Here is a 57,671-nt window from a genome sequence, read left to right as displayed (position 1 = left end):
AAAAACCACAAGATAACCATAACAAGTGGTATTGAGCGCATGGCAGTTATATAAATTACGGCAAGCGAGGAAAAAAGTTTAATAGAAGAAAGCCGCATCATTGCTAACAATATGCCGAAGATAAGCCCAAATATCGTTGCAAAAAGTGTTAGAAAAACACTAAAAAGCATACCTGGCAGAATATAAGAAAGGAATATATCAAAAGTAAAAAATGAAAAATCAAAGTCTGAAAAATTGAAAGAAAGATAAGGCCAAAAATAAGAATTCATAAAATCTTTCATATTCAACGCCCCCCCGTTTGAAGATTAGGAATTTTAAGCATTTTCTCAATGATTGTCATCATAATAAAAATGAATAAAGCTATAACAATATAAAGAATAGTAACAATCAAATAGTTTTCATAGACATGACTTACTTCTTCAATTGTTTGATATTGAAATTGCATTAGTTCATTAATAGAAACGGCAAATGCTATAGATGAATTTTTTACAATCCCCATTGCCTCTGAAGTTAATGGTGGCAAGATTGTACGAATAGCACGTGGCAATATGATATAGCGATAACTTTGACCAGTAGTAAATCCCATTGCCATGGCTGCATAACGCTGGCCAGAAGAAATAGATTCAATACCTGAACGAACTTGCTCTGCGACACGTGCAGATGTGAAGAACCCCAAAGCACAGGTTATTAATACAATAGGTGAAAAATTTATTGCTGGTGGATAAATTTTAGGGACAACGAAATACCATAAAAACACTTGTACAAGCAGAGGGATATTGCGCATAATTTCTACCCAAACACGACCAATAGCACGAAGTACGCGGTTGATGATGGAAGTGTGGGGTAGAGTGCGTATCGTCCCTATAATGACACCGACAAATACAGCTAATATTAATGAAGAGACAGATAATATAGCGGTATTTTTAAAGCCATCGAGCAGTGTGTCCAAGTAGGTATGACTTATACCAGGAGTTCCAAGACACCCAATCACTGGTGTTTGATTAAGATCATCTATACAAAGGAAAGAAAAGTCCATTAGTCAACATTTCCTAAAGTTGTCCATCCCTAGTAGGGTGGATAAATCAGCTGCATTACACATGCTAAATTTATTAAAAAGTTAAAAAAGTAAAACCACACTCGATTTTTGGAGAGTGTGGTTGCTCTTTATTCAAATACTACAAGTTGTTTTCTATATAATGTTCCCGAGGTTTATTGTTGGGATTTTCCCAAGCAGATTTTGTTGATTGGGATAAGGGAAGATTGACAACAGTATTTGTAGGAGGAATTGGTTCCATAAACCATTTATTGTAAAGTTTTTCAAGTGAACCATCTTTAATTTGCCGCATAATACTATTATTGATTTCTTGCTCGAGGTTTTTGTCATTTAATCGAAGCATGCAGGCAATAGGTTCAATTGAAAGCACGGTATCAAGAATTATATAATCGGATGGTTTTTTTGATTTAGAAATATGCCCAGAGAGAATTGAAGCATCCATCACAAATGCGTCAGCACGACCAGATTCTAACAACAAAAAGCTATCTCCGTGATCTTTACCTGTTACAACTTTAAAGTTAATGTTTTTTGCGCGTTTATTTTTACGGATAAGCTGAACAGATGTTGTACCGGTGGTGGTTGCAACTGTTTTACCACTTAAATCTTCAATAGATTTAATACCAGAACTTTTCTTCACAGCAATTCGAACTTCTTCAACATAAGTGGTATAAGCAAACGCTGCCTCTTTACTGCGGGAAGAATCATTTGTTGTAGAACCACATTCGAAATCATAGGTTCCGTTTTGTAACAGAGGAATTCGATTTTGTGATGTGATAGGAAGGTAATGGATTTTAATTGATTGCCCAATTTTTTTTGAAATATCATCAATGATATATTCCGCCATTTCTGTATGAAAACCTGTATATTTACCATTACCAATAGCGTAGGCTAAACCTATAGATGATTCGCGAACACCTAAAGTAATTTCTCCTGTTGTTTTAATTTTCTCCAGCGTGTCATTTTGAGCTTGCACCATACTTGTTAACCCAATAACAATCGCTGCACTAAATACCAACAGTGATTTTTTCATTATTTCCTCCATTTATTTTATAATTTTTTGTTCTTAATTATTATATTTAAAAATCTTTTGCACGCAATGTAACATGTTTATTATTCAAAGTGGGTATTTTTTTAAATTATCCTCATAACAAGGTTAAATTTTTAAATTAGAATTGAGCTCAATCCAAACAGGAACATGGTCTGACGGCTTTTCATATCCTCTTACTTCTGTTTGACTGTAAGCACAAACAAGTTGATCTGCAGCTTCTGGGGATAATAATAAGTGATCAATACGAATACCATTGTTTTTTCGCCATGCGCCAGCTTGAAAATCCCAAAAACTAAAAGAAGAATCATCTGTAACGTTACGAATAGAGTCATAAAAACCTAAATAAATAATGCGCTGGAACGCTTGTCGTGTTTGTGGAAGAAATAAAGCGTCATTTTTCCACTCTTCAGGTTTTTTTGCATCTAATGGGGTTGGGATGACATTATAATCACCAGCTAGAATAAGGGGATCTTCATATGCAAGTAATGATTTTGCATGTGTATATAATCTCTCCATCCATCTCATTTTATAAAGATGTTTCTCACTATTGACGGGGTTACCATTCGGAAGATAAAGGGAAGCAACACGGATAATCCCTTTATTTGTTGAATAAACGGCTTCAATATAACGTGCTTGTTCGTCATTGTCATCACCTGACAATCGACGGATGAGCTCATCAGGTCTTTTTTTAGAAAGAAGTGCAACGCCATTGAAACTTTTTTGTCCATGTGTCTCTATATGATATCCTAAAGTTTCAATTTCATCACGTGGAAAATTTGCATCAATACATTTAATTTCTTGTAAACAAACTATATCAGGCTGATTTTTCTGTAGCCATTTACATAGTGTGTCATGCCGTGCTTTTATTCCAGCAATGTTCCATGTTGCAATTTTCATAACATTAACTTTTAAGCATTATATATACAATTAGCAAGTGATTACAAAATAGTATGTTGAAAACTCTCTAATATATTTATATTGCAGTTATTTTTGTTGGATGGAATTATTACAGTAGCAACTTTCTTTACAATAGTTTCTTTAGTTTCTTTAAAAACCAAATTTGTAAAAGTGCCGTAATGTTACTTTATTTTTATTTTTACAAACTTTCTGCTGTTTAATACTTGACGAATGTATATGTTCTCGTTATTAAAAATCATCATGACCGATGTGAGAGTGATTAATATCTTAGGGTTTCACCCTGAGATTTATCTCAAACAGAGTTTGTTTTAAAAAATTTAAAAACCAATACTAGTGCAAGAGGCTAATGCCTCCTCTGCTTTTAGTCGGGTAAGCTATCTGTGTAAGCATGCCCGGCTTTGTGTGTAAGCTTAAGTCTTTATTCCAATTGTATCGGGATAGGCATTAGAGTAAAGAAGCCCGAGTGGGCGAGATGAACGTAGATTGAAAGAGGAAGGTTGTATGCCTACCGTAAACCAGTTGATTCGCAAACCACGTGTAGCGCCGGTTAAGCGTAATAAGGTTCCTGCCCTTCAGGCGAACCCGCAAAAACGTGGCGTTTGTACTCGTGTTTATACAACAACACCGAAGAAGCCTAATTCTGCTCTTCGTAAAGTTGCTAAGGTTCGTTTAACAAATGGATTTGAGGTTATCGGTTATATTCCTGGTGAGGGACATAATCTTCAAGAACACTCTGTTGTGATGATTCGTGGTGGTCGTGTAAAGGATTTACCTGGAGTTCGTTATCACATTATTCGTGGTTTGCTTGATACGCAGGGTGTTAAAAATCGTAAACAGCGCCGTTCAAAATATGGCGCAAAACGTCCGAAATAAATACTGAGAGACAAAGCCAATGTCCCGTCGCCATAGAGCAGAAAAACGTGAAATTAATCCAGATCCTAAATTTGGTGATTTGGTCATTACAAAGTTTATGAATGCCATTATGTTTGATGGTAAAAAATCTGTTGCTGAGCGCATTGTTTATGGTGCGCTTGATGCGGTTGAGAGTAAAGTAAAAACAGATCCTGTGGCTTTGTTTCATCAGGCATTGGAAAATGTTGCTCCACATATTGAAGTTCGTTCGCGCCGTGTTGGTGGTGCTACTTATCAAGTTCCGATAGATGTTCGTCCTGATCGTCGTCAGGCTCTTGCTATTCGTTGGTTAATTGTGGCGGCGCGTGGACGTAATGAGACGACAATGATTGATCGTCTTTCTGGAGAGTTGGTGGATGCGGCTAATAATCGTGGTTCTGCAGTGAAAAAGCGTGAGGATGTGCACCGTATGGCTGAGGCTAACCGTGCATTTTCTCATTATCGCTGGTAGGTATATTGTAAATCTAAGGCAAATAGAATGGCTCGCGAATATAAAATCGAAGACTATCGTAATTTTGGTATTATGGCGCATATTGATGCAGGTAAAACCACGATGACTGAGCGTATTTTGTTCTATACTGGTAAAAACCATAAAATTGGTGAAACTCATGATGGCGCTTCTACAATGGATTGGATGGAGCAAGAGCAAGAGCGTGGTATTACAATTACATCTGCTGCGACGACAACTTTTTGGAAAGGGCGTGATGGCCGGAGTAGACGTTTTAATATTATTGATACGCCAGGGCACGTTGATTTTACAATTGAGGTTGAGCGTTCTTTACGTGTTCTTGATGGTGCGATAGCTTTATTAGATGCTAATGCTGGTGTAGAGCCTCAGACAGAAACAGTTTGGCGACAGGCTGAGAAATATCATGTGCCACGCATGGTTTTTGTTAATAAAATGGATAAAATTGGGGCTGACTTCTATCGTAGTGTAGAAATGGTTGGTTCGCGATTGGGTGCTAAGGCGCTTGTTATTCAGTTACCAATTGGTTCTGAGAATGATTTTGAAGGCGTTGTTGATCTTATTGAGATGAAGGCGTTGAAGTGGGATGGTTCTATTGGTGCTTCGGCTACAGTAGGTGAAATTCCAGTCGAATTAAAAGAAAAAGCAGAGGAATATCGTGAGAAATTAGTTGAAATGGCAGTTGAAGTTGATGAAGCTGCTATGGAGGCTTATTTGGATGGTGTCATGCCAACTGATGAACAGCTTATGGCTCTTATTCGTAAGGGAACAATAGAAGTTCAGTTTCATCCAGTTCTTTGTGGTACTGCCTTTAAAAATAAAGGGATTCAGCCACTATTAGATGCTATTGTTTCTTATCTTCCTTCTCCAATTGATGTTCCGGCTATTAATGGTATTGATGTTAAAACTGAGGCTGAAACAACACGTGAATCTTCAGATGACGCTCCGCTTTCTATGCTTGCTTTTAAGATTATGAATGATCCATTTGTTGGGTCATTAACTTTTTGTCGTATTTATTCTGGTAAGGTTCAGAGAGGTATTTCTCTTGAAAATACAGTGAAAGGAAAAAAAGAACGTTTAGGGCGTATGCTTCAGATGCACTCAAATTCTCGTGAAGATATTGAGGAGGCATTTGCGGGTGATATTGTTGCTCTTGCGGGTCTTAAGGAAACAACGACAGGTGACACTCTTTGTGATCCTTTGAAGCCTGTTATTTTGGAAAGAATGGAGTTTCCTGAGCCTGTTATTGAGATTGCGATTGAACCAAAAACAAAAGCAGATCAAGAAAAAATGGGTATTGCGCTTAATCGTTTGGCTGCGGAAGATCCTTCATTTCGTGTTAAATCAGATGAAGAATCTGGTCAAACAATTATAGCTGGAATGGGAGAGTTGCATCTTGATATTATTGTTGATCGTATGCGGCGTGAATTTAAGGTTGAGGCTAATGTAGGTCAACCACAGGTTGCTTATCGTGAAACAATTACGAAAGTTGCAGAAATTGACTATACTCACAAAAAGCAGTCTGGTGGTGCTGGGCAGTTTGCTCGTGTGAAGATTATTTTTGAGCCTCATGACGGTGATGATTTTGTATTTGAATCAAAAATTGTTGGTGGTGCTGTTCCTAAAGAATATATTCCAGGTGTTCAGAAGGGTATTGAAAGCGTTATGGGATCAGGGCCTCTTGCAGGTTTTCCCATGCTTGGTGTGAAGGCTACTTTAATTGATGGTGGTTATCATGATGTTGATTCTTCTGTTTTAGCTTTTGAAATTGCTGCGCGCGCAGCTTTTCGAGAGGGGGCGCAAAAAGCAGGTGCACAGCTTCTTGAACCAATCATGAAGGTGGAGGTTGTGACTCCAGAGGATTATATGGGAGATGTAATTGGTGATTTAAATTCTCGTCGAGGTCAAATTTCAGGTACTGAGGTGCGCGGTATTGCGACAGTAGTAAATGCAATGGTTCCTTTGGCGAATATGTTTGGTTATGTAAACACGCTTCGTTCAATGAGTCAGGGGCGTGCTCAATATACAATGCAATTTAATCATTATGAGCCTGTTCCTTTAGCTGTGGCGCAGGAAATTCAGAAAAAATACGCGTGATCTTTTGATTACGTATTAACTTTAAACTTAGTCCTTGATTTGGACAGAAAATGGAGAGCTCAAATGGCAAAGAGCAAATTTGAACGTACGAAGCCGCATGTTAATATAGGAACGATAGGTCACGTTGACCATGGTAAGACGTCATTAACAGCTGCGATTACGAAATATTTTGGTGAATTTAAAGCGTATGACCAAATTGATGCGGCGCCTGAGGAGCGTGCTCGTGGAATTACCATTTCAACAGCGCATGTTGAATATGAGACAGAGCAACGTCACTATGCACATGTTGATTGTCCAGGCCATGCGGATTATGTGAAGAACATGATCACAGGTGCAGCACAAATGGACGGGGCGATTTTGGTTGTTTCAGCAGCTGATGGTCCGATGCCTCAGACGCGTGAGCATATTTTGCTAGCACGTCAGGTTGGTGTTCCTGCGATTGTAGTTTTTTTGAATAAGGTTGATCAGGTTGATGATGCTGAGCTTTTAGAACTTGTTGAGCTTGAAGTTCGGGAGCTTCTTTCGAAATATGATTTCCCTGGTGATGATATACCGATAATTAAAGGTTCTGCGTTGGCAGCTCTTGAGGATTCAGATAAAACTATAGGTGAAGATGCAGTTCGTCGTTTGATGAATGAGGTTGATAATTATATCCCAACGCCTGAGCGTCCGGTTGATCAACCGTTTTTGATGCCTATAGAAGATGTTTTTTCGATTTCTGGGCGTGGAACGGTTGTAACGGGTCGTGTTGAGCGTGGAATTATTAAAGTTGGTGAAGAAATCGAGATTATAGGTATTCGTCCGACTTCTAAGACGACGGTTACGGGTGTTGAAATGTTCCGTAAGCTTTTAGATCAAGGTCAGGCAGGTGATAATATCGGTGCATTGCTTCGTGGTATTGATCGTGAAGGTATTGAGCGTGGACAAGTTTTGGCGAAGCCTGGTTCTGTTACGCCGCATACCAAGTTTAAAGCTGAGGCTTATATTTTGACGAAAGATGAGGGGGGTCGTCATACACCGTTTTTCACGAATTATCGTCCACAGTTTTATTTCCGCACCACGGATGTGACAGGAATTGTTACGCTTCCAGAAGGTACGGAAATGGTTATGCCGGGTGATAATGTTGCAATGGATGTTTCTTTGATTGTTCCGATTGCAATGGAAGAGAAGCTTCGTTTCGCTATCCGTGAAGGGGGGCGTACTGTCGGAGCTGGTATCGTTTCTAAGATTATTGAATAATATCAATAAATTATCTGAAGTGGCTTTAGTGTTAGAATTGCTCCGTATGACAGGGAAATAAGAATATGAATGGTCAGAATATCCGCATTCGCTTAAAAGCGTTTGATCACCGGATTCTTGATGCGTCGACGCGTGAAATTGTGTCGACCGCCAAGCGTACTGGCGCCAATGTCCGTGGTCCCATTCCGCTTCCGACGCGGATTGAGAAGTTTACGGTCAATCGTGGGCCGCACATTGATAAGAAAAGTCGTGAGCAATTTGAGATGCGCACACATAAGCGTCTTCTTGATATTGTTGATCCCACACCGCAAACGGTGGATGCTCTTATGAAGCTCGACCTTTCTGCTGGTGTGGATGTAGAAATTAAGCTCTGAGGTTTGAAGACAAGAAGGAACAAACCCGATGCGTTCAGGTGTAATAGCACAAAAACTGGGTATGACCCGTATATATAATGAGGCTGGTGAGCATGTACCAGTGACAGTACTTCGTTTGGAGAATTGTCAGGTTATTGCTCAGCGTACAGTTGAGAAGAACGGTTATACTGCTGTTCAATTAGGTGTGGGGTTTGCGAAAGTTAAAAATGTTTCGCGAGCTCTCCGTGGGCATTTTGCTAAGGCTGTAGTTGAGCCAAAAGCTAAGGTGGCGGAATTTCGTGTTAGTCCCGATAATTTACTTGATGTAGGTACTGAGATTACAGTGGAACATTTTATTCCAGGGCAAAGAGTTGATGTAACGGGTACAAGTATCGGTAAAGGTTTTGCTGGCGTTATGAAGCGGCATAATTTTGGTGGGCATCGTGCTTCGCATGGTAATTCGATTACACATCGTGCTCATGGTTCAACGGGGCAATGTCAAGACCCGGGTAAAGTATTTAAAGGCAAAAAAATGGCTGGTCATATGGGGCAAGTACGTGTGACAACGCAAAATATCGAAGTTGTTTCTACTGATATTGATCGTGGCTTAATTTTGGTGCGTGGTGCTGTCTCTGGTTCTAAAGGGGCTTGGATTTTAGTGCGTGATGCTGTAAAGAAGCGTCTTCCTGATAATGCGCCAAAGCCTGCTGGGATTCGTCGCTCTGTGGAGAAAAAGACTGAATCATCTACTCCGGTGGTAGAGGCCTCTAAAGTTGAGGAGGCTGAATAATGGATCTTGTAATTAAAACTCTTGACGGTAACGAAGCTGGTAAGTTAAAAGTTTCTGAACATATTTTTGGTCTCGCTCCGCGTGAAGATATTCTCCAGCGTGTTGTTCGTTGGCAGCTTGCGCGTCGTCAGCAAGGGACGCATCAGTCACAGGGGCGCTCGGATGTGGCTCGGACAGGTGCAAAAATGTTTAAACAAAAAGGAACTGGGCGTGCCCGGCATTCATCTGCTCGCGCACCGCAGTTTCGAGGTGGTGGTAAAGCACATGGTCCAGTGGGTCGTAGTCACGTGCATATTCTTCCTAAAAAGAGTCGTGCGCTTGGGCTATGTCTTGCTTTGTCAGTAAAACTAAAGACAAATGATTTGATTGTAGTTGATGAACTTAATGTTCAGGATGCTAAAACTAAGGTACTTGCTAAGAGTTTTTCTAAGCTTGGTTTTAACAATGCCCTATTAATTGGTGGAAAAGAAATAAATATGAATTTTTCTCGTGCAGCATCTAATATCCCTAATATTGATGTTTTACCGGTTCAGGGGATTAATGTTTATGATATTTTGCGTCGCAATAAACTTGTTTTATCGAAGGCAGCTGTTGAGGCTCTTGAGGAGCGTTTCAAATGACTGATCTTCGACACTATGATGTAATTATTAGTCCGGTTATTACTGAGAAATCGACTATGATTTCTGAATATAATCAAGTTGTTTTTAATGTTGCACCAAAAGCAATGAAACCTGAGATCAAAGCAGCTATTGAGGCGCTTTTTAATGTTAAGGTTAAGGCGGTTAACACAACGATTCGTAAGGGTAAAGTGAAGCGTTTCAAAGGTGTTGTTGGTCGACAGAATGATGTCAAAAAAGCGATTGTGACATTGGCTAAAGGTTACTCAATTGACCTTTCGACAGGTCTTTAGTAAGGCTCGGAGATAAGAATAATGGCACTTAAGCACTTTAATCCAACAACACCCGGGCAACGTCAGCTTGTTATTGTGGAGCGTTCTGATCTTCATAAGGGTAAATCTGTAAAGATGCTGACTGGAGGGTTGTCGTCAAAGGGTGGGCGTAATAATCATGGTAGAGTTACAGCTCGTTTTCAAGGTGGGGGGCATAAGCGTAGCTATCGGTTTGTTGATTTTAAGCGCCTTAAGCGTGATATGTCTGCAAAGGTTGAGCGTTTGGAGTACGATCCAAATCGTACTGCTTTTATCGCGTTGATTCGTTATGAAGATGGTCAATTAAGTTATATTCTTGCGCCTCAGCGTCTTGGTGTTGGTGATTTGGTTATTACTGGTTCAAATGTTGATATTAAGCCAGGTAATGCAATGCCTCTTTGTAATATGCCAGTGGGTACGATTATCCATAACGTTGAGATGAAACCGGGTAAAGGTGGTCAGATTGCGCGTTCAGCAGGGGCTTATGCACAGCTAGTTGGGCGAGATCAGGGAATGGCTATTCTTCGTCTTAATTCTGGGGAGCAGCGTTTGGTTCCTGGTGGTTGCTTTGCAACTGTTGGTGCTGTTTCAAATCCTGATCACGGAAATATTAATGATGGTAAAGCTGGTCGGTCGCGTTGGCGTGGAAAGCGTCCTCATGTTCGTGGTGTCGCTATGAATCCAGTGGATCACCCACATGGTGGTGGTGAGGGGCGTACATCGGGTGGTCGTCACCCTGTATCTCCTTGGGGTAAGCCTACGAAAGGTAAGCGTACACGCTCCAATAAAGCTACTAATAAATTTATTATGCGTTCGCGTCATCAGCGTAAGAAGTAAGAGAGGTAGTCTAAAGTGGTTCGTTCAGTTTGGAAAGGTCCGTTTGTTGACGGCTATCTTCTTGGGAAAGCAGAGAAGGTACGTGCAAGTGGGCGTAATGAAGTTATTAAAATGTGGAGTCGTCGTTCTACCATTCTGCCGCAATTTGTTGGTTTGACTTTTGGTGTTTACAACGGCAATAAACATATTCCTGTTTCTGTTTCTGAAGAAATGGTTGGGCATAAATTTGGCGAGTTCGCTCCTACTCGAACCTATTATGGTCATGGTGCGGATAAGAAAGCAAAAAGGAAGTAGTAATGGGCAAAGCTAAAGTTCCGCGCCAACTTAAGGACAATGAAGCGAAGGCTGTTGCTCGAACGATTCGTGTTAGTCCACAAAAACTTAACTTGGTTGCTGCGATGATTCGTGGTAAAAAGGTTAATACAGCGTTGGCTGATTTAACATTTTCACGTAAACGTATCGCTCAGACAGTTAGAAAAACTCTTGAGTCAGCGATTGCGAATGCGGAAAATAACCATGATCTTGATATTGATTCATTGATTGTTTCAGAAGCGCATGTTGGTAAATCTATAGTAATGAAACGTTTTCATGTTCGTGGTCGCGGGCGTTCTAGCCGAATTGAGCGTCCATTTTCGCATCTTACTATTATTGTTCGTGAAGTTACCGAAAAAGAGGAGGCTGCGTAATGGGGCAGAAGATCAATCCAATAGGGCTTCGTCTTGGAGTTAATCGGACTTGGGATTCACGTTGGTATGCTGATAGTGGTGAATATGGACGTCTCCTTCATGAAGATTTAAAAATTCGTTTATATGTGATTGAAGAACTGAAGCAAGCAGCCATTTCTAAGGTTGTTATTGAACGTCCTCATAAAAAGTGTCGTATTATAATTCACTCAGCACGCCCCGGTCTTATTATTGGTAAAAAGGGTGCTGATATTGAAAAGCTTCGTTGTAAACTTTCAGAAATGACGAATGCTGAGACTTCATTAAATATTGTTGAGATTCGTAAGCCGGAAATTGATGCAACAATCATTGCACAATCAATTGCTCAGCAGCTTGAACGTCGTGTTGCTTTTCGGCGTGCAATGAAGCGTGCTGTTCAATCTGCTATGCGTCTTGGAGCGGAAGGTATTCGTATTAATTGTTCTGGTCGTCTTGGTGGTGCTGAAATTGCTCGTATGGAATGGTATCGTGAAGGTCGTGTTCCACTTCATACTTTGCGCGCCGATGTGGATTATGGTACAGCAGAGGCTAAAACGGCGTATGGTATTTGTGGTGTTAAAGTTTGGGTTTTTAAAGGCGAGATCCTTGAACATAATCCAATGGCTTCGGAAAGTCGTGCTATGGAAAGTGATCATTCAGGAGTTTCGTCGAGTCGCCGCCGTGAAAATACTTGATTTTTATGGTTGAATTGAGATTTGGAGTAAAGAGTAATGTTGCAGCCAAAGCGCACAAAATTTCGTAAGCAATTCAAAGGCCGTATTCACGGTGTTGCGAAAGGTGGTACGGATTTGAACTTCGGTGCTTACGGTCTGAAGGCTATTGAGCCAGAGCGTATTACTGCGCGCCAAATTGAAGCGGCGCGTCGTGCTATTACACGTTACATGAAGCGTTCTGGTCGTGTATGGATTCGGATTTTTCCAGATCTTCCGGTTACATCTAAGCCTACTGAAGTTCGTATGGGTAAGGGTAAGGGGAGTGTTGATTATTGGGCAGCACGTGTTTCTCCTGGGCGCGTTATGTTTGAGCTTGACGGGATTCCTGAAGATGTAGCACGTGAAGCTCTTAGATTGGGTGCTGCAAAGTTGCCTGTTAAGACTCGTTTTGTTCAACGAATTGCTGAATAAAGAGGTTAAGCGATGAAAGCCGAAGAATTACGGGCGCAAACGCTCGACCAAATGAAAGATGAATTGGCTAAGTTAAAGAAAGAGCAGTTTAATCTGCGTTTTCAGAAAGCGACAGGTCAATTAGAAAAAACCGCACGTGTTAAGCAAGTTCGTCGTAACATTGCGCGTATTAAAACTTTTCTTCGTCAGAAGATGGATGGAAACAAGGTTTAAGGAAATAAGAGATGCCTAAACGCATTTTGCAAGGCGTTGTCGTTAGCGACAAGAATGATAAAACTGTAGTTGTCAAAGTGGAGCGTCGTTATTCTCATCCGCTTCTCCAGAAGACGGTTCGACAGTCTAAAAAATACAAGGCGCATGACGAGAACAATCAATTCAAAATCGGAGATCAGATTTCTATTCAAGAATCTAAACCGATTTCGAAAGATAAACGTTGGATTGTTGTTGTAGACAGTGTAACGTAATTAACCAGGCTAATTGTTTTTAAATTTAACATTGGTTTTTTCCATTGGGTAAATTTTGCTAACTATAGCTTCATTATTGTTTGACAGGCAAGTCCGGATGTGCCAAAGGCATCGTCGGATTTAAACATTAAGAAAAGGTGGTGGCCAGTCATGATTCAGATGCAAACAAACCTCGACGTTGCTGATAATTCTGGTGCTCGTCGTGTCATGTGCATCAAGGTGCTGGGCGGTTCAAAGCGGAAGTATGCTTCGGTCGGTGACATTGTTGTTGTTGCGGTTAAGGATGTTATTCCCCGTGGCCGTGTTAAAAAAGGTGATGTGATGAAAGCTGTGGTAGTTCGTACTGCCAAGGATATTCGTCGTGCGGATGGTAGTGTAATTCGTTTTGATAGAAATGCTGCTGTTTTGGTGGATAATAAAAAAGAGCCTATTGGTACACGTATTTTTGGGCCTGTTCCTCGCGAACTTCGTGGTAAAAACCACATGAAGATCATTTCACTCGCTCCTGAAGTGTTGTAAGGAGTAAATATCGTGCAAAAGATTCGAAAAGGTGATAAAGTTATCGTTTTATCTGGGAAAGATAAAGGTCGTAGCGGTGAAGTTATTAAGGTGAATCCCAAAAATAGCAGCGCTTTTGTTCTTGGAATTAATGTAGTTAAACGTCATCAGCGTCAAACACAAACACAAGAAGCTGGAATTGTTTCTAAGGAGGCGCCTATTCATTTGTCTAATTTGGCGGTTGTTGATCCTAAAGATGGTAAACCTACACGTATAGGTTTTCGTGTAAATGCGGATGGTAATAAAGTTCGTGTTGCCAAACGGTCGGGAGAACTGATTAATGGCTAAAGAAAAACAGAAACCACGTATGAAGACGCATTATCTTGAAGTTGTTCGTAAAATGCTTCAAGAGAAGTTTAACTATAAAAACGAAATGCAAATTCCACGCGTTGATAAAATTGTGATTAATATGGGGATTGGTGAGGCGACTGCTGATTCCAAAAAACCATCTATTGCAGCTGAAGATCTGACATTAATAACAGGTCAGAGAGCTGTAGTTACCTATGCGCGTAATTCTATTGCGAGTTTTAAGGTTCGTGAAAAAATGCCGCTTGGAGCTAAGGTTACATTACGTAAAGATCGTATGTTTGAGTTTTTGGATCGTCTTATTACGATTGCTCTTCCACGGGTTCGTGATTTTCGTGGTTTGAATCCAAAAAGCTTTGATGGTCATGGTAATTTTGCCATGGGTATTAAAGAGCACATTGTGTTTCCAGAGATTAATTATGATAAAGTTGATCAGATTTGGGGCATGGATATTATCGTTTGTACGACAGCAAAAACGGATGATGAAGCGCGTGAATTATTGCGTGCTTTTAATTTTCCATTTCGCTTGTAACGGCAGACGTAGTGAGGTGAGATTATGGCCAAAGTAAGTGCCGTTGAGAAAAATAAGCATCGTGTTGTGATGGCAAAGCGTTATGCTGCGCGTCGTGCACGTTTGAAAGCAATTGTGATGGATCAGAAGGTTTCGCTTGAAGAGCGTTTTAAAGCTTCTATTCGGTTGGCGGAACTACCGCGTAATTCTGCAAAGGTTCGTATTCGTAATCGTTGTGAAATTTCGGGGCGTCCAAGAGCTTATTATCGTAAATTAAAAATGTCGCGGATTGCGCTACGTGAACTTGGTTCTCTAGGCCATATTCCTGGTATTGTTAAGTCTAGTTGGTAAGAGGAGATAACAAGATGTCTATGTCAGATCCTCTTGGTGATATGTTAACACGTATTCGTAATGCGCTTAGTCGTAAAAAGGGTAAAGTGATTACGCCTGCTTCTAAGCTTCGTAGGCGGGTGCTTGATGTTTTACAGTCTGAAGGTTATATTCGTGGATACAATCAGGTTGATTTTGGTAAAGGGAGATCCGAAATAGAGATTGAATTGAAGTATTTTGAAGGTTCAGCTGTTATTCGTGAGATTTCACGTGTTTCAAAACCTGGTCGCCGTGTGTATGTTTCTGCTAAGTCTATTCCTCAGGTAGCAAATGGTCTTGGTATTTCAATTTTGTCGACTCCTAAAGGAGTAATGGCAGATCATGAAGCGCGTGAACAAAATGTCGGTGGAGAAATTCTCTGTCGTGTTTTCTGATTGATTGTAAGCAAACGAAAGTAAAACAGGTTAAAACAATGTCTCGTATTGGAAAAAGACCTATTCCGGTTCCTCTTGGAGTTACTGCCACTGTTGAAGGTCAGTTGATTAAGGCGAAAGGTCCAAAAGGTGAGCTGAGCTACGTCGTTAATGATGAAGTTTTGGTTAAGCTTGAGGAAAATGTTGTGTCGGTTTTACCGCGCGATCAATCAAAAGATGCACGCTCTAAATGGGGTATGTCACGTTCAATGATTGAGAATATTTTTTGCGGTGTGAAAGATGGTTTTGAGAAGAAACTTGAGATCAACGGCGTTGGTTATCGTGCTGCTTTACAGGGTAAGGATATTCAATTATCATTAGGTTTTTCCCATGATGTTATTTATAAAGTGCCGTCTGGTGTTACTGTAACAGTTCCTAAGCCGACAGAAATTGTTGTTTCTGGAATTGATAAGCAGCAAGTTGGGCAAGTTGCGGCAGAAATTCGTGAATATCGTGGGCCCGAGCCTTATAAAGGTAAAGGTATTAAATATGTAGATGAACGTATCGTTCGTAAAGAAGGTAAAAAGAAGTAAGGGTTTTGCGTTATGGTTTCATCTAAAAAGATTATTCAGCGCCGTGCACAACGTGTTCGTCGTCAAATTAGAGCTGTCGCTAATGGTCGTCCGAGACTTAGTGTTTATCGCTCAAATCAGAATATTTATGCACAAATTATTGATGATTTACGTGGGTGTACGCTTGCCTCTGCATGTACTCTTGAAGGGGAATTGAGAAAATCTTTGAAAAGCGGTTCTGATAAAGCGGCCGCTTTTGCTGTTGGTAAATTAATTGCTGAACGTGCAAAAAAGGTTGGCGTTAATGAAGTTGTTTTTGATCGTGGGGCGTATGTTTATCATGGTCGAGTGAAAGTTTTAGCTGAAGCTGCTCGTGAGGGCGGTTTGATTTTTTAAAATATCTTATTTAGAAATTCTGCTAAAAAGGTATTTTGATATTTCATATGAGTTCCTTAATTTAATGTTGAGGATTCGTTAAGGTGCTTCCGGAAAAGAAAAAGGAATGAGGAATGGCACAAAAAGAGCGTAATGATCGCGATGAGCGTCGAAATGAAAATAGTAGTGAATTTGTTGATAAACTTGTGCACATTAATCGTGTTGCTAAAGTTGTAAAGGGTGGACGACGCTTTGGGTTTGCTGCTCTTGTTGTTGTTGGAGACCAAAAAGGACGTGTTGGTTTTGGTCATGGTAAGGCACGTGAAGTGCCTGAAGCAATTCGTAAGGCTACAGAATCTGCAAGGCGTGAAATGATTTATGTTCCACTTCGATCTGGGCGCACATTGCATCATGATGTTGAAGGTTGTCATGGAGCTGGTCGTGTATTATTGCGCTCAGCTTCTGCTGGTACTGGTATTATTGCTGGTGGGCCAATGCGTGCTATTTTTGAAACTCTTGGTGTGCAAGATGTTGTTGCTAAGTCGTTGGGTTCATCAAATCCGTATAATATGGTTCGTGCAACTTTTGATGCTTTAAAGTGTCAGGTGCATCCTAAAGATATTGCGGCGCAACGTGGTATTAAGTATTCAATTTTACAGTCGCGTCGTCAGCATTTGATTGGTTCAGAGGAATAGTTTCTGAGGTTTGTCAGAAAAGGAATTAAAAATGGTTCAAAAAAAATCTCAGATTGGTAAGACTGTAACGGTAGAGCAAATTGGAAGTCCGATTCGAAAGCCGGAAGATCAGCGTGCAACGTTAAAGGGACTTGGATTAAATAAGATGCGTCGTCGTCGCACTTTAGAAGATACACTTTGTGTGCGAGGTATGATTGCTAAAGTTTCCCACCTTGTTCGGGTTGTGGATGAAGGTTAGAATAGAAGGTCGCAGGAGTATAGAATATGAAACTCAACGAACTGCGTGATCGCGAAGGCGCAACAAAGAATCGTAAGCGTATTGGACGCGGTATTGGTTCGGGTAGTGGTAAAACTGGTGGTCGCGGTGTTAAAGGGCAAAAATCACGTTCTGGTGTATCGCTTAATGGTTTTGAAGGTGGGCAGATGCCTATCTATCGTCGTTTGCCAAAGCGTGGATTTAAAAATTCCTCTGCTAAAACTTATAATGAAGTTTCATTAGGTCGAATTCAGCAAGCGATTGATGCGGGCAAGTTGAATATTGAGAAGCCGGTTGATGTATTTGTGCTAAAAGAAGCCGGTATTGTTCGTCGTGTAAAAGATGGTGTTCGTCTTCTTTCTGATGGTGAGTTAAAAGCCAAGATTGTGTTTAATGTTTCTGGTGCTTCTAAGATTGCTTGTGTAAAGATTGAAAAAATTGGTGGTCAGATTAATCTTCTTGAATCTGTCTAATAAATTCATTTTGATAAATAGTAATTGGCCTGGAAAGGAGTATCTGTAACTCATTCTAGGCCATTATTTATGGAGACCATTTAAGTTTTGCGTTTATTCTTATATAACATAGATAGAATGTTAGGGTTATTGTTGTGTAAGCAACGAGTTGGGGTATAAACTGGAGAGATTTTATGGCATCAGCTGCAGAACAACTTGCTTCCAATATAAATTTTGGTACTTTTTCACGTGCGACTGAATTAAAAAAACGTATTTGGTTTACTCTAGCTGCACTTCTTGTATATCGTTTTGGTACTTATATTTCTTTACCTGGCATTAATATTGATGCTTTACGGCAAACGTTTGAACAGCATGCGTCTGGTGTATTGGGATTGGTGAATATGTTTGCTGGAGGTGCTGTTGGGCGGATGGCGATTTTTGCACTAGGAATTATGCCTTATATATCAGCATCAATTATTGTACAGTTGCTAACTTCAATTATTCCTTCACTAGAATCTCTTAAAAAAGAGGGTGAATTAGGCCGTAAAATTATTAATCAATATACTCGTTACGTAACGGTAGTGTTAGCTATTCTGCAGGCTTTTGGTGTTGCGGTTGCGCTTGAAACTGGTATAGGAACAGGACTTCAAATTGTTTTGGAACCAGGTATAATGTTTCGCATTTCTACCGTCATTACGCTGGTTGGTGGAACGATGTTTTTAATGTGGCTTGGCGAGCAAATTACATCACGTGGTGTTGGTAATGGAGTTTCTCTTATTATTTTTACAGGTATTGTGGCTAATTTTCCTTCCACTTTTGCTCAACTTTTGACTGCACATAGTCAAGCTGATTTGTCAACTTTTTTATTAATAGGAATTGTTCTTATTATTATTTTTGTTGTTGGGTTCATTGTTTTTATAGAACGTGCTCAGCGACGGATTCTTATTCAATATCCAAAACGTCAGATTGGTAATCAGATGTTTCAGAGTGATATGTCACACCTTCCTTTAAAGTTGAATACTGCTGGAATTATTCCTCCAATTTTTGCTTCATCTTTGTTATTGTTACCTGCAACTATTAATAATTTTTCTGATAAAATGCCGCAGTGGATTCAGACTATTTCTTTTTCTCTTGGTCATGGGCAACCACTTTATATGATAATTTATGCGGCTTTGATGGCATTTTTTTGTTTTTTCTATACAGCTATTGTATTTAATCCTAGTGATACAGCAGATCAATTAAAAAAGCATTCGGGTTTTATTCCTGGAATTCGCCCTGGTGAGCGTACAGCTGAATATATTGATTATGTTTTGACGCGTATCACTGTTGTCGGTGCGGTTTATATTATTCTAGTTTGTTTGTTGCCGGAGTTTATGATATCAGCACTGCACGTTCCTTTTTATCTTGGGGGCACATCCTTGCTCATTGTTGTTACTGTTACACTTGATACAGTTGCTCAAATTCAGGGGCATCTTGTCGCGCATCAATATGAAGGGTTGATTAAAAAATCTAAACTCCGTGGAGGTAAAAGGAATCGATGAGAGTTATTTTTTTAGGACCTCCTGGGGCTGGTAAGGGCACTCAAGCTAAAATATTAGGTGAGCATTATAACATTCCTCAATTATCAACAGGTGATATGCTGCGTGAAGCTGTTATAGCAGAAAAAGAAATTGGTAAAAAAGCCAAAGCCATTATAGAAAGTGGTGCTTTGGTGTCTGATGATATTGTTAATCAAATTGTATCAGATCGTATTGATGAGAATGATTGTGTAAACGGTTTTATATTGGATGGATATCCGCGCACTGTAGGGCAAGCAGAGGCATTACAGCAAATTTTGCAATCAAAAAACGTGCAGCTTAATGCCGTTATTGAATTTATTGTTGATGAAAAGGCTTTGATTGAGCGCATGAAGAAACGTGTTGAGGAAACGATTGCTGTTGGAGGACAGGTCCGTTCAGATGATAATTCTGATTCTTTTGCAAAACGATTGGTTGAATATCGTGAAAAAACAGCTCCTTTATCAGAATTTTACTTAAAAACAGGTTTGTTAAAAAAGGTTGATGGAATGGCTGATGTTACTGATGTATCATGTGTAATTAGAGAGTTCCTTAAATAAGAAAATTTTTTAAAAATAAATGAAAAGAGTTGACTTTTATAGTAAAATCTATCAAAAGCTGCTTTATTTCAGTAAAAAATGGGATTTGGGGTATGTTGGAGCCGAGATCATTTCTTTGTTTCTGTAAAGTGCTTCAAGTATTTTATGGTTCATTGTTAACGTAATCAAGGAGAATAAGTGTGGCTCGTATTGCTGGCGTCAATATCCCAACAAATAAGCGTGTAGTTATTGCGCTTCAGTATATCCATGGGATTGGACGGAAATTTGCTCAAGAAATTGTCGAGAAAGTTGGTATTCCTTCGGAGCGTCGTGTGCATGAACTTTTAGATGCGGAAGTGTTGCAAATTCGTGAAACGATAGATCAAGGTTATCAAGTTGAGGGAGATCTTCGTCGTGAAGTTGCGATGAATGTTAAACGTTTGATGGATCTTGGTTGTTATAGGGGCTTACGTCATCGTCGTTCTCTACCCGTTCGTGGGCAGCGTACACATACTAATGCGCGTACGCGTAAAGGTCCAGCTAAAGCAATTGCTGGTAAGAAGAAATAATAGTAATCTTTATTTTTATATTCTTCTTTTTGTGGGAAGTTTTGAATAAAGGTAAATAAGGTGGAGCTGCTGGTGTTACGGCAGTGGAGAGATCATTGAAAGGAAAGTTATGGCCAAGGAAGCCACACGTGTTCGTCGTCGCGAGCGTAAAAACATTTCATCAGGTGTTGTGCATATCAATTCAACATTTAATAATACGATGATTACTATTACTGATGCTCAGGGGAATGTGATCGCATGGTCATCTGCTGGTGCTCAGGGATTTAAAGGTTCTCGTAAATCTACACCTTTTGCTGCGCAGGTTGCAGCGGAGGATTGTGCTAAAAAGGCGCAAGAACATGGTATGCGCTCATTGGAAGTTGAAGTTTGTGGTCCTGGGTCAGGTCGTGAATCTGCTTTGCGTGCGTTGCAATCTGTTGGTTTTGTAATTACTTCCATTCGAGATGTAACGCCAATTCCTCATAATGGATGTCGTCCCCGAAAAAGACGGCGTGTTTGATTAGGTATTGTTTTTCATAATCGGAAACTTTTTCCGATGTTCACACTGGCCGTTGCGATTGAATGGTAGCGGAACTAAAGAACAGGAATAAAAATATGATCCAGAAAAACTGGCAGGAGTTAATTAAACCCAATAAGGTTGAGTTTCATGCAGATGGTAATTCAAATGTTGTGAGTGTTGTTGCAGAACCACTTGAGCGTGGTTTTGGTTTAACGTTAGGAAACGCACTTCGTCGTGTATTATTGTCATCACTGCGTGGTGCTGCTGTTACTGCTGTGCAAATTGATGGTGTGTTGCATGAGTTCTCATCGATTCCAGGTGTTCGTGAAGATGTTACAGATATTATTTTAAATATCAAAGAAATCGCTATTCGCATGGAAGAGGAGGGTCCTAAGCACGTTATCATTTGTAAAGAAGGGCCTGGTGTTGTTAGAGCTGGAGATATACGTACTGTTGGGGATATGGAAATCCTTAATCCTGAGCATGTTATTTGTACACTAGATGAGGGTGCGGAAATCCGTATGGAATTTATTGTAAATACGGGAAAAGGTTATGTTCCATCTGATCGTAATTGTGTAGATGATGCGGTTATAGGTCTTATCCCAATCGATAGTCTTTATTCGCCAGTTCGTAAGGTGTCTTATAAAGTAGAAAATACACGCGAGGGGCAGGTCCTTGATTACGATAAGTTGACGTTAACGATTGAAACTAACGGCGCTGTTAATGGTGAAGATGCTGTCGCTTTTGCAGCACGTATTCTTCAGGATCAGCTTTCGGTATTTGTCAATTTTGAAGAGCCGCAAAAAGAACTTGTTGAAGAACCAGCTTCTGAGCTTTCCTTTAATCTTGCACTTCTTAAGAAAGTGGATGAGTTGGAGCTTTCAGTTCGTTCAGCAAATTGTCTTAAGAATGATAATATTGTTTATATTGGTGATCTTATTCAAAAAACAGAAGCTGAAATGCTTCGAACGCCAAATTTTGGACGTAAGTCATTAAACGAAATTAAAGAGGTTCTTGCGTGTATGGGGCTCCATCTTGGTATGGAGGTTCCTGCGTGGCCACCTGAAAATATTGATGATCTTGCTAAACGTTATGAAGATCAGTATTAAGAATTAAATTTAAGGAGAAAGCTCATGCGTCATGGTAAATCAGGTCGCAAGCTAAACCGGACTGCCAGTCACCGTAAAGCAATGTTTGCCAATATGGCAGCTTCGTTGATCGGGTATGAGCAGATCGTGACGACGCTTCCAAAGGCTAAAGAAATTCGCCCTATTGTTGAAAAGTTGGTTACACTTGGTAAACGGGGTGATTTGCACGCGCGCCGGCAAGCAATTTCAGCTATTCGTGACACTAAAAAGGTTGCAAAGTTATTTGATACACTTGCACCACGTTATGCATCACGTAAAGGTGGTTATTTGCGCATTATGAAAGCAGGTTTTCGTACTGGTGATAATGCACCTATGGCTGTTATAGAATTTGTTGATAGGGATATTAATGCAAAAAATTCTGTAAATCATAAACACATAGAAGGGGTTGCCAATGAGGAAAAGGCCTCGTAAGGAGCTTTTTCTTTTTTGGGGAATGAAAAACGCCTTTCTGAGGCGTTTTTTTATTCGTGCTTTAGAATAAATGTTGTTCAATATATGAGTGAAAAAAGAAGATTGTTCTCATTGTTGATTTTGCAATATTACTTGCCAAAGTAAGACATTTTTGATTTAAATATCAAATAAATGGAGATGAATAATAAAATTTCCATGTTCTACTAAATGGGGGCTGTTTTAGTTTTTGAGGGAGTGGATAATGAAGCGTTCTATTTTAATAGGGCTTTTTTTTGTGATTATGACATTAATATCGTTTCATTCCACGAATGCTCAAGTTTCACCAACACAGTCAAAAACCACTTTTTCATTTGCTCCTTTAGTTAAAAAAACTGTTCCGTCTGTTGTAAATATTTACGCTGCCCGACAAGTTAAGGTGCGTTCTCCTTTTGAAGATGATCCGTTTTTTGAACAATTTTTTGGTCGTTATCAGGATAACAGACCTTTACGCACGCAATCATCATTGGGGTCTGGGGTAATTGTTGATGCACGTGGTTTGGTTGTTACAAGTTACCACATTATTAAAGGTGCCCACGAGATTAAAGTTGCTCTTTCTGATGGGAGAGAGTTTGAAAGCACAGTTATATTAAAAGATGAAGCAACTGATATTGCGATACTTGAAATAATTAATTCAAAAGATACTCAGTTTCCTGTTCTTCCTTTAGGAAATTCTGATGCAGTTGAAGTTGGCGATCTCGTTCTTGCGATTGGTAATCCTTTTGGTGTTGGACAAACAGTTACAAGTGGCATTGTTTCAGCGCAAGCGCGTACACATGTAGGTATTTCTGAGTTTGATTTTTTTATTCAAACAGATGCTGCTATCAATCCGGGTAATTCTGGTGGGGCTCTAATTGATGTGAATGGCCGATTGATTGGGATTAATACAGCTGTTTATTCGCGTTCCGGCGGTTCTACAGGAATTGGTTTTGCTATTCCAGCTAATCTTGTTAAAGTAGTTCTTGATACAGTTAAACGTGGTGAAAAGTTTTTTGTGCCTCCTTATATTGGTGCATCCTTTCAAAGGGTTACACCTGATGTTGCAGGTGGTTTGGGTTTAGAACGTCCCTATGGAGCTCTTGTTATTGAAATTATTCAAGATAGTCCTGCTGCAAAAGCTGGTTTAAAAGTGGGCGATGTTATTTTAAGTGTGAAAGATATACAAATTGACAGCCCAGATGACCTTATATATCGTTTGATAACAACTAGTGTTGGGCAAAACCTTAATTTAGAATATTTACGCGATGGAAAAACTTTAAAAACAAAGATAACTGTTTCATCAATGTCTAATTCTGCATTTGTAAAATCTGAAAAAATTATTGATAAAAGTCCTCTTTCTGGGGCTGAAATACTAGATTTAACACCGCAAAATAGCCAACGTTTTCATCTTCCTGCGACTGTAAAGGGTGTTGTGATTGCCAATCTCGATAACATGAGTAATGCTGCAGAGATTTTCCGCTCAGGAGATATTTTGCGCGCTGTTAATGGTCATCAAATTCAAACTGTGAGCCAATTAAAAAAGATTCTTATGCAGGAACATCCGCGTATTTGGCAGCTGGAATATGAACGCAATGGTGTCTATATTCGCCAATTTATCCGCTGAGGGGCACTTTGAATAAAGATTTTTTTACTTCATCTTTTGATTCCCATTTCAGTGAAAATCGGCCACTTGCTGAAAGAATGCGTCCCCGCTCTTTGAGTGAGGTTGTTGGGCAAGATCATTTGATTGGAACGGAAGGCTTTCTTTCACGTATGATAGAAAGTGGTTCGTTTGGTTCGATGATTTTTTGGGGGCCTCCAGGAACAGGTAAAACAACAATTGCACGTTTATTGGCATTAGAGACGAATTTCGCTTTTGAGCAAGTTTCTGCTATTTGTACTGGTGTTACAGAGCTAAAGAAAATTTTTGAAGTAGCTCAAGCTCGTTTTATGTCTGGATGTCGGACACTTTTGTTTGTTGATGAAATTCATCGATTTAATCGTGCTCAGCAGGATGTTTTTCTTCCTTTTATGGAAGATGGTACGGTGGTTCTTGTAGGGGCAACAACTGAAAACCCTTCATTTGAACTTAATAACGCTCTTCTTTCACGTGCACGTGTTTTGACGTTTCGTTTACATGACAGTAAAAGTTTGAGTATGCTTTTAAAGCGCGCTGAGGAAGTGGAGGGCAAATCTTTACCTTTGGATGATCATGCTAGAGATCTCTTGATAAGAATGTCTGATGGTGATGCGCGAGCGGCACTAACACTAGCAGAGGAAATTTGGCGTGCTGCACGCCCAGAAGAAATCTTCAATGCTAAAGTTTTACAAGAAATCATTCAGCGTCGGGCTCCGATTTATGATAAAGGTCAGGATAGTCACTATAATCTTATTTCAGCATTACATAAATCAGTTCGTGGATCTGATCCTGATGCTGCTCTTTATTATCTTGCACGTATGTTTGATGCGGGTGAAGATCCTTTATATATCGGACGCAGATTGGTACGTATAGCTGTTGAAGATATTGGTTTGGCAGATCCGCAGGCTCTTGTAATCTGTAATGCAGCAAAGGATGCTTATAATTATTTAGGGTCACCTGAGGGTGAATTGGCTTTGGCACAAGCATGTCTTTATATTGCTACGGCACCCAAGTCGAATGCAGTTTATCTTGCTTATAAGGCAGCGATGCATTGTGCGCGTAAAAATGGTTCTTTACCTCCTCCTAAGCATATCCTTAATGCTCCTACAAAACTTATGAAGGAAAATGGATATGGGGAAGGCTATCGTTATGACCATTCTGAGCCAGATGCTTTTTCAGGGCAGGAGTATTTTCCTGAAAAACTTGGACGTCAAATTTATTATCAACCACAAGAGCGTGGTTTTGAGCGTGAAATTGTGAAACGTCTTGAATGGTGGAAAAAGTTACGACAAAAACGGGGCGGTCAAAAACAAGATTGCGACTAAATCATTTTCTATTTTTTCTATAATAGATTTCAATTCAACCACAACTTATTGTAGCTTTATTAACAAGCTAAATCATGTGCGAGAATTTGACATTCCTTACATATTAAAAATTTTCTCTTTTTGAGTGAGGGCAAATTCAAACCTAGATGACAACTAAGTTTTGAAATTTTTAAAGGAAACTGTAATTGGTATGGCTGTTAGTGTATTTAATGATTAGCTGATTGGTGTGCTTCAAGTTATTTCTCAAATATTATGGTGATTTTGATCAATGTTAGCTTTGGGCCATTTACGGTAAATTGGTAATTATGGGTCTGTGTGTTCAGTTTCTTCATTTATTATATTGTAAAAGTGTGTGCTCAAAACATTGTCTTGAAAATTGGGGTGTTTTCTTTATGGATGAGATAGATTAACGATATAAACTTAATACAATAAGCTGCTATTTTTCGATGCATTTTTTTTGAAATATGCTTTGTGTTAGCAAAAAAAGTATAATTTTTTACAACATTGATTAAAAATTGTGATGCAACGAAGATAGAGATGAAATAGTCTGTGAAAATCTAAACTCCAGACTTTAATTAAGTTAATAGAGCAGTATATATTGTATAAAAAATTATTCTGACTTACTAAGGATATGATTGTGGATAAAACAAAAGCTCTAGATTCTGCTCTATCACAAATCGAACGTTCTTTTGGTAAAGGCTCAATTATGCGTCTTGGGCAAAAGGAGCAGGTTGTTGAAATTGAAACAATTCCAACTGGCTCATTATCCTTAGATATTGCTTTGGGTGTAGGTGGATTACCAAAAGGGCGTATTATTGAGATTTATGGGCCAGAAAGCTCCGGGAAAACGACACTGGCTCTTCATGCTATTGCTGAAGCTCAGAAAAGTGGTGGAGTTTGTGCTTTTGTTGATGCAGAACATGCTCTTGATCCTATTTATGCACGTAAACTTGGTGTTAAATTAGAAGATCTACTCATTTCTCAACCAGATACCGGTGAACAGGCTTTAGAAATTGCAGAAACGCTTGTTCGTTCTGGTGCGATTGACGTACTTGTTGTTGATTCAGTAGCAGCTTTAACACCACGTGCGGAAATTGATGGTGAAATGAATGATTCTGTTCCTGGATTGCAAGCTCGATTGATGAGTAAAGCTTTGCGTAAATTAACGGCATCAATTTTTCGCTCTAACTGTATGGTTATTTTCATCAATCAGATTCGTATGAAAATTGGTGTAATGTTTGGTTCTCCTGAAACGACAACAGGTGGGAATGCTTTAAAGTTTTATGCTTCTGTCCGTTTAGATATTCGTCGTGTTGGTGCTATTAAAGATCGGGATATGGTAATTGGTAATCAAACGCGTGTTAAAGTGGTGAAAAATAAATTAGCCCCCCCATTTAAACAGGTGGAATTTGACATTATCTATGGTGAAGGTATTTCCAAAGTGGGGGAATTGATTGATTTGGGTGTTAAAGCTGGTATTGTAGAGAAATCTGGTTCATGGTTCTCTTATAATTCTCAACGTTTAGGGCAGGGGCGTGAGAATGCAAAGCAATTTTTACACGAGAATGCAGAAATAGCAACAGAGATTGAATCGGCTTTACGTCAAAATGCTGGTTTGCTTGCAATTGAATTGTTAGAAAATGCAGGATTAGAAAATACAGAAAGCGATGAATCAATTTGATAAATAATCATTAATTGCAATTTAGTTTTTTCTGTTTTTGTTTGTTAGATTTTTTGAGTGTAAAATCTTTTATTTTCAAATTTTTATGAAAAAATATTTCTATTTTAATTAAGTTACTCTAAAAGTGATAAAGAGAGTATTTAATTAAAATGGGTTTTATCTTTGCAGTTGTGTGCTGTATTGTGTGGGTGTAAATATGAATAGCGTTAATAAGATCCGGTCAACATTTCTGGATTATTTTCATCGTAATGGGCATAAAGTTCTTTCTTCTAGCCCACTTGTTCCACGCAATGATCCCACATTAATGTTTACAAATGCAGGAATGGTGCAGTTTAAAAATGTTTTTACTGGACTTGAGCAGCTTTCCTGTAGCCGGGCAACAACCGCACAAAAGTGTGTACGTGCGGGTGGAAAGCATAATGATCTTGATAATGTTGGTTATACTGCACGCCATCATACTTTTTTTGAAATGCTTGGTAATTTTTCTTTTAGCGATTACTTCAAAGAAGAAGCAATTTTTTTTGCATGGAACCTTCTAACAAAAGAATTTTGTCTTTCGAAAGATAAGTTGTTGGTTACAGTTTATCATAGTGATGATGTAGCTGCTCAGTTATGGCGTAAAATTTCAGGTCTTCCAGACGAAAAAATTATTCGGATTGCAACAAATGATAATTTTTGGATGATGGGGGATACAGGACCTTGTGGCCCATGTTCAGAGATTTTTTATGATCATGGTGATAAAATTTTTGGGGGACCTCCTGGAAGTGCTGATGAAGATGGTGATCGCTTTGTTGAAATTTGGAATCTAGTCTTCATGCAGTATGAGCAGGTGAGTAAAGACAAAAGAATTGAATTGCCTCATCCTTCTATTGATACGGGAATGGGATTAGAACGTATCGCTGCTGTTTTGCAAGGTGTGCACGATAATTATGATATTGATCTTTTTTCTGCATTAATTCGTGAGTCACAAAGGATAACAGGAGTTGAAGCGACTGGTGACTTTGTTGTTAGTCATCGTGTTATTGCTGATCATCTACGTTCCTCTGCATTTTTGATTGCAGATGGTGTTCTGCCTTCTAATGAAGGTCGGGGATATGTTCTACGTCGTATTATGCGTCGTGCTATGCGTTATGCTCATTTTCTTGATGCAAAAGAATTATTGATGTGGCGTCTTGTGCCTGCTTTGATACGCGAAATGGGGCAAGCCTATCCTGAATTAGTACGTGCCGAATCTTTAATTTCAGAAATTTTAAAGTTGGAAGAAACGCGTTTTAGAAAAACTCTTGAACGGGGTCTTCGTTTGTTGAATGAAGAAAGTGTTCATCTTAAAGAAGGTGATTGTTTTAATGGTGAAGTTGCTTTTAAACTTTACGATACATATGGTTTTCCACTTGATTTGACGCAAGATGCTCTTCGGCACCGTGGAATATCTGTTGATGTTAACGCTTTTAACAAAGCGATGGAACACCAAAAAGCGGAGGCTCGTGCTAATTGGTCTGGTTCTGGTGAGTCTGTAACGGAAACGGTTTGGTTTGCTGTTCGTGATCAAGTAGGCACTACAGAGTTTTTGGGTTATGAAACAGAAAAAGCAGAAGGTGTTATTACTGTCCTTATCTGTGACGGTCAGATCGTTGATCACGTTTCTTCAGGGCAAAAAGCTATGCTTGTCGTTAATCAGACACCTTTTTATGGCGAATCTGGTGGGCAAATTGGAGATAGCGGTATAATTTCTGGTGAGAATTTTGTTTTTGAAGTACATGATACCCAGAAAAAGGCTAAAGGCGTTTTTGTTCATATTGGTGAGGTTAAAAGTGGTCAAGCAAAAACACATGATTGTGTGGAATTAGCAGTTGATTGTGTTCGTCGTAGAAAAATTCGTGCAAACCATTCTGCTACCCATTTATTACATAAGGCTTTGCGTCAAACGTTGGGGGATCATGTTGTACAGAAGGGTTCTTTTGTATCACCTGACCGGTTACGTTTTGATTTTTCTCATCCACGATCAATTTCACAAGAAGAATTGAAAAAAGTAGAAGATTTAGCCAATGAAATTGTATTGCAAAATAGCAAAGTAGTAACACGTCTGATGACAGTGGATGATGCAATTTCTGAAGGGGCGATAGCATTATTTGGTGAAAAATATGGTGATGAAGTTCGTGTTGTTTCTATGGGAAAAAAGCATGAAGAAATAGGGGAAAAAGACTGTTGGTCAATTGAGCTTTGTGGGGGCACGCATGTGCACAGAACAGGTGAAATTGGTTTGATTCATATTGTTTCAGAAAGTTCTGTAGCTGCTGGAGTTCGTCGTATTGAAGCATTAACGGCCACAGCTGCACGTCTTTACCTCTGTAATCAAGATGAGCAACTTTATGAAATTGCTGCTCTTTTAAAAACTTCCCCTGTTAATGTACAAGAACGTATTCAAACTTTACTGGATGATCGTCGTAAGCTTGAAAAAGAATTAAGTGATTCACGTGGGAAAATTGCTCTTAATGGTGGAGCTACAAAGAACAATAAAGCAGATATAAAAATTATTAATGGCATTTCTTTTATGGGGCGTGTCATTCAAAATATTTCACCAAGAGATCTTAAGACATTAGTGGATTCTGGAAAAAAGCAGATTGGATCTGGTGTTGTAGCTTTCATCTGTATTTCAGAAGATGGCAAGGGAAGTATTGTTGTAGGTGTGACTGATGATTTGATTGATAGACTGAGTGCTGTTGATTTAGTACGTATTGTATCAGATACTCTTGGTGGTAAAGGTGGTGGTGGGCGTCCTGATATGGCGCAAGCCGGTGGCCCGCAAGGGGATAAAGCTTATGATGCTATTGCAGCATTAGAAGTTTTTCTTGAAAACTTGTAATTTATCTTCGTGTTACTTAAACTTAGGCCTTGTAAGAAGCTAGAAAACTGTACTTTAGATAAAGTTGGCGTTTAAAGATATAGAAAAATAACTGATTTTACGATGCAATAGATTCATGTAGGGGAATTACATTTTTACCTTCTACTTTTATCATTGGTTGATCGTTTGTTAATCCGCCGGCTTTTAATAGTTTATAGAAACGTCCACCTTTTTTAGTCAATTCTTGAAAACTACCTTTTTCAATTAAGCGACCATGATCTAGAAAAAGTATGAGATCAGCATTGCGGATTGTTGAAAGACGATGCGCTATAATAAAAGTTGTACGATTTTGGCTTACATAATCGATAGCGTCTTTAACGCGTGCTTCTGTTTCAATATCAAGAGCGCTGGTTGCTTCATCTAAAATGAGAATAGGTGCATTTTTTAAAACAGCACGTGCAATTGCTAACCGTTGCCTTTCTCCACCTGATAATTGGGAGCCCCGTTCGCCAACTAATGTATCATACTGATCGTTTTTATTCAAAATAAAGTCATGAGCAGCAGCTGTTTTTGCAGCCTTATAAAGTTCTTTATCTGTTGCAGTCGTTCTACCTATTGCAATGTTTTCACGAATGCTACGGTTGAAAAGGCCAGCATCTTGAAATACTGTTGCAAGAGCTTTGCGTAAAGATTCACGGTTAATGGAGCGTATATCTATTCCATCAATTTTGATATATCCAACTGTAGGGTCGTATACGCGTTGTAACAAATTGATTAATGTTGTTTTTCCAGCACCTGTTGGTCCTACAATGGCCACAGTTTGTCCTGTTTTGACTTCGAATGAAATGTCAAAAACACCTTGAGAAGAATTTGGAAATGCATAAGTCACGTGATGAAATTGAATCGCACCTTTAACATTTTGAAGAGAAGGAAGATTGTCGGGTTCTTTCATATTAAAAGTTGAGTCTTCCATTTCAAAGAATTCTTGTAATTTTGCCTGTGAGGATACAGCTAAATTAATAAAACCACTAATTTGTTCAAGACGACCAATCATTAATTGAGCAAATCCGACGAAAGAAACGACTTCACCTACACTTAATTGACCTTTTGTTACAAAAAAAGCACCAAGAAGAAATACACACACTATTGAAATGGTTGAAGCCATTCTATTTAAACCACTGGCAAGTGCCCACCAGTTTAGAACAGGGTTTTGTGCTTTAAGAAGATCACTGGTGTGTTGATGAAGCTCTGATGTTTCTTCTGCTATTCGGTTATAGCTTTGTACAATTGAAACGTTAGAAATTGAATCACTGATATGTTTAAAAACACTATGATGATAACGTTCTACAGCGGCTTGTCCGTCTTTTGTTTTTTGCATTACTAAGCGTGCAATTAATACATAGATAATGGCAAGAACCACTAAGACTATTGAAAGGCGCCAGTTCATATTAAAAGCTATGGGCACTAGAACAAATAATGCGACAAAAGTAGAAAGGTGTTGGCGCATAAAATCAAGCCATATAGCTGACATGGAATCTGTAGCGCGCAATAGCGTATGAAGGGCATTAGAAGTTCCACGTTGTTGATGCCAAATTAATGGCATGGTAATGATACGCTCAAAAGATTCTGTTAAAACACTTAAACGTCGTCTGTGCACTAAGCGATCTGCGCCACGAGCTACAAGGATATAAGCAATAATATTAAAAACACCAAAACACACCCAGAGTGTGAGGTTAAAAATGATACCTGATTTGTCTGCAATTGCATCAATGACATGACCAAACAAGATAGGTTCTGCTATCGTAATGATAGCTAGTATAACGTTAGCAGCACAGATTAAAAAAAATGCGCTTTTTTCTCTATCTAAATAAGAAAGAACACGCGCGTATGTTTTTAATAAAAGCACGGGATGGTTATCTCCAACAGCTATTACAGTCATAAAATTAGGATTACTAGTTCTTTATGTAGTTGTTTTCTTTGAAGTAATGAAATTTATACAGAAAGGAAATGCAATTTTGGATACTGATTGTAATGCAATGTGATAAAGTCTAATTCTAAAAGGATGTAGTTTTTGCGTTTATAAAGACAAGAAAATACAATTGGTAAACAAAGAAATTGTATAACAAGAGGGTCTGTTACAGTGGGTGTAGAAATCAAAAAGGTTGGGGAAGGTGAAAGCGGAATGCGCTTAGATCGTTGGTTTAAGGTGCATTATCCAGGGCTTGCGTTTGGGTATCTACAAAAACTGCTGCGTTCTGGTCAGATACGCGTTGATGGCAGGCGTGTTAAAACTGATATACGTCTTATTATAGGGCAGTCTATTCGTGTGCCGTTTTTATCTGTTGATAATAAGAAAAATCTTTCTGTAACGGATAAAACTATTCATGATCAAGACAAATTGGCCATTTTAGAAAAGATGCTTCTCTATAAAGATCCAAAAATCTTTGTATTAAACAAACCTGCAGGTTTGGCTGTACAAGGTGGCTCTGGTTTAACGTGCCATATTGATGGTATGCTTGAAGTATGGCGTAATAAAAAAGGGGAAAAACCACGGTTAGTTCATCGTCTTGATCGTGAGACATCAGGTGTACTTATTATTGCTCGATCAAGAGGGGCTGCACAAGCGTTGACTGCCGCTTTTCGAGCACGAGAAACGAAAAAAACTTATTGGGCGTTGGTACGGGGAGTGCCTAGAAAAAAGCAAGATAAAATTTCAACATGGATGGTAAAGGAAACGACTGCACAAGGCGATAAAATGCGTGTTTGTGAACATGGAGAGCCAGATTCTAATCACGCGGTTTCTTACTATCGTGTTTTAGATACACGGGGGCGGGCTCTGTCTTGGTTGGAAATGGAGCCTTATACTGGCAGAACACATCAACTACGTGTTCACGCAGCTTATATGGACCATCCAATTATTGGTGATTCAAAGTATTTTTTTTCTGACAATAATTGGGAATTACCTGGCGGCATTCAAAATCGTCTTCATCTTCATGCACGCCGTATTCGTATTCCTCATCCTTCAGGAGGCATATTGGATATTATAGCTCCTTTACCACCTCATATGGTACAAAGTTTTAATCTTTTGGCTTTTAATGAAAATGATGGTGATACAGAGTAATACAGAAAACTTCAGCTTAATTTTATAATTGTAGTAACAAAGTTTATTAGCAGTGTGTTTAATTACTTATTATTATGAAAAGGCATTTGAACAATTTGGTTAAAACTGCCAAATTATGAAGGATCAAAAATCACTAGAGTTTTATTTAATAAAAAACGATAGCAACTTTATGCTTTAAACTGTCAATAATGAAATGTAAGAAATAGTTTGAGTTTATAAGTGGGTATTGTTTTTAATCTGTAATAAAACAATATTTAAAGTTTACTTTATTTAAAAATGAAAGTTTAACAGCTTTAATTCATATAAGCTAGATATCCTACCTTTTCTTGGTGTGGTGGTTGGGAAATTATACTGTATTTTCAATTATGTATATCAGTTTTATTATTTAATTGTTTTATTGGTGATGCAAATGGTTAATAATTACCTTCTTAATCACCACCCTTATAATTTTGTTTGAGTCTCATGGGGAGATTGGTATGAAAGTGAAAGAATGCTACGCTAAAAATTCAATCTTGGATATCGATAGTGAAATCAGCTAACTATAAGTACAACTGGTCTTTCCTAAGCTTGTCACATGATATCTAATATACGAGAAGTGTGTGGATTCTATTCTAGAAATTCAGTGGATTAATTGAACATATTAGAAGTAGAACAATATGCGTAAAATTTTAGATGATTTTAATATGCCGTTAGACGACGATAATCCTGTTTACAAAGTACAAAAGCTTTCATGTCAGCCACTACCTAAGCGATTTTATAAGGAAGTAAGTATTGCACATGAAGAGGGAGGTTTTTCCATATTATTAGATGGAACCCCAGTAAAGACACCTGCGAGACGCTGTCTTCTCATGCCAACAGAAGCACTTGCTGCATTAGTAGCACAGGAATTTACTGTGCAGGAAGAGAGCATTGATCCCGGAAGAATGCCAATTACGCGTCTTGTTAACACTGTTGTTGATGGTATAGCCGATAATATGCAAGTTATTTTTGAAGATTTATTGCGTTTTGTTGCGTGTGATATGATTTTTTATCGTGCACAAACCCCAAAAGAACTTGTAGAACAACAATGTGAGCAATGGGATTTTTTACTTGATTGGGCAGAGGAAAAACTTGGTGCACGTTTTAATATAGCAGCAGGAGTTATGCATATTGAACAACCATGGGAAGCTATTCAAGCGGTGAGTAATTATTTACGCAAGATAGAATCCCCTTATATACTTGCTGCACTTCATGCAATGACTATTTTAACAGGCTCTGCCCTTATTGCTTTTGCTGTAGCTGAAAAGAAAATTAATTTGGATAATGCTTGGGATATTGCTCATTTAGATGAGAACTGGACGAAGAAACAATGGGGTGTTGATAAGGAAGCGATGATGCGGCGAGCTTACAAAAAGAGTGAGTTTAATGCAGCAGCTGCAATCATTACTGCCTGCGCATAAGTGGAACCTTCTTCTGCTCATACATGAACATGAAATTTCCAATTACGATATTTTTATAATTTTAGTTGAATTAATTTTTATTTTTTCAAGTCCAGGGAAAGCTTCATTGGTTATGTTTAAAGTTGTGTCGTCATTGCCACGAATAAAATACCACTGATTATTTTCAAGAAGTGCAATAATCTCACTTTTAATATAACACTTTTTTCCACTATTTATCCTAATTGCAATTTCTAAAGGCATAATAAAATAAGGAATACCGTTATCGAGTTTTCCTTCACGTTTTTGCGTTTGGTCGATTTTTATATTCTCGATTTTATAATTTTTCGCTAGCTGTTCTATTTGGCTTTTTATTATTTGTTGAAATTGTGCTTTATTGAGATTTTTTTTGATAGCTAAACTCTCAATAATTTTTGGGGGAATAGCATTTAAGATAGCATCTGAATCAATTTCTTTAAGTGCTTTATTATAAATAGAAATTTTCTTTTGTAGATTTATCAATTCTTCATCGGTTACTCCATTGGCTTGCACTGTTGATATAATAGAAGCAAGGCATAAAAGAATAAAAAAAGATCGATAAATCTGCAGCATTAGAAACCTTAATTATTGATTCGAAAGGATTCAATCTCTTTTATAAAGGAAAAGTATCTCAATAAAAGGGTATTAATGCTCTTTAGAAAAAAACATCACAACAAATGGAGGTTTAACCTCCATTTTTAGATTAAACAATGTGACTTATTCTTTAAACAGAATAATACATATCGAATTCAATAGGATGCGGAGTCATTTCATAACGCAAGACTTCTTGCATTTTCAATTCAATGAAAGAATTGATTTGGTCGTCATCAAAAACATCTCCTGCTTTAAGAAAGCTACGATCTTTATCAAGAGCTTCAAGCGCTTCCCGCAAGCTACCTGAAACTGTAGGGATGTCTTTAAGTTCTTTAGGGGGCAGATCATAAAGATCTTTATCCATAGCTTGTCCAGGATGAATTTTGTCTTTAATACCGTCAAGGCCAGCCATTAAGAGTGCTGAAAATGCTAGATATGGATTTGCTGTTAGATCTGGAAAACGGATTTCTACGCGTTTTGAATTTGGTGAAGAACTGAATGGAATACGACAAGATGCCGAACGATTGCGTGCAGAATAAGCAAGAAGAACAGGTGCTTCAAACCCAGGAACTAAACGCTTATAAGAATTAGTAGATGGGTTTGTGAAAGCGTTGATTGCTTTTGCATGTTTAATGATACCACCGATAAAAAATAAGCAGGTTTCTGATAATCCGGCGTATTCATTTCCTGCAAAGGTTGGTTTTCCATCTTTCCAAATTGATATGTGAACATGCATGCCTGAGCCATTATCACCAAAAATTGGTTTTGGCATGAAAGTCGCTGTTTTTCCATAACTGTTTGCAATTTGATGCACAGCGTATTTAAAAATTTGCATTTTATCAGCTTCTCGAACTAATGTATCGTATTGAATACCCAATTCGTGTTGAGCTGCAGCTACTTCATGATGATGTTTTTCAACATTTACGCCCATGTCTTTTAGTGCAGTGAGCATTTCAGAACGCATGTCTTGACAAGAGTCAATAGGAGGAACTGGAAAATAACCACATTTCATACGTGGTCTGTGCCCGAGATTACCCATTTCATATTCAGTGTCATCATTTGATGGAAGTTCACTTGAATCAAGCTTAAAGCCTGTATTGTATGGGTCATTTTTATAACGTACGTCGTCAAAAATAAAAAATTCTGCTTCTGGGCCTATATTAACTGTGTCACCTATACCTAAGGATTTCATGTAAGCTTCTGCTCTTTTTGCGATAGAACGCGGATCTCTGCTATACAATTCTCCAGAAACAGGATCGAGTACGTCACAAAGTATGACTAAAGTAGACTGAGCAAAAAAGGGATCCATATGAGCTGTTTCTGGATCTGGCATCAACACCATGTCAGATTCATTAATTGTTTTCCATCCAGCAATTGAAGAACCATCAAACATGACGCCATCAGTAAATGTATCTTCACTGATTGCGGTAACATCTATTGTGACGTGGTGTAATTTACCCCACGGGTCAGTGAAACGTAAATCGACAAAGCGTATGTCATTATCTGCAATCTGTTTAAGTATGTCTGATACGGTCGTCATATGCAATTTCCTTATTGGACTAAAAATTTTTGTAAATATTAAAGAGCATCAATGCCAGATTCACCAGTACGAATACGAATAGCATCATCAATGGATGAAACAAATATTTTTCCATCGCCGCTATGTTTTGTTTGAGCTGCTTTACGTATTGCTTCAATAGCTTGTTCTAAAATTTCGTCTGCAATAACAACTTCAATTTTTACTTTAGGTAGAAAATCAACAACATATTGAGCACCACGGTACAGTTCTGTATACTCCTCTTGATTGCCAAAACCTTTTGCTTCTGTTACAGTAATCTCCTGTAAGCCAACTTTTTGAAGTGCTTCTTTCACTTCATCCAGTTTAAAAGGTTTTATAATAGCTTCAATTTTTTTCATGCTGAAATGATCTCCAACGTTATTTTATCTTTTTAGGCTACTATACATTATATTGGCAAGCACGAGATGTGCCAACAAATAGTTTCTATACGAAAAAATCAAAAATAATATAATTGTGTGTTTTTTTGGCAAACAATTCCAACATAACATATGAAGTAAAATATTATTGTATTATAGCATAAAATGGCTTGTGAAGAATAAAAACGGTACAATTATGAGTTACAAACCTTATTTTGTACATCAACATCATTGGGTGTATAAATTATTTTCAACTTATTTTAAGAGTCTGAATTATGCAAAGGTCGGCGTAACAAAAGCTCTTTTAGAAATTTTCCAGTATAGGATTCAGGAATATTTATAATATCTTCAGGGCGACCAATTGCAACGATTTGACCACCACCATCTCCACCTTCTGGTCCTAGATCAATAATCCAATCAGCTGTCTTAATGACTTCCAGATTATGCTCGATAACTACAACTGTATTGCCTTGCTCGACGAGTTCATGCAAAACTTCAAGAAGTTTTGCAACATCATGGAAATGTAAACCAGTTGTTGGTTCGTCTAAAATATAGAGTGTGCGACCTGTTGTTTTGCGTGAAAGTTCTTTGGCAAGTTTTACGCGCTGAGCTTCACCACCAGAAAGCGTTGTAGCCTGCTGCCCAACTTTGATATAGCCAAGGCCAGTTTTGACAAGAGTCTTCATTGTGTTGTGAATAGCAGGAACAGCTTGGAAAAATTTTTCAGCCTTTTCGACTGTCATATCAAGTATGTCAGCAATGGATTTTCCTTTAAATTTTACTTCTAGCGTTTCTCTATTATAGCGTTTTCCTTGGCATATATCACATGTAACATAAATATCAGGTAAAAAGTGCATTTCAATTTTAATAACACCATCGCCTTGGCATGCTTCACAACGCCCCCCTTTGACATTAAATGAAAAACGTCTTGCTTGATAACCACGAGCCTTCGATTCAGGAAGTTCAGCAAACCAATCGCGGATTGCGGTAAAAGCACCAGTATAAGTTGCTGGATTAGAGCGTGGGGTGCGCCCAATAGGTGATTGATTAATATCAATGACCTTATCAAGTAATTCTAGTCCTTCAATTTTGGTATAGGGTGCTGGATTTTGATGACTTCCCATAATGTGGCGCGATGCAGCTTTAAACAGAGTTTCAATGAGAAATGTTGATTTTCCTCCACCTGAAACACCAGTTATGCAAGTGAAGGTTCCAAGAGGGATGTCGGCATTGATATTTTTAAGGTTATTACCTTGAGCACCAATCACTTTGAGTACTTTTGATTTTGATATTTTACGTCGCTTGGCAGGCATAGTAACTGCCATTTTTCCTGAAAGATATTGGCCTGTAAGCGAAGATGGATTGTTCATGATTTCCTGTGGTGTACCTTGAGCAATAACTTCTCCACCGTGAACACCTGCAGCAGGGCCAATATCCACTACATAATCTGCAGTAAGAATGGCATCTTCATCATGTTCAACAACGATAACTGTATTGCCAAGATCACGTAAATGGCACAGCGTTTTTAGAAGAAGTCCATTATCGCGTTGGTGTAAGCCAATAGATGGTTCATCTAAAACATAAAGAACACCTGTGAGACCAGAACCAATTTGAGATGCTAGCCGAATACGTTGACTTTCTCCACCTGAAAGTGTTCCTGAATTTCGAGATAAGGTAAGATATTCAAGTCCCACATGATTTAAAAATTCTAAACGTTTACGGATTTCTTTTAAAATACGCGCTGCAATACTACGTTGTTTTTTATTAAGATATTGATCAATATTAGCAAACCAATCATTTGCTTTTAGGATAGAGAGTTCTGATACTTGCCCAATGTGCATTTCGTGAATTTTAACACAGAGTGCTTCTGGTTTTAACCGATAACCATTACAAGCTCGGCAAGGTGAAGAAGACATGTAATATTCGATTTCTTTATATGAACCAGCGGAATCAGTTTCTTTCCATCGCCGTTCCATATTTGGAATAACGCCTTCAAAATATTGGGTTGTTGTGTTAGAGCAGCCTTCATCTTCATGGATAAGGGGGATTTCTTTTGTTTTTGTACCATATAAAATAGCACGCCTGGCTTCATCTGAAAGTTCACACCATTTATCTGTGAGTTTAAATTCATAGGCTTTGCCTAACGCTTTTAGTATTTGGTTGTGGTAAGGTGAGGGTGATTTAAACCAAGGGACAATAGCTCCAGATTTTAAAGTAAGATTTTCATTGGGTACAATTTTTGTTGGGTCGATTGCTTTTTGAATGCCAAGCCCATCACAAGTAGGACAAGCACCAAAAGGATTGTTGAATGAAAAAAGACGTGGCTCAATTTCAGGAATAGAGAATCCAGATATAGGGCAGGCGAATTTTTCTGAAAAAATGAGTCGTTTATGTGTTTCATTTTTTGATTTATTGGCAGATTCCTTTGAGGTTTCCTTTATTGTCAAAGGTTGATCTGCCATTTCAGCAATCGCAAGTCCATTTGCAAGCTGCAGACAGGTTTCTATACTATCAGCCAAACGAGAAGTAATATCATGACGCACAACAAGGCGGTCTACCACTACATCTATATCATGTTTGTATTTTTTGTTAAGAGGAGGGATATCAGGAATTTCATAGAATTTGCCATCAACTTTGGCACGTTGAAATCCTTTTCTTAAAAGTTCTGCTAACTCTTTTCTATATTCGCCTTTTCTTCCTCGTACTAAAGGCGCCATAATAAAAATCCGCGTACCCTCTGGTAAGGCCATAATTTGGTCAACCATTTGGCTGATTGTCTGATTTTCAATAGGAAGGCCTGTAGCAGGTGAATAAGGAATACCGATACGGGCAAAGAGAAGGCGCATATAATCGTAAATTTCAGTTACAGTACCAACTGTTGAACGAGGATTGCGGCTAGTGGTTTTTTGTTCAATAGAGATAGCAGGGGAGAGACCATCTATTTGATCAACATCTGGCTTTTGCATCATTTCCAAAAACTGGCGTGCATAGGCAGAAAGGCTTTCAACATAACGACGTTGGCCCTCGGCATAAATTGTATCAAAAGCTAAGGATGATTTACCTGAGCCAGAAAGCCCTGTTATAATAATTAATTGATTACGAGGTAGGTCAAGATCGATGTTTTTAAGGTTATGTTCACGTGCGCCGCGAATAGAAATATATTTTTGGTGAGACATGCTGATCCTTGGCGTATGAACAAAAATTTTACACTATTATGTGAAATAAGGTCTTTTCTTTGAAATTACAATGTGTTCCATTATTATAGTGGGAAAGAAGAGTGTAAATTCTTTTGGAAAAAAGAGTAAAGACACAGCTTTTTTCCTTTATGATGAACATAGTTATATGTTTTTATCATCTTTTACTATAATGAAGTAATTTAAAATTTTGGAGTTTGTACAATGGCTGGTAGCCTTAATAAAGTTATTTTGATTGGTAACCTTGGTGCTGATCCTGAAATCCGTCGTTTGAACTCTGGTGATCAAGTGGCAAATCTACGTATTGCCACTTCGGAAAGCTGGCGTGACCGCAATACGAATGAACGTAAAGAACGCACTGAGTGGCATAGTATTGTTATTTTTAATGAAAACCTTGTAAAGATTGCGGAACAATATCTAAAAAAAGGCAACAAAATTTATATTGAAGGTCAATTGCAAACACGCAAATGGCAAGATCAAAATGGTAATGATCGTTATACGACAGAGATTGTCTTACAAAAATATCGTGGTGAATTACAGATGCTTGAAGGCCGTGGCGCTATGGATGGTGGCGAGAGAATGCAAGACACAAATCCGTTAGGCAGTGGTGACTTTGGTGATAGTAGTTTTGATCGCAAAGAGGATTTTAGTCAGAACAATAATTATTTGGAAGGGAATTTCTCACACCAATTGGATGATGATGTACCGTTTTGATAATCTATAAAAATATTATTATTGCTTTTTCATTTTCAAGTAAGAAGGGTAAATTTCTAATTTGAGGCTTATTTTCTTATAAAAAAATAAAAAAACTTATTTTGTATCATGCAGTTAGACTGATCAGTAAATGTATTAGAAGATATTGTGATAGGTTATAACATAGGGCGCTTGTGTCGTGCCCTCATGTCAAAAATATGTAAGTAGATTGAAGATGATGAAGATTATTGTAAAGGCAATGGTCTATTTTTAAAAATCTTTATTTCAGTGTTTTTATTGAAAAGATTGCTTAAGATAAGCGGGGAATTTGAAGAGATTCATTGAGTATTGTTTATTTCGTTTTTTAACTCAGGGGAGTGAGTTATATTCATTTTATTTCTGATTTTTCATATAAACAAATAATATGTTGGAAATTATTGTTCAATTCTCACTCTCTTGTGGGCAGGGGAGTTAGCATTTTAAAGTATTTTTCGATATAAACGATCAAAATGATTCTTTTTTGAAAGTATTGAAACTGTGACCGATCTTACTCCACTGACAGAACGTGATGTGCTGACCGGTATTGAGCCAGTTAGTATTATTGAAGAAATGCAACGCTCTTATCTCGATTATGCGATGAGCGTGATTGTATCACGTGCATTACCTGATGTGCGTGATGGATTAAAACCTGTTCATCGTCGTATTCTTCATGCGATGAATGAAATGGGTCTTTCTTTCAACAAATCTTATCGTAAATCAGCAGGTGTTGTCGGTGAAGTGATGGGAAAATTTCATCCCCACGGTGATGCTTCGATTTATGATGCATTAGTGCGTATGGCACAGGATTTTTCTTTGCGAAATCCACTGATTGACGGGCAAGGGAATTTTGGTTCCATTGATGGTGACCCACCTGCAGCGATGCGTTATACAGAATGTCGTTTAGAAAAAATTTCAGAAGAACTTTTAACTGATATTGATAAGGATACTGTTGATTTTCAAGATAATTATGATGGGCGTGAACGTGAGCCTATGGTTTTACCAGCACGTTTTCCTAACCTTTTGGTAAATGGGTCGGGTGGTATTGCTGTAGGAATGGCGACCAATATTCCTCCACATAATCTTGGTGAAGTTGTTGATGGGTGTATCGCTTTAATTGATGACCCCAGTATAACGCTAGATGAGATGATTAAAATCATTCCTGGTCCTGATTTTCCTACAGGGGGTATTATTCTTGGTAGTTCGGGTATTCGTTCAGCGTATGAAACGGGGCGGGGTTCAATTATTATGCGTGCTAAAGTCGATATCGAAGAAATTCGTAATAATCGGCAGGCAATTATCGTAAGTGAGATACCTTACCAAATTAATAAAGCTGCAATGATTGAAAAGATAGCTGAATTAGTTCGTGATAAGCGCATTGATGGAGTTTCTGATTTACGCGATGAATCTGATCGTGATGGGTATCGGGTTGTTATTGAGCTTAAGAGAGAAGCTGTTGCGGATGTTGTTTTAAATCAACTGTATCGTTATACGCCGCTGCAGGCCTCTTTTGGTTGTAATATGGTTGCGTTGAATGGCGGCAAACCTGAGCAGATGACGTTGCTTGATATACTTCGTGCATTTGTTTCTTTCCGTGAAGAAGTGGTGAGTCGAAGAACAAAATATCTTTTACGTAGAGCGCGTGAGCGTGCACATGTTTTAGTTGGGCTTGCTATTGCTGTTGCTAATATTGATGAAATTATAGCATTAATTCGCAAAGCATCTGATCCACAAATAGCGCGCGCGCAATTAATGGAGCGGCGTTGGTTGGCTGTTGATATAGCACCTTTAATTAAGCTTATTGATGATCCTCGTCATATTATCCATGAGGATAATACATATCATTTATCGGAAGAACAAGCGCGAGCTATTCTAGAGTTGCGTTTGCAAAGGTTAACAGCGCTTGGTCGCGATGAGATTGCTGATGAATTAAATAAAATTGGTGTAGATATTACCGATTATCTCGATATTTTGGCATCGCGTTCACGAATTATGGGTATTGTTAAAGATGAACTAAACGCTCTTCGTGAAGTATTTGCAACTCCTCGGCGCACTGTTTTTGGTTTCGGTAGTGCGGATATGGATAGTGAAGATCTGATCGCACCAGAAGAAATGGTGGTGACGGTTAGTCATAGTGGCTATATTAAACGTGTGCCTTTAAATACGTACCGTGCCCAACGTCGTGGAGGTAAAGGGCGTTCTGGTATGGCTACAAAAGATGAGGATTTTGTAACTCGTTTATTTGTAGCTAATACACATACACCGGTTCTTTTCTTTTCATCGCGTGGAATTGTTTATAAAGAGAAGGTTTGGCGTTTGCCTATTGGTACGCCGCAATCGCGTGGGCGAGCTTTAATTAATATGCTGCCCTTGCAACAAGGTGAGCGTATAACAACAATTATGCCTTTACCAGATGATGAGGAAGATTGGGGCAAACTTGATGTTATGTTTGCAACAATGCGTGGGACTGTACGTCGCAATAAATTATCAGATTTTGTTCAAGTTAACCGTAATGGTAAAATTGCAATGAAATTTGGTGAAGAAGGAGATGAGATTCTTTCTGTAGAGACCTGTACAGAGTATGATGATGTTGTCCTTACAACGGCGAATGGACAATGTATTCGTTTTCCTGTGAGTGATGTTCGTGTGTTTGTTGGGCGTCATTCAATGGGGGTACGTGGTATCAACATGGGTGATAGTGATAAAGTCATTTCTATGACTATTTTAAAGCATGTTGAAGCTACGTCGACTGAGCGTTCTGCCTATATTAAACGCGTGATCAGTGAACGGCGTGCAGCTGGTGCAGATGATGAAGATATTGTCATTGGTGATGAAGAGTCAGAAACAACCGTAACAGAATTAACAGATGAGCGTTATATGGAGCTTAGTGCCCATGAACAAATGCTCTTAACAGTTAGTGAGTTTGGTTATGGGAAACGGTCTTCCTCTTATGATTTCCGTATTTCAGGACGTGGCGGAAAAGGGATTCGCGCAACCGACCCATCTAAAACAGCTGAAATTGGTAAGTTAGTGGCAGCCTTTCCGGTGGAAGCGCAAGATCAAATTATGCTTGTCTCAGATAAAGGGCAGCTTATTCGTGTTCCTGTTAATGGTATTCGCATAGCTGGTCGTTCAACCAAGGGGGTAACGATCTTTAATACAGCAAAAGGTGAGAAGGTTGTATCGGTTGAGCGTATTTCTGAGCCTGAAGTTAATGCTAGCGAACCAGATGAGGAAGAAAGTGAGCAGCATTGCAATGCGGTTGATGCGAACGACGAAATATAATTGTGAAAACATTGGAGTAAATGATGACCATTGCTCTTTATGCAGGTTCTTTTGATCCTATTACAAATGGTCACCTTGATGTTTTGCAAGGCAGTTTATTATTGGCTGATGAAGTGGTGGTGGCTATTGGTATACAAAGTGGAAAGCAATCACTTTTTAGTTTTGAAGAGCGTGTTGATTTAATTACCCAAGTTGGGAAAGACTTATTAAATATAGGTCCTGATCGGCTGCGAGTTATTGCATTTGATAATCTTTTAATTAATAAGGCGCGTGAAATTCAAGCTTCGTTTCTTATTCGTGGTTTGCGTGATGGTACTGATCTCGATTACGAAATGCAAATGGCAGGGATGAATAAGATTATGGCTCCTGAATTACAAACTGTTTTTTTACCGGCAAGCGTTTCTAGTCGCCCAATAACTTCTACATTAGTGCGCCAGATTGCTGCTATGGGGGGGGACGTTATGCCTTTTGTTCCTCAAAATGTTGCACAAGCTTTATGTTTGAAATTTAAATCCTTGAAGGAAAAATGATTGTGTATATTAGAATTTTTGCCATTTTAACATGTATTGTTCATCTTTTTTCATTTAATGCTTTAGCAAATGAGCATAATACCCTTGTTTTATCTCTTAAAAATGGTGATATTGTTATTCATTTGCGTCCTGATCTTGCACCAAAACATGTTGCTAGAATCAAGCAATTAACACAAGAGGGTGCTTATAATAATGTCGTATTTCATCGTGTGATCCCTGGTTTTATGGCACAGACAGGCGATGTAAAATTTGGAAAAAAAGATAGTACTGATTTTGACCTTAAGCGCGTTGGTATGGGTGGTTCAGATTATCCTAATTTAGTAGCAGAGTTTTCAAAACAGCCATTTAAGCGTGGTACTGTTGGTATGGCACGTTCACAAGATCCTCATTCAGCAAATTCTCAATTCTTCATTTGTTTTGATGATGCTACTTTTTTAAATGAACAGTATACTGTTGTTGGGGAAGTTGTAAAAGGAATGGATGTTGTCGATAAAATTAAAAAGGGCACTGTAAGTAACAATGGATCTGTAACAAATCCTGATGTTATTGATACTGCTCATTTGCAACATAATCAATAAATCAAAGGAATAATTATATGGTTGAGATAAAAGACCCAGAAAATACATTAATTCTTGAAACAACAAAAGGCAATGTAGTGATTGAGTTGTTTGCTGATTTAGCTCCTGGTCATGTGGTACGTATTAAAGAGTTAGTGCGTGAAGGTGCTTATGATAATGTTGTTTTTCATCGTGTTATTGATGGCTTTATGGCTCAAACTGGTGATGTGAAGTTTGGAAAAAAAGATAGTGAGAAATTCGATTCATCACGTGTGGGTATGGGGGGGTCAGATAAGCCTGATTTGAAGGCAGAGTTTTCAAATATTTCTCATAAACGTGGTACAGTTTCTATGGCACGCAGCCAGAATCCAAATTCTGCTAATTCGCAGTTTTTTATTTGCTTTGAAGATGCTCCTTGGCTTGATCGTCAATATTCTATATGGGGGCAGGTTATGGAAGGTATGGAAAATGTTGATAAGATCAAGCGTGGTGAGCCTGTTGTAGAGCCTGATGCGATTATCAAAGCCAGAATTGCTGCAGATACAAAGTAGTATTAGAATATTGTGCAGATAATTTCTGTTTACGGTTTAATTTGGAATTTTATTGAAGTTGGTGTGAACTGTGTATTTTGGTGTAAATAGAATTTTTCAATTTTGAATTATTTCGAAATAACAAGCCTTATTGAAATTGGCTTTTTTACATCAGAATACACGGTTGCTTTATATTATGTTTTTCAAAACAAATATTACAAGATTTTTATGTTTGTAATTTTCTAAGTTTTTTAGTGAAAAAATGCACTAGGTTTCATGAAGTAAAATATTATTCCGGTATAGCTGAAAAATATTTATTTTTGTTTTGGTTCTGTTACTCCAATTTATTCGAGTAAAATATTATTTCTGTCTTTAAATGTTGAAAAGATATTGAAAAGGGAAGAAATGCTAAAACTATTTTTATTTGTAAAATAAAGTAGCAACCCAGATTATCAGTTTATATTTTAGCAAGAAATTTCACGGTAGGCTTTAAAGCTATAAAATAGAGCACTATTTTGTTTCATAATGTAGAAGATGTGTAATTTTTACTCTGAGCGTAACAAGTATGCGTGATCATAAAATGGATTGAGACAAATTGATTATATTCATACTAAAATTGTTCAAGCATTTATGGTACTAAACACATAAAAATAAAGTCATTTGTTATCAAAATACAATACTTAAGGTTATTTAAGACTGTAGTGGATAAATGTTAGTGTTTTAAGGTATATAATCCAGACACTACAGATATTTTTATTCATCTGGCTGTTTTTAGTGTGTTGATTGTTTGATAATAAATTCTCATTTATTTTGTTGAACTCTCTTAAGGCTGATTTCAGTGTTTAGTAGAGTCAAATCATTTATGGCGCTTATAATAATGCGATCAAAAAAGAAATTATGTTTGGTTGCTAGGCGATATGAATTTGTTCAATCAAAAAGACGAAAATGATGATTAAGACGTTTCACTATAACAAAATCGCTCAAGATGGACAGGCTCGTTTGGGTGAAATTATAACAAAACGTGGACGTATTCGTACACCCGCATTCATGCCCGTTGGAACGGTAGGGACCGTTAAGGCTATGTATATGGATCAGCTACGTGATCTTGGGGCAGATGTTATTTTGGGTAATACTTATCATTTAATGTTGCGGCCTGGGGCTGAGAGGGTTGCACGTTTAGGAGGCTTACATGAATTTGCACGTTGGCCTGAACCTATTTTAACGGATTCTGGTGGTTTTCAAGTTATGTCCCTTTCAGGGATTTGTAAAATCACAGAGAAATGTGTGATTTTTCGCTCTCATATTAATGGAGCGTATTATGAAATGAGTCCAGAACGTTCTATTGAAATTCAAGGACTGCTTGATTCTGACATTCAAATGCAGCTTGATCAATGTATTGCATTACCTGCAAGTGAGAAAGAAATAGAAGCTGCCATGGAGCTTTCATTGCGTTGGGCGCAGCGTTGTAAGACAGCTTTTGGTAATCAACCAGATAAAGCGATGTTTGGTATTGTTCAAGGCGGTGATAATATGAAGTTGCGTGAACGTTCTGTTCAAGCATTGAAAGAGATGGATTTGAAGGGCTACGCTATTGGAGGACTTGCAGTTGGTGAATTTCAAGATGTTATGATGGCGGTATTGGATGCTACTTGTTCTCTTTTGCCAGAGAATAAACCACGCTATCTCATGGGAGTGGGCACTCCAGATGATATTTTAAAAAGTGTCGCTCGAGGTATTGATATGTTTGATTGTGTTTTACCAACGCGTGCTGGGCGTCATGGTTTAGCTTTTACCCGCTTTGGTAGAATAAATTTGCGCAATGCACGTTATGCAGAAGATTCTCGCCCTCTTGATCCACAATCGCCTTGCCCTGCTGCACGTGATTATAGTCGTGCTTATTTGCACCATTTAGTCAAATCTAATGAAGCTCTTGGTGGCATGTTGTTAACTTGGAATAATCTTTCTTATTATCAACAGCTTATGCAAGGTATTCGTACTTCCATTAAAGCAGGATGTTATGCTGATTTTTGTGCAGAAACAAGTGCCTTATGGGAGCAAAGCAATAAGGCATTAGCGCATTAAGTATGTGTCTATTTTTGGCGGTATTTGAATTGTTTTTCATTGTGTTAAGTTTATTTTCTCATGAAGAGAGTTTTTCTTAACAGTTTTGATTGACGAGAGTAACTTTTTTGAAAAATATAAAACTGCGCTATCATAAAAAATGAATTGCGCAGTTTTATTGAAACATTTTCTCTGTACTGTTAATTTACAGAGATTATTGCTCCGATACGCATTACCTGATCCGGAGAAAAACAGTTTGTTTTCTGTTTCTAGATAACTTTTTAGATTAACAATGTTAATTACAGGTTAGTGATTTCTTAAAGAAGTATGAAAATTGCATTTTTTATACAAGATCTTTAAATACGCAACATATATTAGCATGGTGCTGTTTATTATGTTTCAACCAATATTATGAACACTCGTTTTTTGTTTTACTTAATTTGCTGTTACAGTTTGTAAGCAGTTGCTTGTATAACATTTATTTCAAAATTATGACTATGGTTGATTTAAATGCTGAAAAATAGCATCTGAAAGCTTGTTAATAGTATTACACGTCATTTTGACGATTACGATTTATTCAAGCTAATACAACTTAAATTGGATGAGCTTGCGAGAAGAGGGTAAGCTGCTTTTATTTTTATGACTGTTGTTGTTTTATGGGTTTGATAATAAAAGCTATTGAATAAATAGATTTGATAAATACTTCAAAGTATCTCTCTTTTGCAATATTCACATTAGAAAATGTGCGTATATTAATATTAACAGTGTCAATATTTTATTCTTATAAAACAGTATGTTTCATTATTTTTTGCATTGAGAAAGAAATTGCCTGTTTCACTTAGAATACAGTTTTTTAATTTTGCAAAAACCCCCAAGCTCTCCTTTCGCAGAGCTTGAGGATTTTAATTATATTAATTAGCCATTTCTTTTTTTAGATTTGCATCAATTTTATCGAGAAATCCTGTTGTAGAAAGCCATTTTTGTTCTGGTCCGATCAAAAGTGCGAGATCTTTTGTCATAAAACCTTCCTCAACAGTGTGAACACAAACTTTTTCTAATGTAACAGCAAAGTTTTTCAACTTCTCATTGTTGTCAAGTTTTGCACGATGAATCAGACCACGTGTCCATGCAAAAATAGAGGCGATAGAATTTGTTGATGTTTCTTCACCTTTCTGATGCTGACGGTAATGACGTGTTACTGTACCATGCGCAGCTTCTGCTTCAACAATTTTACCGTCTGGTGTCATAAGAACGGAAGTCATAAGACCAAGGGAACCAAAACCTTGAGCAACGATGTCTGATTGAACGTCACCATCATAGTTTTTACATGCCCAAACATATCCACCTGACCATTTGAGTGCTGAAGCAACCATATCATCAATTAAGCGATGCTCATAATGTAATTTGCGGCTTTCAAATTCAGTTTTAAATTCTGTATCGAATATTTCTTGAAAGATATCTTTGAAACGACCATCATAGGCTTTTAAAATAGTGTTTTTTGTCGAAAGATAAACTGGAACATTTCGTTGTAGGCCGTAATTGAAAGATGCGCGGGCAAAGTCGCGGATTGATTCATCAATATTGTACATGGCCATAGCAACCCCTGCGCTTGGGGCATCAAAAACATCGTGTTCTATAATCTGACCATCATCACCAACAAATTTGATACTTAGCTTCCCTTTACCAGGGAATTTAAAATCAGTTGCTTTATATTGGTCACCAAAAGCATGACGCCCAATAATAATAGGTTTTGTCCAGCTAGGAACGAGGCGTGGGACATTTTTACAGATAATGGGCTCACGAAAAATGACCCCTCCTAAAATGTTACGGATTGTGCCATTTGGCGACTTCCACATTTTTTTTAAGTTAAATTCTTTAACACGTGATTCATCAGGAGTGATAGTTGCACATTTTACACCAACTCCATATTGTTTAATAGCATTGGCAGAATCAATAGTAACTTGATCATTGGTTTCATCTCGGTTTTTGATGGAAAGATCATAATATTTAAGATTAATATCGAGATAAGGGTGGATCAATTTGTCTTTTATATGCTTCCAAATAATACGGGTCATTTCATCACCGTCGATTTCAACGACGGGATTTTCTACTTTGATCTTTTCCATTAGAAGTCCTTTTTCATTTAAGTAATATTACCTTCTATAACACTTTCAAGTCTATGATGAAAAGTAAAAATAAGTGATAATAGAAGAGTATTAAATTTCATAAGCAAAGAGTTATTGAATATATCAATAAGCTGTTTTGTAATTTTTATTTTTTAAAACAAAATTATAATGGATAAAAATAAACTTTATGAAATAACCTTTGTTTTTTTCTGTATTTGTTTTAATATTTATTTATGTTATATAAAGGTGTTATTGGAATACATCAGCTCAGATGGGGAGGGGAGAAGAATGGTTTTTATTAATTCATCTCAGTTAAACATAAAAATTGATGAATATCAAAAGCACAGTTTACCTATAGAGCAGCATTTTGGCGAAACGCCTCACGACACTATTCAGGCACCATCTGTATCTATTGATACTAAAGATATTTTTCCTTTAAAATTTTATGATGCATTATCATATATTAAAGAGGTATCTGATGATAAAATTCAAACTGCCGAAGCTTTATCTCCTGTAATGGAGTCCACTCATTCTGTTGCTTTGTGGGGAGATTTAATTGACGCTGATTCTTCACAATTTCAAGGTTATGATGATGTTCCAAGTGGTCACTTTCAAATTTATGCTCCTTTGACAATAAGCGATAATCAATTGAAGGATCTTGTACATTCCTTAGCAAAAGAAGGTAAATTGCTTGGAGGATCACAAGCTTTATTTAAAGCTTTAGATCATAATACTGCCAGAATATACAATCAATCAGCGATGGAAAATTTTACTGGAAGACCTGTTGATTGGAAAAAAGGCTATATGTTTGGCACAATGTGGGATCGCCGCGTGATTGATGAAAAATTAATTCAACAATTTGAACAAGAAGGTAAGCAGATATTTACTGGAGCTATAGGATCTATACATTTTTCTATTGTGTATTAAATGTTTTATAAAATTGTTTAATCCATTTATAGATTTGTTAAAATTTTACGATAATTTTTATAAAAAATTGCGTCTTGTGAATAAGTTAGTCAAAAAGATTTGTAAATTTTATGGTCATTTTGCCTGTCACTAAGATTATAATCTACTAGTTTAAATACAACTCAACACTATAAGGAAAGAGCTGTAACTCAAAAATAAAATCACTAACCTTAGTTTGGACTAGTTTTTTGAGAAAACCTAGAAAATATTAAAGTTTTTAGCTTAAATCTTATCTAATTTTAATAGTGTAAGTGTTTTTTGACATTGCACTTAGGGATAGCTGCACGACATTAATAGATAGAAAAATATCTAGCTTTAAAATTCTTTTCTACATTTATGAAATCTATTTTAGAACGTATAAGTAACAATGAACGCTTTTATTATTGGTATTTGAGTTTCTGTATTCTTTACTAATAACAAAAATAACGGGATTTTCTTCTTCGATAAACTATAAACGAAAGCTTTTGGTAATCAAAATTTTTAAAAGTATAAGCACTCTTAAACTATTCTTTCCTATTTTGAAAATTTAACAACATTCCTTTTTATCTAAGAAAATAATTCTCAATTTTGCTCAAATTCTTTTAGTGTATAGTTTTTTGAGTATCTTCAATTTCTCTTATTTCTAATTTTGGAAGATTACGAACAATTTTCATTGTTTCTAAACTTACAGTAATTACCCGTTGAAACAATTCTAAGGGATAAGCAGGGTTACCAACAGTCTCCACAGCATAGCGATTAGCATCATTAACAATGCCACTTGCTTTATCAATTTTCACAATTTGCCTATCCATAACCCATTCAAGAGCAGGTCTACCGTTTACTATATAGTCATAAGCTTCCAATGGGATATTTTGCATAGTAATTTGTGCATTATAAATTACAGTGCTTTTATCAATATCACCACGCTTACCAGCAAACTTCATCTTTTCAACACGATAGAAATTCACTTCATCATCAATAACCCAAATGCTTGGATCACCCTGTTTATAGGTGACGGGATATGGCTCGACCTCTTCATAATTTGTATGCAAATCACCAAGCTTTCGACCAGCTTCAGCAAAAGCCCAAAAATCCTCTATCTTTTTAACCGTTGGAATACGAGGCAATTGTTTAGAAAGATTATGAGCATAACGGATACGATAATCTTCAGAATGTAAAACCCCATAAACATAAAAGAAGAGATCATCTTTTGTAATTGTTTCATCAGGGTAGGCTTCTTTAAAATACGCTAATCCTTCATCAGTTATAGCATCACGTCGCTGTAAGCCATCTGCCTTGGCTTCCTTTACGCAATTTTCAAATAAATGAATCTGCTCCTCATCTTTATTGTCTAAAGATGCAGCATTTTCGTAAACATATCGTGGAAAACATTGACTTTTCTCCAGTGCGTCAAGATTAGGTAAATCCTTAGTCATAATAACAGAAAAGTCCTTTTTGACTCCAATGCCTGTGATTTGTATCACTCTGTTTTCGACTGCCTTTTCCATAGGAAATATGAGCGGCATTTGATATACTCTTTCGTTAAGAGCACGATTATAGTAAAGCCACTGGCATGTAAAAGGTCTATAAAGGCTCAGGATAAGACTGTCACTCTCAAATGTTAAAATATTTCCTTTGGTTAACTGTTGTTTGATAGAATGGCTCCAACTGATCTTTCTAGCGTCTGTGTTAATAAAATCATCTACAGAATTTTCACGTGCTTTGCGGTCAGAATGTAGATATGTAGTATTAAAACGTTCCACTTCATTATTATAGAAGGTAATCATATTGCTCATATTCTTTGCTAAGGCTTCACGGCTTGAATTGTATGTCCAAGCATCACGGCTAGTTACAACGCCACAAGAAAAAGTATTGAATAGTTTTAGGTTGTTATTTTTTTTATCTCCCAAGACTAGAAATTTTTCAAAATCATTGTTACGTTTGTTGAGCCAATCACCATGCTCATCTGGTGTAATCACTTGCCAGCCGTGTTCACTCTCGATGCAGCCAATACTACCCAAACGCTGCACTTCAGAAAGTTTCTCTTTTCTCGTGAGATTATCACCAATATCATAATAGTAAATTTTTCCACGTTGTTGTGCTTCGGGATTTTTAATAAGAATAGAAATAGCAATGGGGGCTCGGCTTCCCGAACCAAAAATTTTACCACCTTCTTTTCGAGAAAGTTCTCCAGAAGTTCGTTGATCCCCCCGTAAATGAAAAATATAAAGACTGCTAAATTCTTCACTTAAACATTTTCTTAAACCATTCATAGAACGCGCATTAATAAAACCTGCATTTGTAACAAAGCCTATAACTCCAGCATCATCAATACGATCACTCGCCCAACGAATTGCACGAATATAACTGTCATAAAGCGACCGTAGACTAATTCCTTTAGATCGAGCTGCATAAGTTTCACGGATACGATTATCTAATTTAGGATAGCTAATATTCTTCGCATTGTCGTTTTCACTTTTCTGCCCTACAGAATAAGGTGGATTACCAACAATAACACGAATATTCAGATTTTGCTGATGCGACCGACGTGTACTGTTCTCCTCCATCAAATCACTAAGCAGGTCTTTTTCTTGCTCCTGTTCTTGTTCATAAAGTTGAAACGTATCGGTTAAGCAAATCCCCTCGAATGGTATGTAATCTCCACCCATAATGCCATGATATGTCGCCTCAATATTAATAGCGGCGATATAGTATGCCAACAGCACTATTTCATTAGCATGGATCTCATGACGGAACTTGTATTCCATTTCCTCCCGTGTAATCAGGCCAGACTGTAAAAGCCGTGTGATAAAAGTTCCCGTTCCCGTAAAGGGATCCATGATGTTAACACCCGGTGAACCAAGCGTTTGCCCAAATTCAGTCTGTAACACCTCATTGACTGAGTGAATAATAAAATCGACAACTTCAACAGGAGTATAAACAATCCCCAGTTTTTCCGCGGTGCGTGGAAAGGCATAACGAAAAAACTTATCATAAAGCTCTAAAATCAAATTTTGTTTTGCTTGTGGATCAGTAATTCCACTGGCTCGTAATTTTACACTATCGTAAAATTTTTCAAGATCTTTGGATTCTTTTTCAAGATTAGCTTCATTCAGAACATCAAGCATACGCTGCATGGCACGCGATACAGGGTTATCACGAACAAACTGATACCCTTCAAACAATACCTCAAACACAGGGCGTGTGATAACATGCTGTGCAAGCATCTCAATCGCGTCATCTTCTGTGATGGCATCATTTAAATCATTACGCAGTTCTGCCAAGAACTTGTCAAAAGCCTGCCTAGCTTCAGTATCTGGCTTTGCTAAAATACTTGTTAAACGCGTGATATGATTTTTGGCAATTTCAGCAATATTGCTAGCCCAATCCTTCCAATAATGACGCGTACCACAATTTTTGACCATCCTTGCCTTGATCGCACGAGAAAATTCATCAACACAAAAAGAAAGTTCCCCTTGGATTTCATTTGTAGCAATAAAATCTTGCCCCGATGTTCCTATGCGCAATTCTGCAGATTTTGACCGTGTTGGTGGGAGGTCGTCTACAACAGAAGTAACAGCTTGCAACTCAGAATTTTGAGTAATGCCGATAATTTCAATCCTATTGCTTACATCTTGCCCTAATGATGCTTGATTAATCGTAGCATCAAGACGGTCATCATGAGCGCGTAAAGCATTTAAAATTTGCCAGATAACGCGATACTTTTCATTGTTGTTTAAGGCTTGTTCCACTGGAATACCATAAGGAATTCCAACTGGTAGAATAACATAGCCCATTTTTTTACCTTCAGCACGACGCATCACACGCCCAACGGACTGAACAACGTCTATCACGCTCTTACGCGGGTGTAAAAATATGATGGCATCAAGAGCTGGAACATCCACCCCTTCAGATAAACAACGTGCATTCGTCAAAACACGGCAAACATTATCCCCGGCATCAGCTTTCAACCAATCAAGCAATATACTCCGCTCTTTAGCCTTAAATTTGCCATCAACATGTTCAACTTCACATTTCAGAAATGGCTCGTTTTCAGTATTCTCTTTGTTGATATAATCAAGATATTCTTCAACAACTGCAGAAAACTCATCATGGAGCAATTCAGAGCTTTTGATGTCTTTACAAAATGCTAAAACACGCTGCATAGGGGTAGGGTCAAAGCTAACATCGGCTTTCATATCGGTTTTGGTTAGGGCCTTATAACACCCGATGATCTTTGTTGCATCATCAAGGAGAAGTTCCTTACTATCACTAAGGCGCTTTTGTACAGCTGAACTCACAAGTCCTTCATCCATTGCTAATACAATAACTTTGTAGTCCGTTAAAAGACCTTCTTGCACTGCCCATGAAAAACCGCGATAAAAAAGTGTTTTGCCAAAGATCTGCTCATCATCCATTGAAGCAAGAACTGCACCAACTGCGTTGGCTTGACTTTTTACGTTATCACCAAAAATACGGGGTGTTGCTGTCATATAAAGTCGTTTTTTTGCACGAATAAATTCATTAGAGTGCACTTTAACGAAATTAGATTCACTTTCTCCACTCAGTGTTGCACCTGTTGTACGATGAGCTTCATCACAAATGACAAGATCGAACGCAGGCAAGCCATATTTGTTTTGGGCATCAGAAACAACTTGAATGGATTGATAGGTTGCAAACACAACAGTCATTTCGTCTGCCACAACATCGCTAGCATTTTTTGCAAGTTGAGCAGCATTGGTTGTTGCTGGAAAAACAAGATCCGACACATCAATTTCAGCAATATCATCGTTATTTTTACGACGTTTTCCAACTTGTGTATCTGAACACACTGCAAAGGATCTTAAGTGGATTTGTGCATCGGTTGCCCATTCACACACCGTTTGTGACATGAGAGCAAGGGAGGGTACAAGAAATAAGACACGCTTGCCTTTACCTGCTAAATCCTCAGCAATCTTGAGACTGGTAAATGTCTTACCAGTACCACAGGCCATGATAAGTTTGCCACGGTCTGCTTCAGCAAGTCCAGCACGTACAGCATCCAATGCCTCCTTCTGGTGTTCACGCAAATCTTTTTTTGGGGCCAGAACAATTTGATTTTTAGCTGCAAAGATTTCCCAACGGATAGGACTTTCTTGCATATCAGAAAGATTGATCCGTATAACAGGGATACTTTGCCCTTCTTTCATTGTTTCAGCATTGTCACTCCAAGGTTTTTCGGTGCTGTCTATAAAAACACGTCGCTTGAATGGAGATTTACCTGATGCTGAAATAAAGCTGTCAATATCTTTTTTTCTAATTCTATAGTCTGCATCATAGAATTTACATTGGATGGCTGCAAAACCGTCTTCTTTACGAAGCTTTGCGACAAGATCTATACCGGTATCGCGAGCATCCCAACCATTTTCTTTAGCCCAATCTTTAAAGGTTTGAACATTTTCATATTCACCACATTGGGCAGGATCATGAGTGAGATAAGCAAGAGCAAGACGCTCAAAATATGTTCCTTTGTCCCGTTGGGTACGTGCTTCTTCACGATATGTCTGCAAAAGCGACTGTAGTGTCTTCTCTGCCATATATTCCCCGCTCATTATCCCGCGTAAAAGTATCTTCAACTATCGCGTTTAGAAAAACTCGTCAACCTAGCAATATATTGTTCTACACAAAAGATACAAAATTACTTAACAAATGAGCTGTTTTATTTGTAGACAGAATAAATCTTATAAATTTCTATTATTTTTTATAATAAAACAGTGAAATTATATTATTTAGCATTGTTACTTTTTATAATCGACATGCTATTTATAGTATGTTTTCGGTTGTTCATTCATGTAAATATTGGCTGCATCCTTTTGACGAATGTGATTTATATTTACAATCTCTGTCATGTATTTTTCTTTTCTATATGAATAACACCTTCACTTTCATCAGAAGAATGGAGGCGGGGCGTTATCATTTATTGTGTCATCTTTATCTGGTGTGGTGTTTATGGCGTTTTGCACTGTATTTTGTTGCGTTTCATTAAACAGTTCACACTCTATGCTTGTTGTATAACCGCCTTGCTGTATCCAATTTATATTTGATACTTTTGATACGCCATTGTTTCGGTAATATGGGTGGAAAGGTGGGGCTATTGTTACCAGTGCAGATTTATAAAAGCAGAACAAATGAGGGTATTTGATAATCTCAAACTTTCCGATAGAAAAAATGAACGCCATTATAAAACCACTTGCCCGTATTGGTAAAACAATTTCGGATCATTGGTGAATTAGTGTGGTTTGTGTAGGCTTTGGTTGTTATACTTGTGTCAGATCGCGTCAAAAGAACTTATTTAAAAGCTTACAAGAAAGGCAGAGTAATCTAGTGGATATCTTTTAAAGGGCAGAGGAAAGCAAGGAATGAAAAAATATCTTACGATTATACTTAATGCATCCGCTGCTCTTTTAGAGATTGTGGTGGATGTTTGTCAGATTAGAAAGAACGTTGAAGAACACAAATAAACAGAGGAATCTTTAAAGGCACTAACACGTGACTGGAAATAAAAGGCGAGATTAGCAAGAAAAGTGATGCTGGTATGCATTCTGGTCTTTCTGACTGGGTGTGTAGTAACAAATGAAGATGCTGCTTGTATTGGGTGGTTGCCAGTGCATTTGGATCAAAAAGATTACAATGTGATCAGTTCAAGCTTAGCAAGAGATATTTTAAAGAGTAGTGAGTGTGGGAAACATTTGTATAGGTTGTTAGAGAACCAATTCACAAGAGTTCAAGGGAATTGTTAGAGGGCAAGTTAGAAAATCTTATTCTCTAACCTTACTATTTTTGAACTTAAAAAAGGATAATAAAACCAAATAGATATAAAGCAACTGGTACGCCCAAGGGAAATTGGCTCTATCCCATGAGTAATCCAAACCTTCCCAAACGAGCTCTTCTTGATCATCAATCCAATTGCCAATGAGCTTTCCGTCT

At 37.9% G+C, this 57,671-nt stretch carries 55 protein-coding genes (1 of these 55 running past the window's edge); 44 read left to right on the top strand and 11 right to left on the bottom strand.

Translation table 11 applies throughout. The features are described 5' to 3' along the window. From GGR10_RS05405 to xth, 4 genes are all read right to left on the bottom strand, one after another. Positions 1-281, bottom strand: the start of a protein-coding gene (locus tag GGR10_RS05405) for an amino acid ABC transporter permease (RefSeq protein ID WP_182480255.1). 436 nt of this gene lie to the left of the window's left edge; only the first 281 of its 717 coding nucleotides appear in the window; the start codon lies at positions 279-281; its stop codon lies off the left edge, out of view. A 2-nt stretch (positions 282-283) separates the two neighbouring features. Next, on the bottom strand, positions 284-1,036 hold the full coding sequence (locus GGR10_RS05400) for an amino acid ABC transporter permease (RefSeq protein WP_182480254.1): 753 nt from the start codon (positions 1,034-1,036) through the stop codon (positions 284-286). A 139-nt stretch (positions 1,037-1,175) separates the two neighbouring features. Further along, positions 1,176-2,084 carry a transporter substrate-binding domain-containing protein gene (locus GGR10_RS05395; protein WP_182480253.1) on the bottom strand — a complete coding sequence of 303 codons (909 nt, stop codon included), beginning with the start codon at positions 2,082-2,084 and terminating at the stop codon, positions 1,176-1,178. A gap of 123 nt (positions 2,085-2,207) precedes the next feature. Continuing rightward, the gene (gene xth, locus GGR10_RS05390; RefSeq protein WP_182480252.1) at positions 2,208-2,999 is read right to left on the bottom strand and encodes an exodeoxyribonuclease III; all 792 of its coding nucleotides are present in this window, start codon (positions 2,997-2,999) and stop codon (positions 2,208-2,210) included. Positions 3,000-3,521: 522 nt separating this feature from the next. Here xth and rpsL point away from each other — a divergent pair. The 35 genes from rpsL to alaS all read left to right on the top strand — a co-directional run bounded on the left by rpsL (position 3,522) and on the right by alaS (position 29,665). Next, complete coding sequence (rpsL, locus tag GGR10_RS05385) at positions 3,522-3,893, top strand: 30S ribosomal protein S12 (RefSeq protein ID WP_007477052.1); 372 nt, start codon at positions 3,522-3,524, stop codon at positions 3,891-3,893. Between the two features lie 19 nt (positions 3,894-3,912). Further along, positions 3,913-4,383 (top strand): 30S ribosomal protein S7, encoded by a 471-nt coding sequence (gene rpsG, locus GGR10_RS05380; protein WP_007477054.1) that lies wholly within the window; start codon positions 3,913-3,915, stop codon positions 4,381-4,383. Between the two features lie 27 nt (positions 4,384-4,410). Then, positions 4,411-6,495, top strand: coding sequence for an elongation factor G (fusA, locus tag GGR10_RS05375; RefSeq protein ID WP_078689895.1), 2,085 nt, complete (start codon positions 4,411-4,413; stop codon positions 6,493-6,495). A 63-nt stretch (positions 6,496-6,558) separates the two neighbouring features. Then, on the top strand, positions 6,559-7,734 hold the full coding sequence (gene tuf, locus GGR10_RS05370) for an elongation factor Tu (protein ID WP_182480251.1): 1,176 nt from the start codon (positions 6,559-6,561) through the stop codon (positions 7,732-7,734). A 65-nt stretch (positions 7,735-7,799) separates the two neighbouring features. Beyond that, positions 7,800-8,108 carry a 30S ribosomal protein S10 gene (gene rpsJ, locus GGR10_RS05365; protein ID WP_007477064.1) on the top strand — a complete coding sequence of 103 codons (309 nt, stop codon included), beginning with the start codon at positions 7,800-7,802 and terminating at the stop codon, positions 8,106-8,108. Positions 8,109-8,136: 28 nt separating this feature from the next. After that, positions 8,137-8,877 (top strand): 50S ribosomal protein L3, encoded by a 741-nt coding sequence (rplC, locus tag GGR10_RS05360; protein ID WP_010703884.1) that lies wholly within the window; start codon positions 8,137-8,139, stop codon positions 8,875-8,877. Next, positions 8,877-9,497 (top strand): 50S ribosomal protein L4, encoded by a 621-nt coding sequence (rplD, locus tag GGR10_RS05355; protein WP_182480250.1) that lies wholly within the window; start codon positions 8,877-8,879, stop codon positions 9,495-9,497. Before rplC ends, rplD begins: the two co-directional genes overlap by 1 nt. Continuing rightward, on the top strand, positions 9,494-9,787 hold the full coding sequence (locus tag GGR10_RS05350) for a 50S ribosomal protein L23 (RefSeq protein WP_007477067.1): 294 nt from the start codon (positions 9,494-9,496) through the stop codon (positions 9,785-9,787). Before rplD ends, GGR10_RS05350 begins: the two co-directional genes overlap by 4 nt. 21 nt (positions 9,788-9,808) lie before the next feature. Next, positions 9,809-10,642, top strand: coding sequence for a 50S ribosomal protein L2 (rplB, locus tag GGR10_RS05345; RefSeq protein ID WP_182480249.1), 834 nt, complete (start codon positions 9,809-9,811; stop codon positions 10,640-10,642). Between the two features lie 15 nt (positions 10,643-10,657). Then, the gene (gene rpsS / locus GGR10_RS05340) at positions 10,658-10,936 is read left to right on the top strand and encodes a 30S ribosomal protein S19 (protein WP_007477069.1); all 279 of its coding nucleotides are present in this window, start codon (positions 10,658-10,660) and stop codon (positions 10,934-10,936) included. A 2-nt stretch (positions 10,937-10,938) separates the two neighbouring features. Beyond that, on the top strand, positions 10,939-11,328 hold the full coding sequence (gene rplV / locus GGR10_RS05335; RefSeq protein ID WP_010703880.1) for a 50S ribosomal protein L22: 390 nt from the start codon (positions 10,939-10,941) through the stop codon (positions 11,326-11,328). Beyond that, a complete protein-coding gene (gene rpsC / locus GGR10_RS05330; protein WP_010703879.1) occupies positions 11,328-12,038 on the top strand; it encodes a 30S ribosomal protein S3 in 711 nt (236 codons plus the stop codon). Before rplV ends, rpsC begins: the two co-directional genes overlap by 1 nt. 36 nt (positions 12,039-12,074) lie before the next feature. Next, the gene (gene rplP, locus GGR10_RS05325) at positions 12,075-12,488 is read left to right on the top strand and encodes a 50S ribosomal protein L16 (RefSeq protein ID WP_007477072.1); all 414 of its coding nucleotides are present in this window, start codon (positions 12,075-12,077) and stop codon (positions 12,486-12,488) included. Positions 12,489-12,500: 12 nt separating this feature from the next. After that, complete coding sequence (gene rpmC / locus GGR10_RS05320) at positions 12,501-12,701, top strand: 50S ribosomal protein L29 (protein WP_007477073.1); 201 nt, start codon at positions 12,501-12,503, stop codon at positions 12,699-12,701. Positions 12,702-12,712: 11 nt separating this feature from the next. Then, positions 12,713-12,952 carry a 30S ribosomal protein S17 gene (gene rpsQ, locus GGR10_RS05315; RefSeq protein WP_010703878.1) on the top strand — a complete coding sequence of 80 codons (240 nt, stop codon included), beginning with the start codon at positions 12,713-12,715 and terminating at the stop codon, positions 12,950-12,952. Positions 12,953-13,102: 150 nt separating this feature from the next. Beyond that, positions 13,103-13,471: a 50S ribosomal protein L14 gene (gene rplN, locus GGR10_RS05310; protein WP_182480248.1), complete on the top strand. Its 369-nt coding sequence runs from the start codon at positions 13,103-13,105 to the stop codon at positions 13,469-13,471. A 12-nt stretch (positions 13,472-13,483) separates the two neighbouring features. Beyond that, the gene (rplX, locus tag GGR10_RS05305) at positions 13,484-13,798 is read left to right on the top strand and encodes a 50S ribosomal protein L24 (RefSeq protein WP_182480247.1); all 315 of its coding nucleotides are present in this window, start codon (positions 13,484-13,486) and stop codon (positions 13,796-13,798) included. Then, on the top strand, positions 13,791-14,348 hold the full coding sequence (gene rplE / locus GGR10_RS05300) for a 50S ribosomal protein L5 (protein ID WP_007477077.1): 558 nt from the start codon (positions 13,791-13,793) through the stop codon (positions 14,346-14,348). Before rplX ends, rplE begins: the two co-directional genes overlap by 8 nt. 24 nt (positions 14,349-14,372) lie before the next feature. Next, positions 14,373-14,678, top strand: a complete 306-nt coding sequence (rpsN, locus tag GGR10_RS05295; protein ID WP_182480246.1) for a 30S ribosomal protein S14 — start codon at positions 14,373-14,375, stop codon at positions 14,676-14,678. 14 nt (positions 14,679-14,692) lie between these two features. Beyond that, the gene (gene rpsH / locus GGR10_RS05290) at positions 14,693-15,091 is read left to right on the top strand and encodes a 30S ribosomal protein S8 (protein WP_182480245.1); all 399 of its coding nucleotides are present in this window, start codon (positions 14,693-14,695) and stop codon (positions 15,089-15,091) included. A 38-nt stretch (positions 15,092-15,129) separates the two neighbouring features. Beyond that, positions 15,130-15,663, top strand: a complete 534-nt coding sequence (gene rplF, locus GGR10_RS05285) for a 50S ribosomal protein L6 (protein ID WP_010703875.1) — start codon at positions 15,130-15,132, stop codon at positions 15,661-15,663. 12 nt (positions 15,664-15,675) lie between these two features. Beyond that, a complete protein-coding gene (rplR, locus tag GGR10_RS05280) occupies positions 15,676-16,038 on the top strand; it encodes a 50S ribosomal protein L18 (RefSeq protein WP_182480244.1) in 363 nt (120 codons plus the stop codon). A 113-nt stretch (positions 16,039-16,151) separates the two neighbouring features. Further along, a complete protein-coding gene (gene rpsE, locus GGR10_RS05275) occupies positions 16,152-16,712 on the top strand; it encodes a 30S ribosomal protein S5 (RefSeq protein ID WP_182480243.1) in 561 nt (186 codons plus the stop codon). Positions 16,713-16,743: 31 nt separating this feature from the next. Then, the gene (rpmD, locus tag GGR10_RS05270; protein WP_182480242.1) at positions 16,744-16,950 is read left to right on the top strand and encodes a 50S ribosomal protein L30; all 207 of its coding nucleotides are present in this window, start codon (positions 16,744-16,746) and stop codon (positions 16,948-16,950) included. 26 nt (positions 16,951-16,976) lie between these two features. After that, positions 16,977-17,441, top strand: a complete 465-nt coding sequence (gene rplO, locus GGR10_RS05265) for a 50S ribosomal protein L15 (protein WP_182480241.1) — start codon at positions 16,977-16,979, stop codon at positions 17,439-17,441. A 173-nt stretch (positions 17,442-17,614) separates the two neighbouring features. Next, complete coding sequence (gene secY / locus GGR10_RS05260; RefSeq protein WP_182480240.1) at positions 17,615-18,961, top strand: preprotein translocase subunit SecY; 1,347 nt, start codon at positions 17,615-17,617, stop codon at positions 18,959-18,961. Beyond that, complete coding sequence (locus GGR10_RS05255) at positions 18,958-19,536, top strand: adenylate kinase (protein ID WP_182480239.1); 579 nt, start codon at positions 18,958-18,960, stop codon at positions 19,534-19,536. Before secY ends, GGR10_RS05255 begins: the two co-directional genes overlap by 4 nt. Before the next feature lie 179 nt (positions 19,537-19,715). Continuing rightward, on the top strand, positions 19,716-20,084 hold the full coding sequence (gene rpsM, locus GGR10_RS05250; protein WP_078689883.1) for a 30S ribosomal protein S13: 369 nt from the start codon (positions 19,716-19,718) through the stop codon (positions 20,082-20,084). Positions 20,085-20,193: 109 nt separating this feature from the next. Next, entirely contained in the window at positions 20,194-20,583 is a 390-nt protein-coding gene (gene rpsK, locus GGR10_RS05245; RefSeq protein WP_010703867.1) for a 30S ribosomal protein S11, read from the top strand. Positions 20,584-20,678: 95 nt separating this feature from the next. Beyond that, positions 20,679-21,692, top strand: coding sequence for a DNA-directed RNA polymerase subunit alpha (locus tag GGR10_RS05240; RefSeq protein ID WP_182480238.1), 1,014 nt, complete (start codon positions 20,679-20,681; stop codon positions 21,690-21,692). Positions 21,693-21,716: 24 nt separating this feature from the next. After that, entirely contained in the window at positions 21,717-22,142 is a 426-nt protein-coding gene (gene rplQ, locus GGR10_RS05235; RefSeq protein ID WP_182480237.1) for a 50S ribosomal protein L17, read from the top strand. A gap of 241 nt (positions 22,143-22,383) precedes the next feature. Continuing rightward, positions 22,384-23,781, top strand: a complete 1,398-nt coding sequence (locus tag GGR10_RS05230; RefSeq protein WP_182480236.1) for a Do family serine endopeptidase — start codon at positions 22,384-22,386, stop codon at positions 23,779-23,781. Positions 23,782-23,789: 8 nt separating this feature from the next. Further along, positions 23,790-25,121 (top strand): replication-associated recombination protein A, encoded by a 1,332-nt coding sequence (locus GGR10_RS05225; RefSeq protein WP_182480235.1) that lies wholly within the window; start codon positions 23,790-23,792, stop codon positions 25,119-25,121. Positions 25,122-25,758: 637 nt separating this feature from the next. Next, positions 25,759-26,802 carry a recombinase RecA gene (gene recA / locus GGR10_RS05220; RefSeq protein WP_010703862.1) on the top strand — a complete coding sequence of 348 codons (1,044 nt, stop codon included), beginning with the start codon at positions 25,759-25,761 and terminating at the stop codon, positions 26,800-26,802. Positions 26,803-26,998: 196 nt separating this feature from the next. Then, positions 26,999-29,665, top strand: coding sequence for an alanine--tRNA ligase (alaS, locus tag GGR10_RS05215; protein ID WP_182480234.1), 2,667 nt, complete (start codon positions 26,999-27,001; stop codon positions 29,663-29,665). 97 nt (positions 29,666-29,762) lie between these two features. Here the strand turns inward: alaS and GGR10_RS05210 are convergent, their stop codons facing one another. Next, complete coding sequence (locus GGR10_RS05210; RefSeq protein ID WP_182480271.1) at positions 29,763-31,550, bottom strand: glucan ABC transporter ATP-binding protein/ permease; 1,788 nt, start codon at positions 31,548-31,550, stop codon at positions 29,763-29,765. A gap of 276 nt (positions 31,551-31,826) precedes the next feature. Between GGR10_RS05210 and GGR10_RS05205 the strand changes: the two genes are divergently transcribed. Together GGR10_RS05205 and GGR10_RS05200 are read left to right on the top strand one after the other, a co-directional pair. After that, positions 31,827-32,765, top strand: a complete 939-nt coding sequence (locus GGR10_RS05205) for an RluA family pseudouridine synthase (RefSeq protein WP_051101997.1) — start codon at positions 31,827-31,829, stop codon at positions 32,763-32,765. 656 nt (positions 32,766-33,421) lie between these two features. Next, a complete protein-coding gene (locus tag GGR10_RS05200; RefSeq protein WP_182480233.1) occupies positions 33,422-34,204 on the top strand; it encodes an ATP12 family chaperone protein in 783 nt (260 codons plus the stop codon). A 42-nt stretch (positions 34,205-34,246) separates the two neighbouring features. Here GGR10_RS05200 and GGR10_RS05195 read toward each other — a convergent pair whose 3' ends face one another. The 4 genes from GGR10_RS05195 to uvrA all read right to left on the bottom strand — a co-directional run bounded on the left by GGR10_RS05195 (position 34,247) and on the right by uvrA (position 39,924). Then, positions 34,247-34,792 carry a hypothetical protein gene (locus tag GGR10_RS05195; RefSeq protein WP_182480232.1) on the bottom strand — a complete coding sequence of 182 codons (546 nt, stop codon included), beginning with the start codon at positions 34,790-34,792 and terminating at the stop codon, positions 34,247-34,249. 151 nt (positions 34,793-34,943) lie between these two features. Further along, positions 34,944-36,353, bottom strand: a complete 1,410-nt coding sequence (gene glnA, locus GGR10_RS05190) for a type I glutamate--ammonia ligase (protein WP_182480231.1) — start codon at positions 36,351-36,353, stop codon at positions 34,944-34,946. Between the two features lie 38 nt (positions 36,354-36,391). Continuing rightward, positions 36,392-36,730, bottom strand: a complete 339-nt coding sequence (locus tag GGR10_RS05185) for a P-II family nitrogen regulator (protein WP_010703855.1) — start codon at positions 36,728-36,730, stop codon at positions 36,392-36,394. A gap of 278 nt (positions 36,731-37,008) precedes the next feature. Beyond that, positions 37,009-39,924, bottom strand: a complete 2,916-nt coding sequence (uvrA, locus tag GGR10_RS05180) for an excinuclease ABC subunit UvrA (protein WP_182480230.1) — start codon at positions 39,922-39,924, stop codon at positions 37,009-37,011. Positions 39,925-40,146: 222 nt separating this feature from the next. Here uvrA and ssb point away from each other — a divergent pair, with 222 nt between their 5' ends. The 6 genes from ssb (at position 40,147) to tgt (ending at position 47,655) form a co-directional block, all read left to right on the top strand. Then, the gene (ssb, locus tag GGR10_RS05175; RefSeq protein WP_182480229.1) at positions 40,147-40,656 is read left to right on the top strand and encodes a single-stranded DNA-binding protein; all 510 of its coding nucleotides are present in this window, start codon (positions 40,147-40,149) and stop codon (positions 40,654-40,656) included. A 516-nt stretch (positions 40,657-41,172) separates the two neighbouring features. Beyond that, a complete protein-coding gene (gene gyrA / locus GGR10_RS05170; RefSeq protein ID WP_182480228.1) occupies positions 41,173-43,956 on the top strand; it encodes a DNA gyrase subunit A in 2,784 nt (927 codons plus the stop codon). A gap of 23 nt (positions 43,957-43,979) precedes the next feature. Then, complete coding sequence (coaD, locus tag GGR10_RS05165; RefSeq protein WP_007477123.1) at positions 43,980-44,486, top strand: pantetheine-phosphate adenylyltransferase; 507 nt, start codon at positions 43,980-43,982, stop codon at positions 44,484-44,486. 2 nt (positions 44,487-44,488) lie between these two features. Next, positions 44,489-45,064 (top strand): peptidylprolyl isomerase, encoded by a 576-nt coding sequence (locus tag GGR10_RS05160; RefSeq protein ID WP_182480227.1) that lies wholly within the window; start codon positions 44,489-44,491, stop codon positions 45,062-45,064. Positions 45,065-45,081: 17 nt separating this feature from the next. Continuing rightward, positions 45,082-45,594 carry a peptidylprolyl isomerase gene (locus GGR10_RS05155; protein ID WP_182480226.1) on the top strand — a complete coding sequence of 171 codons (513 nt, stop codon included), beginning with the start codon at positions 45,082-45,084 and terminating at the stop codon, positions 45,592-45,594. Positions 45,595-46,521: 927 nt separating this feature from the next. Next, positions 46,522-47,655, top strand: coding sequence for a tRNA guanosine(34) transglycosylase Tgt (gene tgt, locus GGR10_RS05150; RefSeq protein WP_182480270.1), 1,134 nt, complete (start codon positions 46,522-46,524; stop codon positions 47,653-47,655). Positions 47,656-48,545: 890 nt separating this feature from the next. Here the strand turns inward: tgt and GGR10_RS05145 are convergent. Further along, positions 48,546-49,760, bottom strand: coding sequence for an NADP-dependent isocitrate dehydrogenase (locus tag GGR10_RS05145; RefSeq protein ID WP_007477129.1), 1,215 nt, complete (start codon positions 49,758-49,760; stop codon positions 48,546-48,548). Positions 49,761-49,928: 168 nt separating this feature from the next. On the opposite strand from GGR10_RS05145, the gene GGR10_RS05140 reads away from it, so the two are divergent. Then, positions 49,929-50,687, top strand: a complete 759-nt coding sequence (locus tag GGR10_RS05140) for a hypothetical protein (RefSeq protein WP_246316851.1) — start codon at positions 49,929-49,931, stop codon at positions 50,685-50,687. Between the two features lie 620 nt (positions 50,688-51,307). Here GGR10_RS05140 and GGR10_RS05135 read toward each other — a convergent pair. After that, positions 51,308-56,281, bottom strand: coding sequence for a DEAD/DEAH box helicase (locus GGR10_RS05135; RefSeq protein WP_182480225.1), 4,974 nt, complete (start codon positions 56,279-56,281; stop codon positions 51,308-51,310). Between the last annotated feature and the right edge of the window lie 1,390 nt (positions 56,282-57,671).

This window comes from Bartonella chomelii (assembly GCF_014138465.1).
Taxonomy (GTDB): Bacteria; Pseudomonadota; Alphaproteobacteria; order Rhizobiales; family Rhizobiaceae; genus Bartonella; species Bartonella schoenbuchensis.
This window is presented reverse-complemented; position numbering and strand designations above follow the sequence as displayed.

Coding starts and splice junctions, on each gene's coding strand:
- GGR10_RS05400 (WP_182480254.1), bottom strand. CDS start 1,036: ATGGACTTTTCTTTCCTTTGTATAGATGATCTTAATCAAACACCAGTG.
- GGR10_RS05395 (WP_182480253.1), bottom strand. CDS start 2,084: ATGAAAAAATCACTGTTGGTATTTAGTGCAGCGATTGTTATTGGGTTA.
- xth (WP_182480252.1), bottom strand. CDS start 2,999: ATGAAAATTGCAACATGGAACATTGCTGGAATAAAAGCACGGCATGAC.
- rpsL (WP_007477052.1), top strand. CDS start 3,522: ATGCCTACCGTAAACCAGTTGATTCGCAAACCACGTGTAGCGCCGGTT.
- rpsG (WP_007477054.1), top strand. CDS start 3,913: ATGTCCCGTCGCCATAGAGCAGAAAAACGTGAAATTAATCCAGATCCT.
- fusA (WP_078689895.1), top strand. CDS start 4,411: ATGGCTCGCGAATATAAAATCGAAGACTATCGTAATTTTGGTATTATG.
- tuf (WP_182480251.1), top strand. CDS start 6,559: ATGGCAAAGAGCAAATTTGAACGTACGAAGCCGCATGTTAATATAGGA.
- rpsJ (WP_007477064.1), top strand. CDS start 7,800: ATGAATGGTCAGAATATCCGCATTCGCTTAAAAGCGTTTGATCACCGG.
- rplC (WP_010703884.1), top strand. CDS start 8,137: ATGCGTTCAGGTGTAATAGCACAAAAACTGGGTATGACCCGTATATAT.
- rplD (WP_182480250.1), top strand. CDS start 8,877: ATGGATCTTGTAATTAAAACTCTTGACGGTAACGAAGCTGGTAAGTTA.
- GGR10_RS05350 (WP_007477067.1), top strand. CDS start 9,494: ATGACTGATCTTCGACACTATGATGTAATTATTAGTCCGGTTATTACT.
- rplB (WP_182480249.1), top strand. CDS start 9,809: ATGGCACTTAAGCACTTTAATCCAACAACACCCGGGCAACGTCAGCTT.
- rplV (WP_010703880.1), top strand. CDS start 10,939: ATGGGCAAAGCTAAAGTTCCGCGCCAACTTAAGGACAATGAAGCGAAG.
- rpsC (WP_010703879.1), top strand. CDS start 11,328: ATGGGGCAGAAGATCAATCCAATAGGGCTTCGTCTTGGAGTTAATCGG.
- rplP (WP_007477072.1), top strand. CDS start 12,075: ATGTTGCAGCCAAAGCGCACAAAATTTCGTAAGCAATTCAAAGGCCGT.
- rpmC (WP_007477073.1), top strand. CDS start 12,501: ATGAAAGCCGAAGAATTACGGGCGCAAACGCTCGACCAAATGAAAGAT.
- rpsQ (WP_010703878.1), top strand. CDS start 12,713: ATGCCTAAACGCATTTTGCAAGGCGTTGTCGTTAGCGACAAGAATGAT.
- rplN (WP_182480248.1), top strand. CDS start 13,103: ATGATTCAGATGCAAACAAACCTCGACGTTGCTGATAATTCTGGTGCT.
- rplE (WP_007477077.1), top strand. CDS start 13,791: ATGGCTAAAGAAAAACAGAAACCACGTATGAAGACGCATTATCTTGAA.
- rpsN (WP_182480246.1), top strand. CDS start 14,373: ATGGCCAAAGTAAGTGCCGTTGAGAAAAATAAGCATCGTGTTGTGATG.
- rpsH (WP_182480245.1), top strand. CDS start 14,693: ATGTCTATGTCAGATCCTCTTGGTGATATGTTAACACGTATTCGTAAT.
- rplF (WP_010703875.1), top strand. CDS start 15,130: ATGTCTCGTATTGGAAAAAGACCTATTCCGGTTCCTCTTGGAGTTACT.
- rplR (WP_182480244.1), top strand. CDS start 15,676: ATGGTTTCATCTAAAAAGATTATTCAGCGCCGTGCACAACGTGTTCGT.
- rpsE (WP_182480243.1), top strand. CDS start 16,152: ATGGCACAAAAAGAGCGTAATGATCGCGATGAGCGTCGAAATGAAAAT.
- rpmD (WP_182480242.1), top strand. CDS start 16,744: ATGGTTCAAAAAAAATCTCAGATTGGTAAGACTGTAACGGTAGAGCAA.
- rplO (WP_182480241.1), top strand. CDS start 16,977: ATGAAACTCAACGAACTGCGTGATCGCGAAGGCGCAACAAAGAATCGT.
- secY (WP_182480240.1), top strand. CDS start 17,615: ATGGCATCAGCTGCAGAACAACTTGCTTCCAATATAAATTTTGGTACT.
- GGR10_RS05255 (WP_182480239.1), top strand. CDS start 18,958: ATGAGAGTTATTTTTTTAGGACCTCCTGGGGCTGGTAAGGGCACTCAA.
- rpsK (WP_010703867.1), top strand. CDS start 20,194: ATGGCCAAGGAAGCCACACGTGTTCGTCGTCGCGAGCGTAAAAACATT.
- GGR10_RS05240 (WP_182480238.1), top strand. CDS start 20,679: ATGATCCAGAAAAACTGGCAGGAGTTAATTAAACCCAATAAGGTTGAG.
- rplQ (WP_182480237.1), top strand. CDS start 21,717: ATGCGTCATGGTAAATCAGGTCGCAAGCTAAACCGGACTGCCAGTCAC.
- GGR10_RS05230 (WP_182480236.1), top strand. CDS start 22,384: ATGAAGCGTTCTATTTTAATAGGGCTTTTTTTTGTGATTATGACATTA.
- alaS (WP_182480234.1), top strand. CDS start 26,999: ATGAATAGCGTTAATAAGATCCGGTCAACATTTCTGGATTATTTTCAT.
- GGR10_RS05205 (WP_051101997.1), top strand. CDS start 31,827: ATGCGCTTAGATCGTTGGTTTAAGGTGCATTATCCAGGGCTTGCGTTT.
- GGR10_RS05200 (WP_182480233.1), top strand. CDS start 33,422: ATGCGTAAAATTTTAGATGATTTTAATATGCCGTTAGACGACGATAAT.
- GGR10_RS05195 (WP_182480232.1), bottom strand. CDS start 34,792: ATGCTGCAGATTTATCGATCTTTTTTTATTCTTTTATGCCTTGCTTCT.
- glnA (WP_182480231.1), bottom strand. CDS start 36,353: ATGACGACCGTATCAGACATACTTAAACAGATTGCAGATAATGACATA.
- GGR10_RS05185 (WP_010703855.1), bottom strand. CDS start 36,730: ATGAAAAAAATTGAAGCTATTATAAAACCTTTTAAACTGGATGAAGTG.
- uvrA (WP_182480230.1), bottom strand. CDS start 39,924: ATGTCTCACCAAAAATATATTTCTATTCGCGGCGCACGTGAACATAAC.
- ssb (WP_182480229.1), top strand. CDS start 40,147: ATGGCTGGTAGCCTTAATAAAGTTATTTTGATTGGTAACCTTGGTGCT.
- coaD (WP_007477123.1), top strand. CDS start 43,980: ATGACCATTGCTCTTTATGCAGGTTCTTTTGATCCTATTACAAATGGT.
- GGR10_RS05155 (WP_182480226.1), top strand. CDS start 45,082: ATGGTTGAGATAAAAGACCCAGAAAATACATTAATTCTTGAAACAACA.
- tgt (WP_182480270.1), top strand. CDS start 46,522: ATGATTAAGACGTTTCACTATAACAAAATCGCTCAAGATGGACAGGCT.
- GGR10_RS05145 (WP_007477129.1), bottom strand. CDS start 49,760: ATGGAAAAGATCAAAGTAGAAAATCCCGTCGTTGAAATCGACGGTGAT.
- GGR10_RS05140 (WP_246316851.1), top strand. CDS start 49,929: ATGGATAAAAATAAACTTTATGAAATAACCTTTGTTTTTTTCTGTATT.
- GGR10_RS05135 (WP_182480225.1), bottom strand. CDS start 56,281: ATGGCAGAGAAGACACTACAGTCGCTTTTGCAGACATATCGTGAAGAA.